This is a genomic window from Shimazuella sp. NTD248 (assembly GCF_059510395.1).
Genome location: NZ_JCAJZT010000004.1, coordinates 287517 through 345187, shown reverse-complemented (window position 1 = coordinate 345187; position 57671 = coordinate 287517). Strand labels below are relative to the sequence as shown.

At 40.0% G+C, this 57671-nt stretch carries 59 protein-coding genes, 1 pseudogene and 1 riboswitch (2 of these 61 cut by a window edge); of the genes and pseudogenes, 11 read left to right on the top strand and 49 right to left on the bottom strand.

Annotated elements, in window-relative coordinates; genetic code table 11:
* Positions 1-1643, top strand: partial view of an MATE family efflux transporter gene (locus AC5WOE_RS11400; RefSeq protein WP_496052626.1) — the 3' portion only. It extends 238 nt beyond the left edge of the window; 1643 of the gene's 1881 nt are visible here — the last part of the coding sequence; its start codon lies beyond the left edge, outside the window; the stop codon is at positions 1641-1643.
* Positions 1644-1889: 246 nt separating this feature from the next.
* Here the strand turns inward: AC5WOE_RS11400 and AC5WOE_RS11395 are convergent, their stop codons facing one another.
* The 9 genes from AC5WOE_RS11395 to AC5WOE_RS11355 all read right to left on the bottom strand — a co-directional run bounded on the left by AC5WOE_RS11395 (position 1890) and on the right by AC5WOE_RS11355 (position 12415).
* Complete coding sequence (locus tag AC5WOE_RS11395; RefSeq protein ID WP_496050312.1) at positions 1890-2993, bottom strand: PDZ domain-containing protein; 1104 nt, start codon at positions 2991-2993, stop codon at positions 1890-1892.
* Between the two features lie 77 nt (positions 2994-3070).
* The gene (locus tag AC5WOE_RS11390; protein ID WP_496052625.1) at positions 3071-4603 is read right to left on the bottom strand and encodes a S41 family peptidase; all 1533 of its coding nucleotides are present in this window, start codon (positions 4601-4603) and stop codon (positions 3071-3073) included.
* A 110-nt stretch (positions 4604-4713) separates the two neighbouring features.
* Positions 4714-5799, bottom strand: a complete 1086-nt coding sequence (locus AC5WOE_RS11385) for a murein hydrolase activator EnvC family protein (RefSeq protein ID WP_496050310.1) — start codon at positions 5797-5799, stop codon at positions 4714-4716.
* Between the two features lie 30 nt (positions 5800-5829).
* Positions 5830-6900: a murein hydrolase activator EnvC family protein gene (locus AC5WOE_RS11380; RefSeq protein ID WP_496050309.1), complete on the bottom strand. Its 1071-nt coding sequence runs from the start codon at positions 6898-6900 to the stop codon at positions 5830-5832.
* Between the two features lie 32 nt (positions 6901-6932).
* Positions 6933-7829, bottom strand: a complete 897-nt coding sequence (ftsX, locus tag AC5WOE_RS11375; protein ID WP_496050308.1) for a permease-like cell division protein FtsX — start codon at positions 7827-7829, stop codon at positions 6933-6935.
* Positions 7819-8505 carry a cell division ATP-binding protein FtsE gene (ftsE, locus tag AC5WOE_RS11370; protein ID WP_240875885.1) on the bottom strand — a complete coding sequence of 229 codons (687 nt, stop codon included), beginning with the start codon at positions 8503-8505 and terminating at the stop codon, positions 7819-7821. Before ftsE ends, ftsX begins: the two co-directional genes overlap by 11 nt.
* 411 nt (positions 8506-8916) lie before the next feature.
* Complete coding sequence (gene argH / locus AC5WOE_RS11365; protein WP_496052624.1) at positions 8917-10341, bottom strand: argininosuccinate lyase; 1425 nt, start codon at positions 10339-10341, stop codon at positions 8917-8919.
* Positions 10289-11548, bottom strand: a complete 1260-nt coding sequence (locus AC5WOE_RS11360; protein WP_496050306.1) for an argininosuccinate synthase — start codon at positions 11546-11548, stop codon at positions 10289-10291. Before AC5WOE_RS11360 ends, argH begins: the two co-directional genes overlap by 53 nt.
* Positions 11549-11755: 207 nt before the next feature.
* Positions 11756-12415, bottom strand: coding sequence for a hypothetical protein (locus AC5WOE_RS11355; protein WP_496052623.1), 660 nt, complete (start codon positions 12413-12415; stop codon positions 11756-11758).
* Positions 12416-12956: 541 nt separating this feature from the next.
* Here AC5WOE_RS11355 and AC5WOE_RS11350 point away from each other — a divergent pair.
* The 3 genes from AC5WOE_RS11350 to AC5WOE_RS11340 all read left to right on the top strand — a co-directional run bounded on the left by AC5WOE_RS11350 (position 12957) and on the right by AC5WOE_RS11340 (position 15033).
* Positions 12957-13082 carry a hypothetical protein gene (locus AC5WOE_RS11350; protein ID WP_496052622.1) on the top strand — a complete coding sequence of 42 codons (126 nt, stop codon included), beginning with the start codon at positions 12957-12959 and terminating at the stop codon, positions 13080-13082.
* Between the two features lie 146 nt (positions 13083-13228).
* The gene (gene corA / locus AC5WOE_RS11345; RefSeq protein ID WP_496050303.1) at positions 13229-14191 is read left to right on the top strand and encodes a magnesium/cobalt transporter CorA; all 963 of its coding nucleotides are present in this window, start codon (positions 13229-13231) and stop codon (positions 14189-14191) included.
* Positions 14188-15033: a polysaccharide deacetylase family protein gene (locus tag AC5WOE_RS11340; RefSeq protein ID WP_496050302.1), complete on the top strand. Its 846-nt coding sequence runs from the start codon at positions 14188-14190 to the stop codon at positions 15031-15033. Before corA ends, AC5WOE_RS11340 begins: the two co-directional genes overlap by 4 nt.
* Before the next feature lie 30 nt (positions 15034-15063).
* Here the strand turns inward: AC5WOE_RS11340 and AC5WOE_RS11335 are convergent, their stop codons facing one another.
* The 16 genes from AC5WOE_RS11335 to metK form a co-directional block, all read right to left on the bottom strand.
* Entirely contained in the window at positions 15064-16329 is a 1266-nt protein-coding gene (locus AC5WOE_RS11335) for a glutathionylspermidine synthase family protein (protein WP_496050301.1), read from the bottom strand.
* Positions 16295-16522, bottom strand: a complete 228-nt coding sequence (locus AC5WOE_RS11330) for a hypothetical protein (protein ID WP_496050300.1) — start codon at positions 16520-16522, stop codon at positions 16295-16297. Before AC5WOE_RS11330 ends, AC5WOE_RS11335 begins: the two co-directional genes overlap by 35 nt.
* Entirely contained in the window at positions 16519-17217 is a 699-nt protein-coding gene (locus AC5WOE_RS11325; protein ID WP_496050299.1) for a TerC family protein, read from the bottom strand. Before AC5WOE_RS11325 ends, AC5WOE_RS11330 begins: the two co-directional genes overlap by 4 nt.
* Before the next feature lie 399 nt (positions 17218-17616).
* Positions 17617-18300 carry a hypothetical protein gene (locus tag AC5WOE_RS11320; RefSeq protein WP_496050298.1) on the bottom strand — a complete coding sequence of 228 codons (684 nt, stop codon included), beginning with the start codon at positions 18298-18300 and terminating at the stop codon, positions 17617-17619.
* A 27-nt stretch (positions 18301-18327) separates the two neighbouring features.
* Complete coding sequence (locus AC5WOE_RS11315; protein ID WP_496050297.1) at positions 18328-19116, bottom strand: enoyl-CoA hydratase/isomerase family protein; 789 nt, start codon at positions 19114-19116, stop codon at positions 18328-18330.
* A gap of 80 nt (positions 19117-19196) precedes the next feature.
* Positions 19197-20307, bottom strand: a protein-coding gene (gene prfB, locus AC5WOE_RS11310; protein WP_496050296.1) for a peptide chain release factor 2 whose coding sequence is annotated in 2 segments (ribosomal slippage) — positions 19197-20234 and positions 20236-20307 — 1110 coding nt in all. Because the reading frame shifts where the segments join, the coding sequence is not laid out codon by codon here.
* Between the two features lie 18 nt (positions 20308-20325).
* Complete coding sequence (secA, locus tag AC5WOE_RS11305; RefSeq protein WP_496052621.1) at positions 20326-22845, bottom strand: preprotein translocase subunit SecA; 2520 nt, start codon at positions 22843-22845, stop codon at positions 20326-20328.
* 239 nt (positions 22846-23084) lie between these two features.
* The gene (locus tag AC5WOE_RS11300; protein ID WP_496052620.1) at positions 23085-24317 is read right to left on the bottom strand and encodes a glycosyltransferase family 4 protein; all 1233 of its coding nucleotides are present in this window, start codon (positions 24315-24317) and stop codon (positions 23085-23087) included.
* 1 nt (position 24318) lies between these two features.
* The gene (gene wecB, locus AC5WOE_RS11295; protein ID WP_496052619.1) at positions 24319-25383 is read right to left on the bottom strand and encodes a non-hydrolyzing UDP-N-acetylglucosamine 2-epimerase; all 1065 of its coding nucleotides are present in this window, start codon (positions 25381-25383) and stop codon (positions 24319-24321) included.
* A gap of 117 nt (positions 25384-25500) precedes the next feature.
* Positions 25501-25698: a cold shock domain-containing protein gene (locus AC5WOE_RS11290; RefSeq protein WP_496050292.1), complete on the bottom strand. Its 198-nt coding sequence runs from the start codon at positions 25696-25698 to the stop codon at positions 25501-25503.
* A 315-nt stretch (positions 25699-26013) separates the two neighbouring features.
* Complete coding sequence (locus AC5WOE_RS11285) at positions 26014-26289, bottom strand: HU family DNA-binding protein (protein WP_496050291.1); 276 nt, start codon at positions 26287-26289, stop codon at positions 26014-26016.
* A gap of 181 nt (positions 26290-26470) precedes the next feature.
* Complete coding sequence (locus AC5WOE_RS11280; RefSeq protein ID WP_496050290.1) at positions 26471-27190, bottom strand: ComFC family protein; 720 nt, start codon at positions 27188-27190, stop codon at positions 26471-26473.
* A gap of 6 nt (positions 27191-27196) precedes the next feature.
* Positions 27197-28555, bottom strand: coding sequence for a hypothetical protein (locus AC5WOE_RS11275; protein WP_496052618.1), 1359 nt, complete (start codon positions 28553-28555; stop codon positions 27197-27199).
* Between the two features lie 65 nt (positions 28556-28620).
* Positions 28621-29037, bottom strand: a complete 417-nt coding sequence (locus tag AC5WOE_RS11270) for a hypothetical protein (protein WP_496050288.1) — start codon at positions 29035-29037, stop codon at positions 28621-28623.
* 200 nt (positions 29038-29237) lie between these two features.
* Complete coding sequence (locus tag AC5WOE_RS11265) at positions 29238-29711, bottom strand: hypothetical protein (protein WP_496050287.1); 474 nt, start codon at positions 29709-29711, stop codon at positions 29238-29240.
* Positions 29712-29818: 107 nt separating this feature from the next.
* On the bottom strand, positions 29819-31003 hold the full coding sequence (metK, locus tag AC5WOE_RS11260; RefSeq protein ID WP_496050286.1) for a methionine adenosyltransferase: 1185 nt from the start codon (positions 31001-31003) through the stop codon (positions 29819-29821).
* Between the two features lie 265 nt (positions 31004-31268).
* Between metK and AC5WOE_RS11255 the strand changes: the two genes are divergently transcribed.
* The gene (locus AC5WOE_RS11255) at positions 31269-32351 is read left to right on the top strand and encodes an LCP family protein (protein ID WP_496050285.1); all 1083 of its coding nucleotides are present in this window, start codon (positions 31269-31271) and stop codon (positions 32349-32351) included.
* Positions 32352-32403: 52 nt separating this feature from the next.
* Positions 32404-33024, top strand: coding sequence for a YigZ family protein (locus tag AC5WOE_RS11250; RefSeq protein ID WP_496050284.1), 621 nt, complete (start codon positions 32404-32406; stop codon positions 33022-33024).
* A 71-nt stretch (positions 33025-33095) separates the two neighbouring features.
* Here AC5WOE_RS11250 and AC5WOE_RS11245 read toward each other — a convergent pair whose 3' ends face one another.
* The 3 genes from AC5WOE_RS11245 to AC5WOE_RS11235 all read right to left on the bottom strand — a co-directional run bounded on the left by AC5WOE_RS11245 (position 33096) and on the right by AC5WOE_RS11235 (position 36257).
* Entirely contained in the window at positions 33096-33293 is a 198-nt protein-coding gene (locus AC5WOE_RS11245; RefSeq protein ID WP_496050283.1) for a DUF397 domain-containing protein, read from the bottom strand.
* Between the two features lie 237 nt (positions 33294-33530).
* Positions 33531-34880, bottom strand: a complete 1350-nt coding sequence (locus AC5WOE_RS11240; RefSeq protein WP_496052617.1) for an alpha/beta hydrolase family protein — start codon at positions 34878-34880, stop codon at positions 33531-33533.
* A gap of 204 nt (positions 34881-35084) precedes the next feature.
* Positions 35085-36257 (bottom strand): cytochrome P450, encoded by a 1173-nt coding sequence (locus tag AC5WOE_RS11235; RefSeq protein WP_496052616.1) that lies wholly within the window; start codon positions 36255-36257, stop codon positions 35085-35087.
* Between the two features lie 321 nt (positions 36258-36578).
* Here AC5WOE_RS11235 and AC5WOE_RS11230 point away from each other — a divergent pair, with 321 nt between their 5' ends.
* On the top strand, positions 36579-36953 hold the full coding sequence (locus AC5WOE_RS11230) for a hypothetical protein (protein WP_496050280.1): 375 nt from the start codon (positions 36579-36581) through the stop codon (positions 36951-36953).
* A 180-nt stretch (positions 36954-37133) separates the two neighbouring features.
* Here AC5WOE_RS11230 and AC5WOE_RS11225 read toward each other — a convergent pair whose 3' ends face one another.
* From AC5WOE_RS11225 to AC5WOE_RS11210, 4 genes and pseudogenes are all read right to left on the bottom strand, one after another.
* A complete protein-coding gene (locus tag AC5WOE_RS11225) occupies positions 37134-38423 on the bottom strand; it encodes a M20 metallopeptidase family protein (RefSeq protein ID WP_496052615.1) in 1290 nt (429 codons plus the stop codon).
* A gap of 116 nt (positions 38424-38539) precedes the next feature.
* Positions 38540-39346 carry a MetQ/NlpA family ABC transporter substrate-binding protein gene (locus AC5WOE_RS11220; protein WP_496050278.1) on the bottom strand — a complete coding sequence of 269 codons (807 nt, stop codon included), beginning with the start codon at positions 39344-39346 and terminating at the stop codon, positions 38540-38542.
* A 12-nt stretch (positions 39347-39358) separates the two neighbouring features.
* The gene (locus AC5WOE_RS11215) at positions 39359-40027 is read right to left on the bottom strand and encodes a methionine ABC transporter permease (RefSeq protein WP_496052614.1); all 669 of its coding nucleotides are present in this window, start codon (positions 40025-40027) and stop codon (positions 39359-39361) included.
* Positions 40028-40058: 31 nt separating this feature from the next.
* Positions 40059-40817, bottom strand: a pseudogene (locus tag AC5WOE_RS11210) (methionine ABC transporter ATP-binding protein); the annotation flags it as partial.
* A 34-nt stretch (positions 40818-40851) separates the two neighbouring features.
* Positions 40852-40955, bottom strand: a riboswitch (SAM riboswitch).
* 662 nt (positions 40956-41617) lie between these two features.
* On the opposite strand from AC5WOE_RS11210, the gene AC5WOE_RS11205 reads away from it, so the two are divergent.
* The gene (locus AC5WOE_RS11205) at positions 41618-41887 is read left to right on the top strand and encodes a hypothetical protein (RefSeq protein ID WP_496050276.1); all 270 of its coding nucleotides are present in this window, start codon (positions 41618-41620) and stop codon (positions 41885-41887) included.
* Positions 41860-42129, top strand: a complete 270-nt coding sequence (locus tag AC5WOE_RS11200) for a type II toxin-antitoxin system RelE family toxin (RefSeq protein WP_496052613.1) — start codon at positions 41860-41862, stop codon at positions 42127-42129. Before AC5WOE_RS11205 ends, AC5WOE_RS11200 begins: the two co-directional genes overlap by 28 nt.
* A gap of 59 nt (positions 42130-42188) precedes the next feature.
* Here the strand turns inward: AC5WOE_RS11200 and AC5WOE_RS11195 are convergent, their stop codons facing one another.
* The 11 genes from AC5WOE_RS11195 to AC5WOE_RS11145 form a co-directional block, all read right to left on the bottom strand.
* Positions 42189-42884, bottom strand: a complete 696-nt coding sequence (locus AC5WOE_RS11195) for an exopolysaccharide biosynthesis polyprenyl glycosylphosphotransferase (RefSeq protein ID WP_496050274.1) — start codon at positions 42882-42884, stop codon at positions 42189-42191.
* An 88-nt stretch (positions 42885-42972) separates the two neighbouring features.
* On the bottom strand, positions 42973-43905 hold the full coding sequence (locus AC5WOE_RS11190; protein WP_496052612.1) for an SDR family oxidoreductase: 933 nt from the start codon (positions 43903-43905) through the stop codon (positions 42973-42975).
* 60 nt (positions 43906-43965) lie between these two features.
* Positions 43966-44712, bottom strand: coding sequence for an acyltransferase (locus AC5WOE_RS11185; RefSeq protein WP_496050272.1), 747 nt, complete (start codon positions 44710-44712; stop codon positions 43966-43968).
* A 12-nt stretch (positions 44713-44724) separates the two neighbouring features.
* Positions 44725-46032, bottom strand: a complete 1308-nt coding sequence (locus AC5WOE_RS11180) for a nucleotide sugar dehydrogenase (protein WP_496050271.1) — start codon at positions 46030-46032, stop codon at positions 44725-44727.
* Between the two features lie 15 nt (positions 46033-46047).
* The gene (locus AC5WOE_RS11175) at positions 46048-47151 is read right to left on the bottom strand and encodes a DegT/DnrJ/EryC1/StrS family aminotransferase (RefSeq protein ID WP_496050270.1); all 1104 of its coding nucleotides are present in this window, start codon (positions 47149-47151) and stop codon (positions 46048-46050) included.
* Positions 47151-48197 carry a Gfo/Idh/MocA family protein gene (locus tag AC5WOE_RS11170; protein ID WP_496052611.1) on the bottom strand — a complete coding sequence of 349 codons (1047 nt, stop codon included), beginning with the start codon at positions 48195-48197 and terminating at the stop codon, positions 47151-47153. Before AC5WOE_RS11170 ends, AC5WOE_RS11175 begins: the two co-directional genes overlap by 1 nt.
* Before the next feature lie 320 nt (positions 48198-48517).
* On the bottom strand, positions 48518-48961 hold the full coding sequence (gene fabZ, locus AC5WOE_RS11165) for a 3-hydroxyacyl-ACP dehydratase FabZ (RefSeq protein ID WP_496050268.1): 444 nt from the start codon (positions 48959-48961) through the stop codon (positions 48518-48520).
* A gap of 71 nt (positions 48962-49032) precedes the next feature.
* Positions 49033-49557 (bottom strand): CDP-diacylglycerol--glycerol-3-phosphate 3-phosphatidyltransferase, encoded by a 525-nt coding sequence (gene pgsA, locus AC5WOE_RS11160; protein WP_496050267.1) that lies wholly within the window; start codon positions 49555-49557, stop codon positions 49033-49035.
* Positions 49558-49620: 63 nt separating this feature from the next.
* Positions 49621-50277 (bottom strand): DNA-directed RNA polymerase subunit beta, encoded by a 657-nt coding sequence (locus AC5WOE_RS11155; RefSeq protein ID WP_496052610.1) that lies wholly within the window; start codon positions 50275-50277, stop codon positions 49621-49623.
* A gap of 194 nt (positions 50278-50471) precedes the next feature.
* Positions 50472-50753: a sporulation transcriptional regulator SpoIIID gene (spoIIID, locus tag AC5WOE_RS11150; RefSeq protein WP_496050265.1), complete on the bottom strand. Its 282-nt coding sequence runs from the start codon at positions 50751-50753 to the stop codon at positions 50472-50474.
* A 141-nt stretch (positions 50754-50894) separates the two neighbouring features.
* Positions 50895-51578: a peptidoglycan DD-metalloendopeptidase family protein gene (locus AC5WOE_RS11145; protein WP_496052609.1), complete on the bottom strand. Its 684-nt coding sequence runs from the start codon at positions 51576-51578 to the stop codon at positions 50895-50897.
* Between the two features lie 236 nt (positions 51579-51814).
* Here AC5WOE_RS11145 and splB point away from each other — a divergent pair, with 236 nt between their 5' ends.
* Positions 51815-52834 carry a spore photoproduct lyase gene (gene splB / locus AC5WOE_RS11140; protein WP_496052608.1) on the top strand — a complete coding sequence of 340 codons (1020 nt, stop codon included), beginning with the start codon at positions 51815-51817 and terminating at the stop codon, positions 52832-52834.
* A gap of 78 nt (positions 52835-52912) precedes the next feature.
* On the opposite strand, the gene AC5WOE_RS11135 is transcribed toward splB, so the two are convergent.
* The 6 genes from AC5WOE_RS11135 to AC5WOE_RS11110 form a co-directional block, all read right to left on the bottom strand.
* Positions 52913-53056 carry a hypothetical protein gene (locus tag AC5WOE_RS11135; protein WP_496052607.1) on the bottom strand — a complete coding sequence of 48 codons (144 nt, stop codon included), beginning with the start codon at positions 53054-53056 and terminating at the stop codon, positions 52913-52915.
* 188 nt (positions 53057-53244) lie between these two features.
* On the bottom strand, positions 53245-53376 hold the full coding sequence (locus AC5WOE_RS11130) for a hypothetical protein (RefSeq protein ID WP_496050261.1): 132 nt from the start codon (positions 53374-53376) through the stop codon (positions 53245-53247).
* Between the two features lie 138 nt (positions 53377-53514).
* Positions 53515-54507, bottom strand: a complete 993-nt coding sequence (spoIID, locus tag AC5WOE_RS11125; protein WP_496052606.1) for a stage II sporulation protein D — start codon at positions 54505-54507, stop codon at positions 53515-53517.
* A gap of 414 nt (positions 54508-54921) precedes the next feature.
* Positions 54922-56217, bottom strand: coding sequence for a UDP-N-acetylglucosamine 1-carboxyvinyltransferase (gene murA / locus AC5WOE_RS11120; RefSeq protein ID WP_496052605.1), 1296 nt, complete (start codon positions 56215-56217; stop codon positions 54922-54924).
* Between the two features lie 21 nt (positions 56218-56238).
* Positions 56239-56952, bottom strand: a complete 714-nt coding sequence (locus AC5WOE_RS11115) for a YwmB family TATA-box binding protein (RefSeq protein ID WP_496050258.1) — start codon at positions 56950-56952, stop codon at positions 56239-56241.
* A 68-nt stretch (positions 56953-57020) separates the two neighbouring features.
* Positions 57021-57263 carry a DUF1146 family protein gene (locus tag AC5WOE_RS11110; RefSeq protein WP_496050257.1) on the bottom strand — a complete coding sequence of 81 codons (243 nt, stop codon included), beginning with the start codon at positions 57261-57263 and terminating at the stop codon, positions 57021-57023.
* 157 nt (positions 57264-57420) lie between these two features.
* On the opposite strand from AC5WOE_RS11110, the gene AC5WOE_RS11105 reads away from it, so the two are divergent.
* Positions 57421-57671, top strand: the 5' portion of a protein-coding gene (locus AC5WOE_RS11105; protein WP_496050256.1) for a Crp/Fnr family transcriptional regulator. The gene runs 415 nt beyond the window's last position; the window shows 251 of its 666 coding nt (coding positions 1-251); the start codon lies at positions 57421-57423; its stop codon lies off the right edge, out of view.

Here is a 57671-nt window from a genome sequence, read left to right as displayed (position 1 = left end):
AGGCATGGAAGTATCTCCTCCAAGCTCTCTATCTGAGCTGCTTTCTTTGCCTAGCATTGGGTGCGGTTGCCGTCGTCTTTGCTAGACAACTGCTTACACTCTATGGTGTAGAAGCAACTGCCAGTGGAGTGATCTACCTGCAAATGGTCGGCGGAACATGTATGTTTCCAGCCCTGTTTGGTGTGGCAAGAGACGGACTACAAGGACTCAAATTGCAAAAGTCTGCTACATACACAGGCTTTGCAATGATCATCCTCCATCTATTGCTGGACTACGTACTCATCTACCCGCTGCATCTCGGGCTGATGGGAGCTGCATGTGCAGGTGTGCTGTCTTCTCTGATCGGAACGGTTTGGATCATTTCGACATTCCTTCGCTATGCAGGCACTTACCTGCAATGGCAAATCGACTGGACGATTCAGAAGAAGATTCTCAGCCAAGCATTCCCCAAGGCTTTGGGAAATGTCTCCAATCAATTGGGGATGATTTATTACTTTGCCATTCTCGCTGGAACTGGAACTGAGGCCCTCGCTGCCAATCGAATCTTTAACGTCGTCCAAGGAGTGTTCTACATCACTTGGATGAGAGGAGTCTTCTCTTCTATTACCCCTGTGGTGGGTCCCATGATCGAGAAAAACAAACAAGTAGCCCATTACATTCGGTGGGCGCTTGGGACCGTACTCGTGGGTAGTATTGTTTCATGGACGATCCAACTTATGTTTGGAAAAGCTGTGGTTGGAATCTTCACAGATGATCCGATCGTCTCGAAGATGGCAGTTTGGCTGCTCCTTCTATACGTATGGGTAAATGGCCTTTGGGCTGTCTACGTATGTGTGGGAGAGGTGTTGGGGGCTCACAAACAAACTCAAATCTCTTCCACCATCATGTTCCTGAGCTCCGTCATTTTGGCGATTGGATGCTGGGTCGCTTCCCCGACTTTGGTAGCAATCTCCTATGCAGAGGCAGTCCAGTACCTGTTCATGGGAACTGTTTCAGTAGCCTATCTCTGTGGATACTTCAATCGTGCAGGGATCACGCTGTTTCCGGTTCGTGCAGCTTTCGAGCGTAGTTTGATGCTTATGAAGGATCACCTAGCACGACTGGCTGGGACACTTATCCAAATCCAACGTGTTCGGGATTATTGGTCTACCTTTAGTGGAGCAGGTCTGGACTTTACAAGGCATCAAGACATGATGCCTGTATTTTACACATTTCAAGCATACCATGCGATCACTAACCTTGAATCTCTCAGGCTGATTAAGGATGATTTGCCGCTTGAGGAAACCATGAGCACTGCCAAGGACTTGCTCCATAATTCCTTGACAACGATCGCAAAAAATAGGGATTTGCAAGAATTCCTTGAACTCGAAACTGGTACAACCTGGCCGCAAAATCGAAACTCCGTTACTGTGGTACAGAAATTTTTGGAAGCCTTCGTCCAACATGCAAAAGAAAAGGCAAAGGCCCCAAAAACAGCGAAAGCTATGTCGGAGCAAGTAAGGCGCATTGAAGCTTGCTTGCCTGACACCAACATCACCAAGTGGCATAGGGCTTTGCCGGAGTTGGAAGACAATACTCCTCCTCTACCACAGTTCCAAGTCTACCCCAGAATCATGGAATCATATGAAACTAGGGCCTTCTGACACCGTTTGAGTACATACAACTGTAGTCTCATGGTAGAAGTTGGTCAATTGCCCAAGGTCGCAGCGTAGGTTTCGTTGTGATCAGCCCCCTTCCGATGTAATTGGGAGGGGGCAGTCATTTATGTCTTCATTCTTACATGAATCCACGATATATTCCAAAATTAAATGTCTACTCAGTTATATAGCATCAAATAAAAAACCTTCCCTGATTATCATGGAAAGGCTTTGATATTTGATCGAATTTTTTCACTCAAATAGCTTCTCTGCTCCTACTATCCCAAGATTCATGGGATCTTTCTCATAAATCGCCCGCTGAAGAAAGTGGCTGTCATATTGTTCATCTAATATTTCTAACTTACAAAATGATGAGAGTGAAACAGCTTGTTCCAAATCGGCTGCTGTCTGAATACGCACTCCATTTAAACGATGGATGATATCTCCAGTCTTGATTCCTAATACAGCAGCAGGAGTTTGTGGAAGAACAGCTAACACTTTTAACCCTTTTTCATCAGAGACAAACAATGGTGCCTTGCGTCTTTCCATAAATCGGCTCCAAAGATACATTACTTCATGACCAAACAATGCAAAAATGGCAGCTATCCATAGCAATTCCTTTTGGAAGGTTGCTAACCATAATATCGTAATCAGTGTACTTGCATATAACAACGTGAGCGTAGAAATAAGCCTCTTTTTTTGTTTGAGTGGTCTTGAGCATGTTTTACTAGCAAATCCCATCATGATAGGTAATGGCAGCCATCCTGCTGGAGTAAAAGCAACAAAGGAAATAGGCCAAGTTTTTGCGAGCAGATAACCTGGTACACTCTTTCCAGATATATGATCAAGTCGGACGGGTGTACTGGAAATAGAACCTTCTGCACGAATTAAAATCCATTCTAAGAAGTGAGCAAAACCAACGATATACAGCCAATTCACCACTGAGAAATGCTCCACTACGTAATACCACTTCACTAGTCCGATCGGTAAAACACTTATGTACATATAAGGCAGGGCTAAATGAAGCAAAGAAATAAACCCCACAGAGTAAGCGATACAGGCAAAACGTCTACGAAAAATAGCAAAAGAAATCGTCATCATCCAAACTAAAAATAATTCGTCTTTATTTATTTCGAACATAAAGGAAGATAATGCCAAAGAAAGTGCAAATCCAGTCAATAATCCATAACAACACGTTCGGAGTATGGCTGGTAGCGGTGCCTCCACAATATGGCCAAAATGCTTTCGCTCTAAGAGGTTTGTATAAATTGTAAACAAGATTGGAAGTAACAATGCAATAACCCATAGTGGCTCTGTCCATAGAAATAGCCAAGTTTTCATAAACTCTAGATGCAAAAGGAACCCCCTCCAGTGCAAACATCTAATAGAGAGGGTTTCGGCATAAGTACCAAATATTCCTTTGAGTTCACTATTTATTCACTAATATGAGCCAGAAATTGGATAGCAGTCTGCAATTGTTTATCGTTCTTTGGATCACGCAATAAACTTTGGTATGCAATTCCCAAATATTTTGCTGTCTGTGTATCTAAATTTCCATTTTCTGAGATTTTATTGGATTTTTGGAAATTTTTCAATGCAGCCTCTGTACGAGTATCAAAATAGCCATCAGTTCTACCAGGTTTAAAACCAAGCGCATCTAAAATTAACTGCATATTTTTCACATCGGTAGAATTGCTATCCGGTTTCCAGGTTTGCTTTCCTGCTGGTAAATTCGCTTGTGTAAAAGCAAATGGAGAAACTTCAATATTTGGTGATAGTCCTTTTGTCCCACCATGTTGATCGATCCATGTACCATTTGGAGTCAACCATTTTGCGATCGTCAGTTTTAAATTACTGCCATCGGAATATTCAATACTGGATTGAACACTTCCTTTTCCATACGTTTTCTGACCGATCACCGTATACCCGCCTGACTGTTGGAAAGCGGCGGCCATGATCTCTGCTGCACTAGCACTGCTTCCATCTACCAATATCGTGATGGGATATGATTTTAACTGAGTTGCTTTTGAACGATATACTTCTTTGTTTCCTGCCTTGTCTTGTGTACTCACAATGATTTTTCCTTCGGGAAGCAACTGTTCACACATTTTCACTACTACAGCTAACAGTCCACCGGGATTACCTCGCAGATCAATAATAAGACCTTTCATTTTTTTCTTTTCTAACTGCGAGATGGAAGTGAAAAATTCTTTATCGGTTGACTGTGAAAATTGAGAAATACCAATGTATCCAATCCGATTATCCAACATTTTATTACTAACCGTTTGTTGTGGAATATCTTTTCTGACCGCAGTAACCGTAAAAGGCACCCCTCCTCCTCGCACGACTTCCAATGTAACTTTGGTTCCTTTTGGACCCCTGATCTTGGCTACTGCTTCGTTTAATTTAAGACCAATGATACTCTTTCCATCCACTTTGCGAATTTGATCATTTACTTGCAACCCTGCGTGTTCCGCTGGTGAGTCCTTAACAATTGATTCGATCGTCACTTGACCATCCTTCATCATAACGCCAGCACCTATCCCGGAAAAAGAAGAATTCATAATGGACGAAAGAAATTGTTTTGCTTCTTGAGGATTCATATACTCAGAATGCGGATCACCTAGAGCTGCGATCATGCCGCGCAAAGCACCATCCATTAGAGCTTGATCCGAAATATTTCTCACATAGCTGCTGCGGATAGTATCATAGGTCTTTTTCAGTTTTTCTTCATATGCTTTATATTCTTTTGACTCACTTGAAACTTGATTAGGTGAGCTGCTTGATTCCTGTCCCATAAAAAACAAGGAAGTCAGCAAACTACCTAGAGCCATAGCTGCTATCACCATAAGCGCAACTGTTCTACTACGAAAAGTCATTTCTCCAGCCCTTTCTTCATCAACAACGTGATCCAGTCTCTTTATGATGTAACACGAAAAACGGAACTCTCCATTATGCCCGTCCATTTTGGTTCTACTCTAACATATTCCTATCATTTGAGAAATAGAAGGAGGACATCTTTCACGCTTCAAAAGCGTTACCGGATGTCCTTCTTTTATGCTATATACCAAATGGATTAACCACCAAAATAGTTCATTGGGTCTTTCGCAGGCGGTTTGGCACCATAACCAATTCGCACTTCAAAGTGGAGGTGAGGACCTGTAGAGTGCCCATTATTCCCAACCGCAGAAATAATTTCTCCTTTGGATACTTCTTGTCCTACTTTTACTTTTACTTCATAGGGATAACTATGTGCATATCGAGTATAGAAAGGTTGCCCATTATATTCTCCATGATAGATGGTGATAAGCCATCCATATCCAGAAGATACACGACTTTCTACTACAACACCGTCAGCTGCTGCTCTATATGGAATTCCTATTTTTCCTTGAGTCCCAAAGTCAATCCCTTCATGCATCCTGCCCCAACGGAATTTAAATCCAGATGTAATGGGATAGCTCATTGGTTTTTGCAATGGTCCTGTATAAGCAAATTTTAATTTTCCGCTGCTTATCAGATCTTTATTGATATCGATCAATTCAGACTCGTTGGCATCTTCCATGCCTTGGAGTTCCTTTAATTTCCCTTTACTCTTGTTTAGTTCTGCCATCATTTTATTAAAAGCAACTTTTGATTTATCTACTTCTTTTTGCTGTTTTGCGATTAATTCGTTCAACTTATCGATCTGTGCTTGTACTGCTGCTGTTGCTTTTTTACGGTCTTCTAACAAAGCATAGTCTTGTTGTGCAAGTAACCGAACATACTCAAACCGTGCCAAAAACTCATTAAAGTTATTGGATTGAAGCAGAACAGACATATAACCTGTTTCACCTTTTTCATACAATTCGCGGAGTCGCTTATTAAATTGTTTCTGGAAGTATACTTCTTTTTGTTCTGCTTCTTTTTTTTGAACGGACACTTTGTCTACTTGAACTTGCACATCATCAATCGCTTTTTGACTTGCTGCCATCTGTGCATTATATTTTTCTAATGTCTTATTTCCGCTTGCAATGGAATCCATCACTTTCAACTTATCTTTGCGGATTTGCAATATTTCTTCACGTGTTGTTTTGGCATCCACTTCGGTGCTGCTGCCTACAATTATACTGGCACAAACCAAAACAGCTATCGTAGCGGTGAGTATTCGCTTTGTCTTATGCAACTCAACGTCCTCCCAGAAAGAATGTAGCTATTAAGATATGTATGGCATCGGATCAACTGCATCTCCATTTTTATGTACTTCAAAATGAAGATGTGATCCAGTAGAGCGTCCGTTGTTGCCGATATCTGCAATCCATTGTCCTTTTTTGACTCGATCTCCGACTGACACACGCACAGTGCTTCGATACATATGACCATATAAGGTGGATAACTCATCTGAATGTTTGATGACAATGTAATACCCAAAACCATCAGGATCAGACTTAGTCAAAATAACTACTCCGTCATCCGCTGCAAAAATTTTCTTTCCATTAGAACCAGACTTGTTATCATCTATGTCTATACCTTTGTGTTTCCTGCCCCAACGAGAACCATAGTAAGACGTGATGGACCCGATACCAGGTTTCATCAATTCTCCTGTACCAAAATTCCCACTATATTGCTGAGACGCTAATTTTTCCAATCGCTCTTGCTCTTTAATAGCTGCTTCCGTCGCTTCTTCATCATGTTGAATATTAGCAAGTTCCTTGCTGATCCCTTGTGTTTTCTTTTCGATTTCTGCGATTTTTGCTTTTTCTTTTGCAAAAAGCGGTTGAATCTTTGCTCGTAAAACCTCAATGGATTTCTTTTTATCCGCAATAGACTTTGCTGTTTGCTTGTATTCTTTCAACAAGTTACTATCATTCTTCACAATGAGACGAATACCTTCTACACGAGCAAAAAACTCACTAAAAGATTTGGCCGAAATCAATTGTCCCATATAGCCCATTTCGCCACTTTGATAAAGATGAATCACTCTTGTATTTAACTGTTTTTGCTGTTGCTTTAACAATATTTCGTTTGCTGCGATGTCTTTATTCAGTTGTTGAAGCTGAGTATCATATTGATCCATTTGTTTTTCAATCGGTGCGATTTCCTTCTTCAACTTGTTCAATTCAGTCTGAACTTGTCCGAGCTGTTGATTTTTCGATTTTTTATTCTCTTGTATTTGCTTAAGCTTTTCTTGTTGTTCCGATTTCTTTGAAGGTGCAGCATAAGCATCTGCACCCCATATACTTAATGCCAAGCAAATAGACAGGCTAGCAATAAATAGGCGTCTCATATAACCCCCCCAAGTTCTATGATGTCAAAATCCTATATTTTGAGGAACTTACGAATAGAGAGTAAACTACCCGAGATACCAATTAATGCACCTAAAATAAATGTACTGACAGATAAATATGTCCCAAGGGAAGTTACTGGCATCATCTGAATAACGGTATATGCAGCACCTGAATTTACTGTATTGAAAAATGCTTGGTACAAAATCAGCAAAATTCCTATCGGTAATATAGCACCTACTACTCCGATAAAAGCACCCTCGATGAAAAATGGCCAGCGAATAAACCAGTTACTCGCACCTACAAGTCTCATAACTTCTATTTCTTTCCGTCTTGCAAAAATGGTCAGTTTAATGGTGTTGGAGATGAGAAATGCAGCTAACACGGACAATGCGATACCGAAAATAAGAATGACATTTCGAACCACACCAGAGAATCCAAGTAAGGTTTGAGTCACTCCACCACCAGAGTCTGCTGCTACAATACCATCGATGCTTTTAACTTGTGATTCTAGTTGATTTACTTTTTTAGGGTCGCTTGGCTCGATTCGAATAATATCTGGTAATGGGTTTTGGTCCCCAGACTTCAAACCTTCGATAAAGTTTGCATCTCCCCAGCTTTTCTTCATCTCTTCTAAACCTTGATCTTTAGGGACAAGATCAGCTTTTTTCACGAGCGGATTTTGTTTCACTTTATTGAGAATCTCTACTTGTTTGGTTTTAGGCATGCCATCTTGAAGAGATGCTCGAACAGCTAATTGCTTGTCCAATTCTTTGGTCAAGTAATTGATGTTAAACGCAAATATAAGGAACACCCCAAAAATCAAAAGTGTTACAGCTACAGTCCCCATTGCCGCAAAACTCATCCATGAGTTTTTCATGATTCCGCGATACGCTTCGCGAAAATGGCGACTTAAGGTTTCAATCTTCATAACCGTATTCGCCTCCCAATTCGTCTCGCACAATCACGCCTTGTTCAATCGCAATAACTCGTTGGCGCATCGTATTTACGATTTCTTTATTGTGTGTTGCCATAACGACTGTTGTGCCACGTGCGTTAATCTCTTCTAATAGGTACATGATATCCCAGGAGTTTTCTGGGTCTAAGTTACCAGTAGGCTCGTCTGCGATGATAAATGTCGGGTTATTGACAATCGCCCGAGCAATGGATACCCGCTGCTGCTCTCCACCAGATAACTGAGATGGCAAGGCCTTCATTCTATCTCCCAATCCGACTAACTCTAACACTTCTTGAACGCGAGGCTTCATTTCTCGTTTTGGTGTTTCAACTGCCTCCATTGCAAATGCAACATTCTCATATGCAGATAAGTGCGGCAATAATTTATAGTCTTGGAACACGACACCAATCCGACGTCTCACATAAGGAATTTTCCAGTCACGCACACGTTTTACATTCACACCATTAATCAAAACAACACCATGAGTTGGTTTTTCTTCCCGGTACATGAGTTTGATAAAAGAACTTTTCCCTGCACCACTTGGTCCTACTATATAGACAAATTCACCTTGGTCTACCTTTACATCGATCCCGCGCAGTGCTTCAATTCCATTGGGATAGACTTTCCATACATCGTGCATTTCTATCATAAAATCACCTTCCGTTTTAGCACAGCATTTGTCGTTAGCGATTTTGCCTACCACTTAGGATAGGTAGTTCAGGTATTTCTCGAAACTTCTCTCAGTTTCCTCTTTTAATAGGAATTATAGTCGATAAATAAAGAATAACATTCCAAGTCAACAGTATTTGGTAATCAAAAGAAAAGAAGCTCTCTTCCAATATGCTATCAACACTTGTTTTTTTAGAGTAAAAGAATCCCCTGTCCAAAAAACCTGTTTCCTATTATAGCATCATTCTTAACGTTTCCTAGACTAATATTTTTCTAAATGATGATATATTCAAATTTGACAGCAAAAATCTCCAGTATAAGCAATAATACTTACTGGAGACTTATTATAACAGATCTTGTCTTTTTCATCGTTGGCAAGAAAAACCAAATATTAGACTTGAATAAGTTGCTGAGCAGTTTCCACTGTTTTCAACCATTGCTTTGTCTCATTGAGAGAACGACGTCTTAATATTAATTGATTCTCGACTTGTGCTCTAGCTGTGCCACCTTCACTCTTTCTAGCTTCTACTACATTTTCTTCTGCTAAAAAAGTATAGATATCTTCTTCTATGATGGGAGAGAATTGTTGGTATTCATCTAACGACAATGCCAGTAAATATTTTTGTTTTGAAATAGCATAAAGTACCGTCTTTCCGGTAATTTCATGCGCTTGTCGAAATGGTACTCCTTTTGAAGCCAAATAGTCTGCTAAATCTGTTGCGTTGGAATAACTCTGTTGTATATTTTGTAACATTTTTTCCTTTTTGACAACCATCGTTTCGATAACAGCACTCATCAAGGTTAGACAATTTTCCGTTGTTTCTACTGCATCAAACAAAGCTTCTTTGTCCTCTTGCATATCTTTGTTAAAGCTGAGCGGCAGAGCTTTTAGCATGGTCAAAAGACCCATCATACCCCCAAAAACTCTCCCTGTTTTCCCTCTGACCAGTTCAGGAATATCTGGATTTTTTTTCTGCGGCATCATACTGCTGCCTGTACAGTAAGCATCGTCAAGTTCAACATATTGAAATTCTTCACTCGTCCATAGAATAAGTTCTTCGGCCAACCGTGACAAATGCACCATGATCAAGGAACATGCTGAAGTTAACTCTACAATATAATCGCGATCGCTCACCGCGTCCATGCTATTTTCATAGAGGTTTGCAAAATGGAGACGATTTTTGACATATTGTCGATCGATAGGGAAAGTAGTACCTGCAATCGCCCCTGCTCCAAGCGGACACATATCTGTCCGCTTATAACTATCGATTAATCTACCCATATCTCGCTCCAGCATACTCGCATAAGCGAGCAAGTGGTGGGCAAATCTCACTGGTTGTGCACGTTGCAAATGCGTATACCCGGGTAACAGAGTATCTACATTTTTCTCTGCCTGTGTGAGTAGTGCTTCAGAAAAAACAACTGCTTGTTCCACCAGTTCCACTGTTTTTCTTCTCGCATACAGATGCACATCCAATGCACTTTGATCATTTCTGCTCCGACCTGTATGTAACTTACCCCCAACTGGTCCGATGAGATCAATCAGCATTTTTTCAATATTCATATGAATATCTTCATGTTCTACTGTATATTGCAATTCTCCAGCTTTTGCTTTTTCCAATAACGTTTTCAGACCAGCTTTGATCGTTTCGGTCTCTTCGATGGTCAAAATTTCATTGGCACCAAGCATCTCTACATGCACGATACTTCCAATGATATCTTCCATCACTAACTTTTGATCAAAAGATATCGATGCTTGGAATTCAAGCGCCAGTTGATCCGTCGACTTGGTAAAGCGACCGCCCCAAAGTTTCATCTGCTTTCACCTCATCTTCATGTATCGTTGCATAAATATGCGTTGGTAATCCCCATAATTTAATAAAGCCGACAGCTGCTTGATGATCAAACGTATCATCTGTGGAATAAGTAGCCAACTGTTCGTTATACAAAGAGTACTCTGATTCCCGTCCTGTAACTACTGCGGTTCCTTTGTACAATCTCACACGCACATCACCTGTTACAAATTTTTGCGTTTCATCAACAAAGGCATCCAATGCCAATTTCAAAGGAGAGAACCATAGACCATCGTAAGCGAGCTCTGCCCATTTTTGTTCGATAGATGGTTTAAATCTCGCTACATCGCGAGTCAAAGTCAAATATTCTAACTCTCTATGTGCAGTAATCAATGTGATCGCTGCTGGGCACTCATATACTTCCCGTGACTTGATTCCCACTAATCGGTTTTCTACATGATCAATTCGACCGACACCATGTTCGCCTGCAATTTTGTTTAATGTGGTGATCAATTGATGAAAAGGCAGGTTTACACCGTCTAATGCCGTTGGAATCCCTTTTTCAAAAGTAATTACTACTTCTACTGCTTCATCTGGAGTATCATCGATAGATTTCGTCAACTCATAAGCACCTTCTGGCGGAGCAGTCCAAGGGTTTTCCAATACCCCGCATTCACAGCTTCGTCCCCAAAGGTTTTGGTCCACACTGTAAGGATTATCTAAATCAATCGGGATTGGAATATTGTGCTCTTGAGCATATTTGATCTCTTCATCGCGAGACATCGCCCATTCCCGAACGGGAGCAATTACTTTGAGATTTGGATTCAAAGCTTGAACGGAAAGATCAAATCTCACTTGGTCGTTTCCTTTTCCGGTACATCCATGTGCAACAGCAACTGCTCCTTCTTCCTCTGCTACTTGCACCAAAATCTGTGAGATCAAAGGACGAGACAACGCAGAAACGAGAGGATATTTCCCTTCATACATCGCATTGGCTTTTAAGGCAGACTCGAGAAAGTGTTTTGCGAAATGTTCTTTTGCGTCGACAACAATTGACTTTATTGCTCCTACTTTCAGCGCTTTTTCTTTGACAAAATCCAAATCTTTTCCTTCACCTACATCAAGCGCAACAGCAATCACATCATATCCATAGTTTTCCGTCAACCAGCGAATTGCTACAGAAGTATCTAAACCGCCAGAATAGGCAAGTACAATTTTCTCTTTACTCATCATTCATCCGCTCCTGATTAATAAAAATTCATCTCAATGAGTTATTATACATTATTGTGCAGAAAAATGTATCAAAAAGTTATTTTTTTTGTAACTTCTTCTTTTTAACAAAATAAGATACTTATATTTTCCCATAAAATCACGCGGCGGACACCGCTCTCCTTGACGTTTGTCATAGAGAGACGAGTGTCCGCCACATTTGACTGGTTACCTGCCGCGCTTGCCGCCACCCGAGGTCTTGCCGCTCGAAGACGAGCTACCCGAGCTGCCGCCCGAAGACGAACCACCCGAGCTGCCGCCCGAAGACGTGCCGCCGGAGGTCAGGCTCTTCGGCGGGGTCAGCGTCTTCGCCTTGGACGGCGTCCCCGACGGGTTGAGCGTCTTCGACGTTCCCGGCGTGGACGGCTTCCACGTCGGCGTCGTCTTGGACGTGCTCACCGGCGTGGCCGTGGCCTTGCGCTTCTTGCCCTTGTCGGAGCCCGCCACATAGTCGAAGCAGAAGTACTGCGGCTTCTTCCACTCTCGCAGATTGGCCTGCTTCTTGAGCATCGGGACCTTCGCGATGTACTCGTCGCGGTCACACGCCGGCTTCGAGCTGACGACCTTCCAGTCGTACACCCGAGGCAGCCTGGGCGCGTACGGCGGCTGGTAGCACCGCTTGACCCGCTTGCCGTTGTCCTTGTAGGTCACCACGTAGTTGTCGTGGTCGGCGCACTTCTTGAACGGGTCCTCCGGCACCGACAGACCAGCCGTCCCCGTTTCGGGGTAGTACGGCGATGACGCCGAACCACCCTTGAAGGAACAGCCGGTCAGAGCGAGCGCCACAGTGCCCAGCACAATCAGACTCGAAGCCATGGGCTTCTTCATGGGTCCTCCCCAGTCAAAGTATCTCCCGAATGGAGATTCATACCTTTATCGTAATCAAAAATAAACAAAAGGTAAAGAAAAATAAGTATAAAGATCAATTATAACGGCGCGGCGGGCAGCTGCTCCTCTCTAACCGAAGTCAAAGAAGTGCTGCTGCCCGCCTTGATCAGTCTCAGCGTATGCCGCTGGCAACAGAGGCTGTTGTCTTCACGTTCTTCTCCTGTCTGCATCCCGTGGCCGTAAGGGCCAGACCGGTGAGGAGGTCTGCCGCGACAACTCGCTTGAAGTTGGTACCCGTGTGTTTCCTTTCCACAAAGGGCCGACTGATGTTTCTTTCGTTTATATTATGTTTTCTGTCCTTTCAAGTTCGAGGAGGGGGAAATTTAAGCGAGACTCACTTTCCATTTCCTCCGGCTCCGACGCTCCTCCATCGTATGGGGATCATGCTGCTCGTTCTGCTCGTGTTTGGAATGTTCCATGATGTGATGGGACATGTTCTTCCAGACTTGCTCGACTCCGATCTGTTGGAGCCCGAGCACACATGCCACAAGCAGGGAGAGCACGAAGTCGAGGAGTACACCTTGTTGGCGAAGAAGCATATCTGTCTCTTTCTCTGTGTTTTGCTTCTTGTCTCCCTCATCTTACGGATACTGCGACACGTGTATAAGTCTTGCTAGCATTTCTTATCCTACTGTTAAACAGATATTTAAGTACTTTTAATAGAAACCGCTTACTATTAATTTTTCGTATAGTTGTCCTGTGATTTTTTTCAGTCTAAAATGGAAGGTATGCTATGAAAAGGAGTATGGAAAGATGATTCGTATACTGGCCTATAGCAAATCAGGGGAAGTTTTAGAAGATTTAAAGCTTGAAGATATTGAACAAAAGCGTAATGAGTTAGCATGGTATTGGATCGATTTCAATGAACCGACACCAGAAGAAGCCAATGAACTGTACAAGCTCGGATTTCATGAATTAGCAATACTCGATTGTCTCCATCTGCAACAACGTACGAAGCTCGATGATTATGATGATTATCATTTTTTCGTGATCAATGCGATTGATAAAGATAACATAAGGCCAAAAGAAATTGATATCTTCCAGCATCGTCAATATGTCGTCACTTTTCACTATAATCCCCAGCCTGAAATTGACGTCGTATGGAAACGAATGCTGGGCGACTCCAATGCCCAATCGCTTGGCAGCCGATATATCTGTTATAAAATCATCGACAAAATAACAGATTCTTTCTTTCCTGTGTCGGAAAAATTGGAAGATCGATTGACACAGATTGGGATGCGCCGGGAAAGAGCAGGGAGAATGCAGAAGCAGATGGATGAAGTATTTCACATCCGTCGAAAATTATTGCGCTTGCGCCATGCTGTCCACCCGCTGCGTGATCTCATCTTTCGAATCACGCAATCGGATCACCTCTCTGGCAGTGAGGAAGAAAGACGTTACTATATGGATGTCTATGACTATCTGAGCAAATTGAGCGCGATGATTGATTCAAGCAGAGAAATGGCATCCGATATTCGCGATAATCATATCTCCATCAACTCCAATCGAATGAACATCATCATGATGACATTGACTTTGTTCACGACCATCTTTATGCCGCTCACATTCATCGTTGGTGTATATGGCATGAATTTTGAATACATGCCAGAGTTAAAATGGCATTATGGCTACTTTATGATACTCGGTATTATGCTTATTATTACTCTAGTTATGTACACATGGTTCAAACGAAAAGGATGGTTTTTTAAAGAATGAAAAACTATATCATTGTCTTTTCTACCTTATGTCTATTGACAGCTTGTTCGATCGTCTCCAAATCAGAGCTGCAAGCCGTCCAACAGACGCCAGTTAAACAGCACACTACTGTGAAAAAAGAAACAACGATTCCTTCCAAAACACAAGAATTAAAACTGTATCAAAATCGAAAACCAAAGAAGTGGGGAGAAGATATTCCAGGAGTGGTACGAAAACTGCCGACGAAGGATAAAGTAATCGCGCTCACTTTTGACGCTTGTGGAGGAAAACATGGAAGTGGTTATGATAAAGCAATTATTCAATATTTAAACAAACACCAAATTCCCGCAACTTTGTTTATCAATTCCAGATGGATTGATGCCAATCCTGATACGTTTATGGAGCTTGCTCATAACCCCTTATTTGAAATCGAAAACCATGGAACCGAACATCGTCCATTATCCGTTACAGGACGGAGCGTCTATGGGATACAGGGAACCAAAAGTGTTGCAAATGTTTACGATGAAATTACCAGCAATGCACAAAAAATAAAAAAACTAACTGGAAAATCTCCAAAATTTTTTCGTTCTGGAACCGCCTTTTATGATGATATCGCTGTCCATATTGTGAAAGACTTAAATGAAACCCCAGTAAATTTTGATATTATCGGAGACGCAGGGGCAACATTTACTACCAAACAAGTAGAACATTCGATGCTTCGAGCAAAAGCTGGTTCGATTATTATTTTGCATATGAATCAACCGGAAGGAGATACCGCAGAAGGAATCCAAAAAGCGATACCGCGTTTGCTGCAGAAAGGTTATCACTTTGTAAAATTAGAAAACTACTTAAAATCCAAATAAAAACGTGACCTCACGAAGAAGTCGCGTTTTTCATTTTAAAGCCAAAGGTAAAAAATAAGACATATCATGCGTGATCCCTTTATCTACACGGCCAATTACCGCTGAAGGTTTACCCCCCACTAAAAATGAACCTAACAATAAGTTACCTGTATATAAACCATTGGACGTTGCCACCGTTATGGTCGGCAATTCCACTTTTGCTTGGTAGACCATAGGTTGATCCCAGTAATATTTTTCTATATCTGCTGTCTCTAATGTTCCATCTGCATCAAAGAGAGAAACTGCACCGCCTTCTCGACCAAAGAAAGGCTTTTTCACATATGGGACTTTCCCATGAAACTGATTTTCCAAGTAAGTAGGAAGGCAGTACGTGGATATTACTTCCCTCTCTTCGGCTGAGAAAAAAATATTTGATTCATATAAATTCCAGATAAGTGCTTGCATCGCTTTTGTCTGTGCGATAAATCCTGATGGAGGATTGATCATGGTCAACCTCTTTTTAGCCACCAATTCTAAAAGCTTTGATCCGATTGGAAAGCCTTTGGTAGTGCGGTCTTTCGCCATCATTTCCAATGCATGCAATCGGTAGAGGACGTCTACTTGTCGATATTCCCCGTTTTCCAATTTTGTTACGAGACGTTCCGTATTCGGGTCATATGCTAAATGTAAAATCGGGGAGTAAATACCAGATAGCCCAGACTGCTCTAATAAATACTTGGTGGTTCCTTGATCCTCACCATCGGCCGAATCACAGCAAAAAACAATATTTTTTGTGGCATGACCTTTTTGTCGATAGTAATCAACTATGTCCGTAAACGCCTTTTTAATATCATCTGCTGCACCATTATTTATATTTTCTACTTGATAATAACGACAAACTTCTTCATTGGCATAAAACGCCTCAACGATACTCGTGGGTGTATCGCTATTAAACTCCAACATCTTTAAACCCTCTGGTGTGTAAGCGAAATCAAATCTTCCAATCGTAGTAATCGCCTTATAATCAGTAGACAGTGAGATTGCTCTCCACGTTTCTGGAGGATAACCGAGTTCTCTCCATAATTCTTCTGATCCAAATCTTACTACTTCCGCAACTCGAACAAAAATATTTCCTAATAACTCCGTAGCGAGCTCTATATTTTTTTTCCAAGTTTGATCAATTGCAGCAAATGACGCTAAGGCATATTCTTGACCGTTCCAAATATCCCACGAAAAAGTATCTCTTATCGGTCCATAGATTCGCTCTCGATGATGATGATAATCACCCACCGCTGCTGGATGAGTCGTAACTATCATAAACGACATATGCCTCCCGCTTACCATTTATCACTACATAGGAACTTGAGTCTACTCGATCATAGGAATCATCGCAATATTGATCATTATCGTTATCATAACAGAGGGTATAATTATCCAGATCATTATCATCACACCCAGTCATCAAAAGCATGCTAGATGCAAATAAAGAAACAACTAATTTACTCTTCATCCATTTCCTCCCATTGTATGAGTTATATTATTCTCTTTCTTCTGCTTACGGATATATCCAGCAAGCAGCACTAATACTATTAATACTATATTTACTGCGTACTCAATCCAAGGAAAATCTTTTATAAAATCATGAATGATAGGCTCTTCGGCAATCATTCCTCCAGCCGTCCAAGCTAACACTCCTGAACCAATATATAAAATGATCGGAAATCGATCTACTAATTTTATAAATAGGGTACTTCCCCAAACTACTAATGGAACACTTATCACTAACCCAATTACCACTAATAAGACACTTCCATGCGCGGCCCCGCCTACTGCTAACACATTATCTAAGCTCATAATCGTATCTGCTAATATAATAGTCCGAAGTGCGGACCAAAAACTTGTTCCAGCTTTTACATCCTCATGATTATCGTTATCCACTAATAGATTATAGGAAATCCATACTAAAATGAGCCCTCCAACGAGTAACAGCCCAGGTATTTTAAGCAGCCAAACTATCGATACGGTTGCTATTATTCGCAGCGTGACAGCTCCAGCTGTCCCCCAAAAAATTGCTTTTTTCCGTTGCTCGTGTGGCAACTTTCGGGAAGCCAAACCAATTACAATCGCGTTATCCCCAGCTAATACTAAATCAATAACAACAATAGTGAGTAACTTAGATAGAAACTCGAGTGATAATATTTCCATTTTTCCCCTTCCTTTCCAAGGCATAATAAAAACCCTTACTTGCTAGCATTTAAGAAGCTAGAAGTAAAGGTCTCGCAAACAACGTCCTAGTTGCCAACAAAGCCGGAGATCGCTCTCGTAATGACGACTTTGTTGTAGTAGCTACTCCCCTTTATCTAAAAAGGTGCACGTACTATTCTATTCATCCTCATCATACTGGACAATTATGCGCTCTGTCAAGGATGTTCAAAATTTTACCATTCTAATGATATTTTATCCCTTATTTGAATTTTGAATTAAATTGATTAATCCTTCCTTTGCTAGTTGTAATGCTGTTTTACCTTCTTGATTTTTCTTTTCTAGTGCACCTTCATTATCGCTATTTTAGACTCAAAAAAAACCACCTTTTGAAAAGGCGGCTTAAAACATCCTCTTGGAACGTCGATTAGGAAAACGAGGGGATGGATCTTCTTCTTTATTGGTAGTACTGTTTGAATCCTTGCGCAAAGAAGGATAGGCAGTTTTGTTCGTCAAAGGCCTGCGTAAGGGAGAACGAGAATTATTTGTCGTCGTGTTTGTAGTGTTAGTATTATTGTTTGAATTTAATGGTGTTCTTTTCGCAAATGATGGGCGTTTGTTAGTGAGATTTTCATCAGTTGTAAGTGCTGTGTTTCGAGATTGTAAGATATTTGATTTATATTGTTTCCGATTGAATTTGCGTTCTGAGGTAGATGAATCTTGTACCGCTGGCAGGTTTAGATTCTCTTCTTCCTCATAAACACCTAACTCTAAGTCAAAGTCATCCTGTTCTTCCTGTTTATCCACATATTCCTGCTTATCTAACTCTAGTACATCTTCACGTGGTTGACGACGCGGTAAATGTTGAGATGCTTGTTTACGCTGTTGACGTGCTAACGTAGACCGCCTTACTTTTTCTATCGGAATACGAGTAGTATTATCCATTTCACCATCTGGAAAATATGTACCCAATTCATCTACTTCTCGACTACGCTTACTACTTATTAAGGCAGATAATACAATAATAGCAACAATCACAAGGGCAACACCAATCCAAAAAATTGGGCTCATTACTAAATTCAACATGTTGTATCCTCCATTCCCCGGGAAATATTATTCTCCCCGAAAAGTTGGTTTGCGCTTCTCGAGAAAGGCATCCATGCCTTCTGATCGATCCGCAGTTTGAAAGGTAAGCCCAAAATAAGAAGCTTCCAGTTGTAGTCCTTTTTCCAAGGGCATCTCTAGACCATTATGAATGGATTTTTTCATATAATGAAGGGCAATTGGTGCCAGTTTTGCTAATTTTTTTGCAAGTGTTTTTGCTTCTGGTAATAATTGATCGAAAGGAAATATCTTTTGAACAAGGCCAAGTCGAAATGCTTCTCTGCTATCAAAGATTTCACCGGAAAAAGTATAGTACTTAGCGTTTTTCTCTCCGATTGCTCGTGCTAAACGCTGGGTACCTCCATATCCTGGAAGAATACCAAGATTAATCTCTGGTTGTCCAAATTTAGCATGTTCAGCGGCTAGTATGATATCACCAGCAAGCGCCAATTCACAACCACCACCAAGTGCAAATCCATTGACTGCCATAATAACAGGGATCGGCATATTCTCCACCATATCAAAGATACTCTGCCCAAGTAAAGCCTGTTTTTCAGCTTCAGGGCCATTTTTGATCCTTCTTAACTCTGTTATATCCGCACCAGCTGCAAAAGCTTTTTCACCAGTACCTGTGATAACAAGAGCTTTGATTTCACTTCGGGTCATGACATGATGCAGAGCGTCCCTAATCTCTGTTAGCATTTGCACATTCAGTGCATTTAACACTTTCGGACGTGATAATCGCAATATTCCAATTGACTGTTCGATCTCGAGGGTAATACAGCTCCAATCTGTCATTTGCATCGCCCCTTTAAGAATCGTACCTATTTTATCACAGAAAAGCGAACCCTCCAACCTTATAGAGAGCCCGCTTTACATTATTGCTTTGTTTCAACTTGTTTTTTAAGAAATGCTTCCATAAATCCATGAATAGCACCGTCCATAACAGCTTGGACATTTCCATTTTCTACCGTCGTACGATGATCTTTTACTAAACTGTAAGGATGGAATACATAGGATCGAATTTGGTTACCCCAACCGATTTCCGTCTGTTCCCCTTTTATCTCGTTTAGTTTTTGTTCCTGTTCTTCCACTTTTTTCTCATACAACCGTGCTTTTAATACTTTCATTGCTCTGTCACGATTTTTGATCTGAGATCGTTCGGATTGACAGGTAACCACTACTCCTGTTGGAATATGTGTGATCCGTACTGCTGAATCCGTTGTATTAATATGCTGTCCACCTGCACCACTAGCGCGGTAAGTGTCTACCTTTATATCTTCTGTGCGGATTTCAATTTCCACATCATCATCTAATTCAGGAACCACGTTTACCGAAGCAAAGGAAGTATGTCTTCGTCCAGATGCATCAAAGGGAGAGATTCGAACCAAACGGTGAATCCCTTTTTCGGTCCTCAAATACCCATAGGCATTTATTCCTTTGACCAACAGAGTAACACTCTTCAAACCGGCTTCATCACCTGGTAAATAGTCAATCATTTCAATCTTATAACCACTTTTCTCCGCCCAGCGTGTGTACATTCTCAGGAGCATTTCTGCCCAATCCTGAGATTCTGTACCCCCAGCTCCAGGATGCAGCTCCAAGATCGCCGAATTGCGGTCATATGGACCACTTAATAACTGCTGTAATTCAAATTCATTTACTTGCCCTTGGAAAGTTTTTAAACTCACTTCGCATTCACTTAAGAGAGATGGATCTTCTTCCTCTTGTAACAATTCCATCATCACTTGTATTTCATCGTTTTGGGAAGTCAATTGCTGCACTTGATCTACAATCTCTTTTACTTCTCGCAATTCGGCAATCTTTTGTTGTGCTTTCTGTTGATCATCCCAAAATGTCTCTGCTGCCATCTCAGCCTCAAGAGACACCAGCTTGGACTGCTGTTCTTCTAAGTCAAAGAGACCCCCTAAGGTCAGCTAAACGTTTCGCTGTAGTATGAAACTCTTGTTTTAATGCTTGTAAATCCAACTCAGTCAGCCCCTTGTTTTATTTCTTGTAATGACAGTTTTTATATTTTTTGCCGCTTCCGCATGGACAAGGGTCATTTCTGCCAACTTTATCTGCACGACGGAGAGGTACTACTTTTGGTTTTTCTTCTTCTGTATCCCCGCCTGAAATAGGGGTGACATTCATAGTAACCTCTTCTCTTGTCAGTGTTTCTTCCTCTTGCACAACAGCTTTCATGACATATTTGACTACTTCTTCTTGAATTTCTTGAACCATCGCTTCAAACATCGCAAATCCTTCAAATTGATAAGAACGAAGCGGGTTGTCCTGTCCATATGCACGCAGATGGATACCTTGTCGAAGCTGGTCCATTGCATCAATATGATCCATCCATTTGCGGTCAACAGTACGCAGAACTACAACTTTGGAGAACTCATTCATCCTCTCGTCCCCAAGCTCTTGTCTACGCTCGCCATAATACTTATTTGCTTCTTCATAAAGAAAAGCAACTAGCTCTTCAGGATTTTTATCTTCTACATCTTCTTCTGCGATCCGGTCTTCCGGCAATATATTCCCATGAATGTATTCCAAAATATCGTCTAGTTCCCATTCTTCCTCATCGCTGCCAGTTGTGTGAACTTCGACAATCCGCTCGATCGAGGATTTCACCATCGGCAAGACAACATCATCGAGATTTTCACTTGTAAGTACTTGACGACGCTGTTTGTAAATAATTTCACGCTGTTGGTTGAGAACATCATCGTACTGCAAGACCCAACGTCTAGCATCAAAGTTATTGTTTTCTACTTGTTTTTGCGCATTTGCTATTGATCTTGTAAATATATTACCCTCTAGCGGCTCACCATCATTCATTACACGACTGATCATGCCTTTAACCCGATCAGGGATGAATCGCTTCATCAAGTCATCCTCAAAAGACAGATAAAACTGTGTAGAACCTGGATCACCTTGACGACCTGCACGACCTCGAAGCTGATTGTCTATCCTGCGGCTTTCATGTCGCTCTGTACCAATTACATGAAGTCCACCTAATTCAGCTACATTTTCTCCAAGCATAATGTCAGTACCACGGCCGGCCATGTTGGTAGCGATGGTAACAGCACTGTATTGCCCTGCTTCGGCAATAATTTCTGCTTCTTTGGCATGGTTTTTCGCGTTGAGCACTTGATGCTTGATCCCTTTGCGTTTTAACAGCAAAGCTAATTTCTCTGAGTTTTCAATGGAAACAGTCCCCACAAGAACAGGTCGCCCAATTGAATACATTTGCTCTATTTGCTCGATAACAGCTGAAAACTTTTCTTGTTCTGTTTTATAAAGGACATCAGACTGATCTTGACGAACCGTCGGCTTGTTAGTCGGTACGATGACTACATCCATGTTGTAAATACGACGGAACTCTTCTTCCTCTGTCTTAGCTGTACCAGTCATTCCAGCCAACTTATCATAGAGACGGAAGTAGTTTTGTAGTGTTACGGTTGCAAGTGTCATACTTTCATGTTGTACTTCGATATTTTCTTTTGCTTCAATTGCTTGGTGCAGTCCATCACTATAACGACGCCCATGCATCAAACGACCAGTAAACTCATCGACTATCACTACACCATGTTCGGCATCAACTACATAATCCTGGTCACGATGCATCGTTACATGTGCTTTTAATGCTTGTTGAATGTGATGGTTCAGGGTGATATTTTTCATATCATAGAGATTGTCTACTTTTAGAGCATTCTCTACTTTTTTGACCCCTTCATCTGTCAAAGAGATCTGCTTGGTTTTGATATCAAGTGTGAAATCATCTTCTGCTTTCAAACGACTCACGACTCGATCGGCAGTGTAATAAAGATCTGTCGCTTTATTTGCTTGTCCACTGATAATAAGTGGTGTTCTAGCTTCGTCGATTAAAATACTATCTACTTCATCGACTATCGCAAAGTTTAATTCACGCTGAGTTAATTGTTCTTGGTACGCAACCATGTTGTCTCTTAAATAATCAAATCCAAACTCATTGTTAGTGCCATACGTGATATCGGCTTGATATGCTTCGCGTTTTTCATCAGGTGAAAGAAAAGGTACATTTAACCCTACTGTCAGCCCAAGAAACTCAAATATTTGCCCCATCCACTCTTTATCTCGTCGAGCGAGATAGTCGTTGACAGTAACAACATGTACCCCCTTACCTGTCAGAGCATTGAGATATGCAGGTAAAGTTGATACTAAAGTTTTCCCTTCCCCTGTTCGCATTTCAGAAATATCACCATTGTGCAGAACCATTCCCCCGACTAATTGCACACGGAAATGACGCATTCCAAGCACTCGTTTAGAAGCTTCACGAGTTACTGCGAATGCTTCAGGCAGAATGTCGTCCAAAGTTTCCCCTTTGGATAATCGGTCTTTAAATTCTCCCGTCTTTGCTTTTAGTTCTTCATCTGACAAACTAGAAAGGGACTCTTCTAGCGCATCAATTTGTTCTGCAATCTGAAAATATTTTTTCACTTGACGCTCATTTGGATCAAGCAATCGTTTTATCGTTTTTAACATCACGCTTCCTCCTGCAATCTATCTATCATTTCCTACTTCCCGTAATAGTAAACATACTATCTATCAGTGTAACAAAAAATAGGATTTTTTTCACTTCCTGACTGGTGACATTTGGGCAAACTCAAAAACCTAGTCACCATTTGGACTAGGTTTTGAGTCTATCACAGCATCCATCTACAAGCTGAAGAAAACTATTTCGATAAAAAAGGCTCGTAACGGCGCCCTTCTATTTTTCCAAGTTATTTAACTACCAAATTTTTCAAAATGCCATAAAACTTTTTGGCTAATTTTTGACGATCCCCTTCTCGATCAATAAAGACACGACCATTCTCTTTGATTTCCGTCAATTGCTCATCCGAATAACTACTCAATTTTACGATTGCTTCTGCTAAGCCTTTTGGGTTTTCTGCTCCACTAAAAACACCAACTCTGTTTTCTTCTACAATCTGTCGGACTTCACCGTCCACAGTAGTAATAATAGGCTTACCTAAGAAAGTATAATCAAATAATTTATTAGGCCGTGCTCCACGAAATACTTCATTATCTGCAAGTGAGATAATTCCAAAGTCAGCCGCATTTGTATAATCAAAAATCTCTGCCTTTGGTACAGGGTCCTTCAAGTGAACATTTTTCAAACCTAATTCTGCAACTCTTTTTTGTAAACGTTCTTTATCTGGACCATCTCCAATGAGAACAATCGAGTATCCTTCTTGCGGTAAATACTGCCCTGCTTGTACGACATACTCCAGCGCATTTGCTGGTCCGTGAGCTCCTGTATAGACTGCTACATAGTCTGATTCTGGAACTCCAAGTTTGGCGCGGTATTCTTTTCGCTTTGTTTCATCAGGATACCAAGATCCAACCACTACACCATTGGGAATCAGGTCAATCTTATCAATCGGAATTCCACGATTGGCGATATATTGGCGTTGATGTTCCGCTAAAACAATTATTTTATCGGACTTCTTATAAAGTTGATTTTCCATCCAGGTCAACGCTTTAAGTACTGTTCCTTCTCGAACTCCACCCATCTTCACAAGGGAATCCGGCCATAAGTCGCGCACTTCAAATACAAATGGAATCCGCTTGATTTTAGCTACCAGTAACCCTGCATATGCAAGGAAGAGGTGTGGCGAAGAAGCAATGAATACATCTGGTTTACGACGGAATAGAGTAGCAAAAAAGAAAACAAAGGCAAAACTGATCATGTTGATGATTCGGCGAAAATCATTTACCTTATGAGGGAAAGACCAGAGCCATGCTAATTTTAGTCCATCCACTTGCTCGATTTGCGCCTTTTCTTCTGGTGTGATAAAGGTTCTGCGGGGGTGAACAAACTTAGATAAAAATAATGTTACTTCTGCATCTTCTTCCCTTGCCCATTCTCTTGCTAACTCAAAATGACGAGTAATACCGGCGATATTTGGCGGTACAGCATAGTGATTGGCCAACCAAATTTTAAACCGTTTCATGTTATAAACCCCGTTTGATGATATCAACCAATTTTTCTGCTGTTTTTCCATCACCAAATACTCTTGGAATATGGGAGAAATCTACGGAAAACTCAGAAACAGCTTGTAAAATAAGTTCTGTATTTGCACCAACTAATTTATTTGCTCCATAAGAGACAGTTTCAACCCATTCTGTTTCATCTCTCATCGTGATACATGGTACTTGTGCAAAAAATGCTTCTTTTTGTACACCGCCAGAATCGGTCAAGATCAATTTCGCTTGGAATTCAAGTTGGATCATATCCAAATACCCAACCGGTTCAATCACATGAACATTATCATTGGAAATGCTAAGTCCACTCTCTTTCAGCTTTCCAACCGTACGAGGGTGAAGTGGTAATATTGCTGGGATCGGCAACTGATTGATAGCGTCTACAATTGCTTTTAATCTCACAGGATCATCCGTGTTCTCTGCACGATGGAGCGTAATCAATGCATATGATTTGGGTTGTACAGGTAAACTGCTTAAAATTTTTGCTTTTCCTTCTGCTAACTGGGTGTTGTAGTTAAATGCATCTAACATCACATCACCCACAATATGTACACCTTCTGTGATCCCTTCTTTTGCTAAATGCTTCACAGCAGTATCCGTCGGGCAGAAAAGCCATTTGGAAATGTGGTCAGTCAGTACGCGATTCACTTCTTCTGGCATTCTACGGTTGAAACTTCTTAGTCCTGCCTCTACATGTGCAACAGGAATATGTAATTTTGCTGCAGCCAGAGCACCTGCGATAGTAGAGTTCGTATCTCCATAAACCAGTAATGCGTCAGGTTTCTCTGCAAGTAAGACTTCTTCTACTTTTTTTAGCATTTCTCCAGTTTGTGCACCATGAGATAAAGAACCTACATGTAAATGATATTCTGGAACTGGTATCTCCAATTCTTCAAAAAATACATCAGACATTGATTTATCATAATGTTGACCAGTATGTACTAAAATTTCTTCTCCTTCAGCACGTAGTGCTCGTGATACAGGAGCAGCTTTGATAAATTGCGGGCGTGCACCAACAACTGTTACTACTTTCATAAACTAGAAACCTCCCTTATTTCAAAAACGACTGCCACTATAATAACACATGAGAATGCTTGAAAAATTGTATAAATCAAAAACTCCCCACGTTAACGTGGGGAGCTTGTTAAACTCTTATTTTTTTTCAATGTTGGCTGCTTGTGGCCCACGGGAACCTTCAACAATATCAAATTCTACCGTTTGACCTTCTTCAAGGGTTTTAAAACCATCAGTTTGAATAGCAGAATAGTGTACGAATACATCGTCACCATCTTCACGTTCGATGAAACCGTAGCCTTTTTCAGCGTTAAACCATTTTACTTTGCCTTGCATGGAAAAACATCCCTTCTTCTAAAAACTGAAATCTTAGCACAAGAACTATTCTTATGTAATTTCAATATAACATTTGGAAAAAATCAATGTCAAGCAACCAACTTTTCCCTATATTATGAATAGCTATATACAACATTTAAACACAATATTATCCACAATATCCACAAAAATAAGTAAAATAGGGGTTTTTCTATTCTTATTTTTCCCATAACTCAACTTATAAAATACTGATTCTTTTGCAAAGGATTGTGTAATTTTAAAAAAATGGATGGTTTCTATTCTGTAAATAACAAAATAGATACCATCCATTTTCCTCTATGAATTAACCGATTCTTTCAATTGTTTTCCTGGTTTGAAAGAAGGAACTCGGCTAGCTTCGATTTGAATTTCTTCACCTGTTTGTGGGTTACGTCCAGTTCTAGCAGCACGCTCACGAACTTCAAAGTTTCCAAAACCAATCAAAGTAACTTTATCTCCATCTTGAAGAGCGGAAGAAATAGAACTCAAAACTGCATCAACTACTTGCCCCGCTTCTTTTTTGGTTTTTCCTGTAGACTCTGCTACTTTTTCAACTAGCTCTGTTTTATTCATGCTTTATTTCCCCCTAGAGTAGGTAATTTCAGACAGTCTCCCATATATTAGGAAATTCTTGGAGAATAGCTTAACGCTATTTTAAACCCAAGCTAACCCCGCCTGTCAAACGGTTGAAAGTAAAACCGCTATCACTGGTTTTGCCCAGTAATAACAATTCCATACCTGTTCCTTCTACAAATTATCTCGCAAAGGTAACAGAATAGACAGTTTGAGCACCTGCATGGCGGAGAATTTTAGCACACTCTCGTAGCGTAGTACCAGTTGTGTACACATCATCCACCAACAAAATCGTATGGGATGTAAAATCTAGTTGCATCTTATCAGATGGTATCCCAAAGCAATCGCGTAATGACTGAATCCTAGCATTTCTGCCGAGATTAGCCTGAGGTGGCGAGGCTTTTATTCTTTCCAATAGGCTTGGAGTGGGCAAGCCTAAACTTTTTCCGATCTGTTCTGCAAGAAGCTGGGATTGATTAAAACCACGTTCTTTTATTCGATTTTGGTGAAGAGGTACACTGGTTATCAGGGTGAATGGAATAGGAGAGTAATGTTTCTCCACTGTATCACACATGATAGTACCAATATATTTGGCATAGCCTTCATCACCTAAGTACTTAAAGCGAGCTAACACTTTCTTTGTCTTACTCGTATAAGATACAGCACTCACATTCTGAACCCTATCTCGATGTGCTATTTGAAGACAATCACCACACGCATTCCTATCATCATCTAGCGGTCGAAAACAAATCTCACATATAGGTGGACATATAGGAGATAACTTTACTGTACACTCCTTACAAACTTTAGACCACGCACTAGCAAAAAATAACTGCTCTATGGATTGATCACAAAACCAGCAACTAGGACGAATCGGAAATAAGGAAGACCACCACCTCATACGGTATTACGCCTCCTTTTGTAAATATCCTTCTTTTTTAGCCAACTCATTTAAATAAATGTGTTCTTTTTTTGTCTGGACGATCATTTCCGTATTCATTTCTCCGATAAACAATACTTCACATTCGGGGAAATAAGCATTTAATCCAATAAAATGAACCAATTCTACTAATCGTTTACGATCAAATGCTGGATGGTCAGCATGCAGTAAACAAAGATGTAAATTTGCAATTTGCATGCTCTCCATTAATTGCTGTGGCAAAAGCAGATTCATAAATTTTTGCTCTGAAAATAAAATTCTTAATTCTTCGGCATCTTCATCCCACTCCGAAATACTGCAAGTTTTATTTGCAACTTCAGGCATTACTGCTTGCATCCACTTTAAAGTCACTTCTATTTCTTCTTTTGTCGGGACAAGAATCAGTGCTTGTCCATTTAGCTCTTGTACTTCTTCCACAAATGAGCGAAAGGGAGGAATAGGCTTATTTCTCTTGATGTGTTTCCGGAGATTTCGATACTGGACAAATTTTGGAACTGGTATAGGGTATCGATGCAAGCGAACAGGATGAACAATATCAGGATAACGATTCCACTTAGGAAGAGTGGAACGAATCACTAACTGTTGACCTTCTTTTGCCATCGATCTTTCCCATGCATGAAATGCCTCTGGTACTTGACCATCCCAAATAATCAGATCAAACTGCTGATAGTAAGTCAGCAAATCCCATTTCGTCCCTAGAACCAATGTTGTATCTTTACTTTCTATGTACTTAGCCAACTTCGGCATTAACAAAGTCAATTGATTCATCGTTTTTGTTATTTTCTTTTTCTCTTGACACCAAAAAATTCGTTTCTTCTTATCGAGAAGATAGTTTAAAAAATCCAATAAGATGAGTAGTTCACCGCTTCCTGGAATAAGGACCGCATGAATTTGTTTGGCAGCTTTTTCATATAATGATTTTAGGTTACCACTGGTATGTTGCAGTACTTCTGTAAGTGGCAATGTAGCACTGTTCAAAAAATCTTTTTTTCCCTTAGTGGTTGGAAAAAAAGAAAATAAAGGAGTACAGCTTTTGACTCTGCCGTAAAACAAGCATCTCTTGCAATAAAAACATGTTTTGTTACCGCAATTCATACAGTCACTCACTTCTATGTCAGACGCTCCAGCACCACACCGGTTGCATTTTCGGAAAATAGACCAATTGGAAGGCTTGATCGCAAATTCTTTTTTCAACGTGCCTATTTCTTCCCAAACTTGAAGTAGATGCTGCAAATCGCTTATCTCATTATCATCCAAAATTTGTCTCATGTCCCTCCATGTCAAACATCTTCCCGCAAGGTTGTTATAAACAGATATAGATTCCACTAAAGCACCTCCCACAAAAAAAATCAGCCACCTGCGGTGACTGATTTTTTTCGCTTTTGCTCGTGTTATGCAGTTTCTTTGTCTTCATCAATATCACGCAAATCAAGTACAACCACTTTCTCTTTTTGTTGCTCCTCTTTCAGCCACTGTGTCAGTTCTTCTTCAGTAGAGAGTTTATGTGAAAATACATCTAGATGGTCATACTTCTGTTTCAGCCGTTCGATAATGGAAATAGTGTCATCTGATGATCCCATATCCAAACAGGTAATTCGCCCTTTTTTCAAGCCATCAGCTCTAAGATGATTTGCTATGTGATAAGAACGAATTAGCCATTCAATAGACTGTTGACTATTGTTCGTAATAATCACAAGATGAGATGCTCTATGGTGATATAACCCCTTGCCAAATGTGAGCAACCTTTTGTACAGGAACACGAAAGCGACGACGAGAACTGCCCCAATCAGCAGGTACCAGTAACCCATACGCCCATCCTCCTTAATTTCAGTATGTTATCCGGTTACTTTTAGGTAAGAGTTTACTCGCAGTATATGCTGTCTTTTAACAAATCGTTTAATGGTTCTTTCGAAAATGTAATACTATTTTCATTTTACCACTTTCCTGCGGTAAATAAAACGTCTGAATGTAGCAGGCAGCGATGACCCCGTCATCACTGCCTTTGCCGCTACAGCTGGAACATTTCGGAAAATGAACAGCTGTAGTGTTTCTCCCCCATTTCGCAGAGCTTGAGCGTATCACCATGCTCCGTTCGAATTAGTCTCTTGAGTTCCCAGTCTCCCTCGATTAGGAGGTCTGATGCCTCATCTTTCTCAATTACCAACTTGAGAGCAAAGAGGAACAGGTCACCACAACGAATAAAAGCAAGGTTCTTTTCTAGAACCTTATCCTGCCCCACCTCATTATCTTGATTACTTTTCACCGCATCTCCCAGCAACTCCCTCATTGTACGAAGGGGCTTGTACTCCAATCGAAATCCATGGAGTTCAATGCGGTTTTCGTCTCTCTCTACTTGGTAATAACCAACCCTGCATGGATATTCTCGACCGTCCGAATTACGGTAAACAGCAGATTGATAAACAAACCCAGGCGAAATAGGATCAGAAAGCAGGGTAAGCATTCTTTTTCCTTTCTCTTGCATAGCCCACTTGCCAATTATTTTATCAAAAAATCACATACAGAACATGAAAAGATGGGCTTAAAAAAACATCTTCCTTTTATTAGAAAGATGTTTTTCTCATTCTCTACTTACGCTTCTGCGCGAAGAATATCTGCTTTATCTGTTTTCTCCCACGGGAGCTCGATGTCAGTACGGCCAAAATGCCCATATGCAGCTGTTTGTCTGTAGATAGGGCGACGCAAGTCCAAAGAACGGATAATTCCAGCTGGACGAAGATCGAAATGTTTTTCTACTAATTCGACAAGACGATCTTCCGAAATAGTCCCTGTTCCAAATGTATCCACTCGGACAGATACAGGTCGCGCAACACCAATCGCATAAGCGAGCTGGACTTCACACTTTTCAGCGAGACCGGCGGCGACGATATTTTTAGCAACATATCGAGCAGCATATGCAGCAGAACGATCAACTTTTGTTGGGTCTTTTCCAGAGAATGCTCCTCCACCATGGCGAGCATATCCACCATACGTATCGACAATAATTTTACGTCCAGTTAGACCAGCATCTCCAAGTGGGCCTCCGATTACAAAGCGGCCAGTTGGGTTGATAAAATACTTGGTTTGATCATCCAGCATATCTTTTGGTACGATAGGAGTTATAACATGACGATGGATATCTTCTTTAATCTGCCCAATGGTGATGTTTTCAGCATGTTGGGTAGAGCAGACAATCGTTTCGATTCGTACAGGCTTGTTGCCATCGTATTCGACAGTTACTTGGATTTTACCATCCGGGCGAAGATAGCTTAGCGTTCCATCTACACGAACTTCATGCAGCCGGCGCGCAAGTTGGTGAGCCAATGAAATAGGTAATGGCATAAGTTCAGGTGTTTCGTTCACCGCAAAACCGAACATGAGACCTTGGTCACCAGCACCAATTGCTTCGATTTGTTCTTCACTCATGGTACCTTCTTTTTTCTCATATGCCTCGTCAACACCTTGAGCAATGTCGGCAGACTGTTCATCGATGGAAGTCAATACAGCACATGTTTCTGCATCAAAACCATACTTTGCTCGATCGTACCCTATTTCCTTGATAGTAGAACGAACTAATTTTGGAATATCAACATAACAATTGGTACTAATTTCTCCTGCGACTAGAACCAAACCAGTGGTAACAGATGTTTCACAAGCTACACGGGCATTTGGATCTTTTGATAGAATAGCATCTAAAATGGCATCTGAAATTTGGTCACAGATTTTATCTGGGTGTCCAGCTGTAACAGATTCAGATGTAAATAGAGTACGACTCATTTGATTGGTATCCCCCTTCACTTATCCAGAAAAGTTATTTTCCGTCCTTTTCGGCACAATAACCATAGATTAACGTATCAGATACAGAAAAACAATAACGAATAAAAAAGATATTTATATCAAAACAAACAAAACGAATGGGAAAATAAAAAAAAGTAGTCAACATTGTGTTTTTTTCCCTATATCCTTGAAATAAACTATCATTACATTGTAGTATGTTTTATAGTGTGAAATTATTATTTTTTATTAGGAAGGAAATGGACCGATGATGGAACGCGTGGACCAAAGCCGTAAAAAACGGGTTAATCATAAAAAACGAAAAAAATGGGTTCTACGGATTTCTCTGTTCTCTTTAGTGGCCATTTTAATCGTAGGAATTTACTTTGTCGGCACCATCTGGGGCGCTCTGACTAAGGGACATGATACCGACCAACAAAAATCTAAATTCCGAACACAAGAAGTTGATATAAATAAAGACCCCTTTACTGTATTGTTTATCGGAACGGACCAATATGATACAAAAGCGGAAGAAGAATCTTTTCGCACAGATGTACTGATGGTTGCAGCAATAAATCCTCAGAAGAAAACGATTAAATTGGTAAGTATACCAAGAGATACCTATGCGACTATAGCCCATACAGATGGCTTTAAAACAAAAATAAACGCTGCTGCCTTTTGGGGTAAACAAAAAGGCGTTAACCCAATCCAAAATACTCGTGAAACGGTAGAAACTTTATTGTATGGTGTGCCAATCGATTACTACGTGAAAATTAACTTTAAAGGATTCATAGATATCGTCAATGCAGTTGGCGGTGTTGACGTAAACGTCCCAATGACCTTTAGAATAAGTACATTTGACCGTGTCGTTCAATTTAACAAAGGACCTATGCATCTAAGCGGAGAAGAAGCTCTGCCTTATGTGCGAATGAGAAAGAAAGATCCACTGGGCGATCATGGCCGAAACAAACGCCAACAAGAAGTAATCAATAAAATTTTGGATAAAATAGTGAGTTTTAACTCTCTCTCCAATTTTACCAAGATAACGGATGCAGTTGGGAATAACTTAACTTATAGTATTAATCCAGATGAATTTTTAAGTCTAGCTACCATTTACAAAAACACTCCAAAATCTGGCATTCAAACTTCGACAGCACAAGTAGAAGATAAAAAAGTAGATGGTGTATGGTATAGCTTCATGAAAGAAGACGAACGCAAACGACTTAGTAAAATATTGAAAGAGGAACTAGGTCTGCCCACAACAGACAACGGGGAAGTTGATTCCAGCACAGATAGTAACGATGGTGGAGACAGTAGCGGAAGTAATAGCTCAGACAGTACCAATAACTAACAACTACAGATAGAGCGGCCTTGTGCCGTTCTATTTTTTTGGGGGTCAAGCTATGGGCAAGACGATAGGTGAATTTGGAAAAACGGAAATAACCATTCAAAAATCCCGATTTATTTGTCAGGCACTAAGGGTAGAGACAGAAGAGGAAGCGAATCAATTTTTAACCACAATACGCAAAAAATATTGGGATGCTACTCACAATTGTTTTGCCTATATCATCACAGATCAAACGCAAAAATCTTCCGACGATGGCGAACCAGCAGGAACGGCCGGCCGGCCAATTCTAGAAGTTATTCATAACAAGGGATTGACACATACTGCAATTGTAGTAACTCGTTACTATGGCGGGATAAAATTAGGTACAGGCGGTCTAGTTCGTGCCTATAGCCAAGGTGCTACTGCTGCTATTGAAGCCGCAGGCACCGCCCTTAGATCATGGTATCAACAACTCATCCTCAACTTTGACTATTCTTTCTTAGGAAAAATAGAACACGAACTTCATCAAGCTGCTCTTATTTTAGATACTCCAGCTTACAGCGATAAAATAACATGGTCGATCTGGGCTCCTGTCGATAAAACAGATAACTATAAACAAGCCTTTATCAATTGGACATCTGGACAAGGTAAAGTCATGGAGGGAATACGAGAAGAAAAAATAATAGCGGAAACATAACTGTGCCCCTAGACGATGATCATTCACCATCTAGGGGCTTTTCCTTTACCTGCTCGCTAGATCAAGCAGGATCAGGGCTTGAAGGTCTGGATGAATGCACTCCAAACTTCGGGAGAAGCTGCCACAGTCGGTCCCTTGGGACGCTTACTGTCACGGATTTCGAAACGAGAAGCGCCTTGGTCAGAGTCTGCCACCTTGACCTCTACGCAGTTTCCTCCGTTCCCTCCGGACTCACTGGACTTGGTCCAGACACCTCGTTTGAGTGCCATGAATTTCTCCAACCGCTCTCTCTTCACACCATCAGATGAATGGTGTTTCTTTACGGTATATCTATTGTAAAACACTACAAATTTAACTTCAATTATTTTAAGATGATCAGAATAATATGCTTGAATATTTGGAGCCGGCCGCCTCCCGTTTTTGATGTCACTCCATATTAGAAAGGTAGAAATAATCCCCAGTAGTAAGCCCAAATGCTAAAGAGTAAACCTAAACCAACTAATAAACTATAGCGAAATATCAGGTCTCAGGGCTTTTTTACTAAATCCGCGGAGAGCCAAGATGATGGAAAGCAAGGTTGTAAGACATGCAAACACTTGGATAATCATCCAGATGAGCGGGCGGTCCCACATGATTGGGCCTAAAATTTTAGCCCCTTTGGACCAAATCATAATAAAGTAAGTTGCAAAACTAAGAGTTGCGAGAATACCTGAGGTGATGATCCAACCTGCATATCCTTTAATCGGGGATGCTTTCTTTTCTCTTCGATTAAACATAGAGTTTACGATGGCAACAAGGTACCCGAGCAACAAGATACTAAGTATTGCAATCTCCACACCTAGTGAATCATACCCCTTCACGTCTTGAATGAGATTGTGATACACCTCTACATCTTGTGTAGGAGTTTGTCCCATTACTTTAGATACTGGGGGTTTTCCTTTTACTACTTGATCCAGCCAACTTGTTACACCCTCGTCATAACCTGCTGCAAAAGCAGCATACCTTTCAAATCCCGTTTTATCTGTTTGATGAGCAGCATGGTCTGCATTTGCAATATATAGAATTGAACCATACTTATTGCCATTTTGATCCCAGATTTTTTTCAGCTTTTCTGATCCTTCTACAGCTGGTGTAAGACGGTCTTTACTTCCCCAGACTGCAAGAATTGGCTGCTTCACTTGTTTTAAATAATACTCTGCATTATGATCTGCTTCTGGAAACATACCAGAAGTGAATACAAATCTCGATCCTTTTATTACTAATGAATCAATAATATTTTGCGATGTAACCCCATTTTGCACAAAGCGATTTTGGATATTGTACGTTTGTTGTTGAATTGGAGTAACCACTGGTGTTCCTAACAAAACTACGAACGAAATATCTTTTGATTTAGCAGCAGCCATCGGGGCAACCCATGCACCTTCGCTAAATCCCCAAATACCAACTTTTTGTTTATCCACACCTGATTGAGATTGAAGCGTATGCACTGCTGCTAAAGCATCTTCTGATAATATTTCTAATGTACGGTTTTTATATTTGTCTCGTTTATCATAGACCAAAGTTGCAAAGCCTGCTTTCACAAATACTTCTGCATCCTGTCTTAACTTCTCTCTTTCTTTTTGGCCTGAACCATGAACCAGTACAATGCCCGGATGTTCTCCTTTTCCGTTCGGCATCAAAATGGTACCGTGCATGGTAGTATTTTGGCTTTGAAACGTTATCTCTTTTTCTGCATAATCTTTGATCGGTGCTGCATGAACATATAAAACATTTGTCAACATAGACAAACATATCAGAGTTAATGTTATGGCCATAAGACGGAGCATCGATTTAGCGGAAGTTATTTTTGATTTCATTTTTTATTTCCTCTCTTTTGCTTATTTGATATTTCGATTATAGGAGGAAATAAATATAAAAAAATCAAGCATAGGATGGGAATTCCACTAAGACCCGAGTCCCAAAATGTTTAGGGCTACAGATAGTAGATCAATAAAAGCAAAAAGACTTGAGTTTCAAAATAAACCCAAGTCTTTTAATATACAAGCTAACTGCATGAAAAATTAAGATTCACGCTTTTTGAATACAATTGGTAGTGATTTGATGGAAAACATAAGATTTATTTCATTCATCTCTGGTTCCTTGCCAGCATCCTTCAATTCCAATTGTTTAAACTGGGCAAATAGTAATTCCAAAACAATTTTCGCTTCTAATCTTGCTAATGGTGCACCTAAACAAAAATGAATACCGTGACCAAAGCTTGTATGCTTTAAATTCGTTCTGTTTAAATCAAAAGTATCTGGATTTTTAAATACAGATGCATCTCTATTTGCTGATCCCATCCAAGCATTGATGAGGTCACCTTTTTTTATGGTTTGACCACCTAATTCAATATCCTTTGTAGCAATTCGATTGATGTATTGTACAGGAGCTCGATATCGTAATAATTCCTCAATTGCTGTTGGGATATCTTCAGGATATTGGTAAAGATACTCTTGAAATTCTGGATTCTCGATAAAAGTATATAGAGCAGCACTGATTAAATTAGTTGTTGTTTCATTCCCAGCTACTAATAGGGTAATACAAAATGCAAGAAGGTCTTGTTCAGATAGTTTTTCTCCTTCTAAATCAACTCGTTGTAAATGAGAAATTAGATCGTCTTTTGGTTCTTTTAATCTCTCTCCAAATAAATTCATAAAATATTGAGCCATTTCTTGCTGAGCTTGGAAGTAACCAGTGACTCCACCTTCTACTTCTGTAGGGTTTTTCACGATGATAGTGGACCAAAATTTGAATTTGTCTTGATCCTCATACGGAACACCAAGCATTTTAGCAATTACTTTTATAGGTACTGGAATAGCTAGATCAGCTGTAACATCCATTTCTCCTTTATCTGCTACTTTATCCAATAATTCCTGCGTTATTTCTCGGATCCAAGGTTTCATATCCTCAATTACTTTAGGTGTAAATGCTTTAGATACGAGTAACCGAAGTTGTTTATGACGTGGCGGGTCCGACACTTGAATGGCAGCTGATAAAGTATTGTCCACTTTTGGAACATATTCTGATGAAAAGTTTTCCCAATCATAAAGTACTGTCTGCACATCATTATAGCGAAATACATGCCAAGTTCCTTTTGAGCCGAAATAGTGCATATAATCCTTGTCATAAAAGACTGGATTTTCCGCAGACATTTTTTTATACCAAGGGAAAGGATTAGAAACAGAATGGTTCAATTGATCTCCTCCAGAAGTAAAATTCAATCTATCTAATATTCTATTCTATTACAGAAAGAAAATAAATGAAAATTACCACTATTACTATTATTATGCTTATGTAGTGGGAAAATAATGTACAATAAATATTATATGGATGCAATATTGATTATTTCATATTATAATAATTAAATCTATTCTAAATAAGTAGAATTAAAAATTAACATGTTATCCATTTCACCCACATTCCACCAAACTTAACATAATGAGCTTTCTAAATATTATTCAAATCTAAAAAAGGACACTAACCACAGTGAACAATTTGAGAAAGGATAAAAAATTATGATCAAAACGATTACGATGTTTAAAAAAATAGAAAATGTGGATGCTCTTCTCAAATTTTATATCGAGACCATCTTTCCAACTATTCACCAAATCCCTGGAGTTCTATGTACGGATATTACAAGAGTATTTGATGTGAGCCCCGATATTGACCAAGACGTCAAAGGACTTGATATCATTATGGAAACTCACTTCGAATCAGAAGAAATAATGAACGGACTTGTTTTTTCGAAGGAAGGATATGAATTGATGTCCAAAGCAAGTGAAGTATCTGGTTGTGAAATCTCTTTTTTTGTTGGTAAAGAAAAAAGATTTTCCGCTGAACACACAGATGATCTACGAAAAACAATCGCTGAGATTGGGTATGAAGAATAAATAAAAGCAAAAATATTTTGGTTACATATAATAGTAAAAGGAAAAAATAACTGACCTCAAAACTGAATTCTAACTATCTTCTTTTGAATTTTATCAGAAAATTGCTGCGTCCCCAAAACAAGGAGTCTTAGGGACGCTTTCATTTTTATATTCTATTATCTATTTTATTTTCGTACAGGTTTACTTGTTCAGCTTGTAGAGCAAGAAGAGAACCATTGCTTTAATTGCTCCCTGGATTGCTTCTTCGTTTACCCGGAAATCTCGACTGTGAAGGCTGCTGTTTTCCCGATCCGGGAATGCAACGCCTTCCCTAACGATCAGCGTAGGGCAATATAGTGTCGCATATCCAAAATCTTCTCCCCCATTTGACCTTGGAGCTTCATTCAGGACATGCTCGCCGAAGTGACTTGCCACGATTGCGGAAAACTCATCCACGAGCGTGGCATCACAGATGACAGCAGGGTAGCCATCTACTATGTTTACCTCCACCTGATAATCAGGATAGCAGGAGATAAACTTCTCAGAAAATTCCCTGAGCATCTGCTTGATGAGCTGACGAATCGCTGGATTATGACAGCGAATGCTTCCATTGAGGATTGCTTCGCCAGAGATCACATTGACAGCACTATCGTTATTCGGATTCAGCGGATCTACTTCCCCACACAGAACCTTGGTGAGCTCCGAGCAAGAAGAAGAGGCCGTCAGTCCAAGTGAATGTGCCCAGTCATAAAGCTCTGGGTGTTTAAGAGACCAATGCTCCTCAAGCCCATCATGCAAAACTTCGTCCAAAAGGACAAGCAACCTTGCCGCAATCGGAAGTGGATTTTTTGCCTTATCCGGATGACCAGAGTGCCCGCCCTTTCCAATGACACGAATAGAGAATGTGTCATAACTGGCGGTTATGGCACCCTTGCGCAAGCCAAACTGACCGGCGAGGAAATCTGGTGTGACGTGATACATCACTGCTGCATCATAGACATCACCAAGTTGTTCGGTCATGAATTTCAGCATGTCCTTACAACCACCTGGTGGTGTTTCTTCTGCAGGCTGGAACATCACGATGAGGGTTCCATTGAATTTATCTTTGTTTTCATGAAACCAGAGCATGATGGCAAATACTTGAGCAGTATGGACATGATGCCCACAACCATGGAATGAGTCGTTGAACTGTTCGTGTACCCCTGCATCCGGATGCGGTTGGCCCGATAGAGCATCCATGTCTCCCCGAAGCAAGATAACCGGTCCGTTACCACCATTTTTCTGTCCGACAATCTTTACGCGCAGGCCGTACGTCCTGTCCTGCTCCACAGGGATTTGCTCGTAATCCACACCATGCTCTCGAAGCTTGTCTTCCAAGTAAGGAAGCGTCCACCTTGCCTCTTGAAAAGAAGGGCATGGATGAGCGTACATCTGACGGCTGATTTCAACAGCCAGGTCAACTAGTCTTTTTGAGATTTTGGGTTGAGTCACAATAACTCCTAAGTGAGTTTTGTACAGGACGTTTTCATTATAATATAAATATTTATATTTTTCTTTACTAAAAAAGAGTAAATTCCGTAGAATTTACTCCAATGGGAAATATAGTTTTAAAATGCAGGTACTACTGCACCTTTATATTTATCTTCTATAAACTTTTTCACTTCAGGAGAGTTCAACACTTTCGCTAGCTTTTGAATACGAGGGTCATTCTCTTTCCCTTTCTTGGTTGCAAGCACATTCACATATGGCGACTTAGAATCCTCAATAAAAATTGCATCTTTTGTAGGATTTAGTTTTGCTTGAAGTGCATAGTTGGTGTTGATGATCGCAAGGTCAACTTGATCTAAAACCCTTGGTAACATAGCTGCTTCAAGAGGCTTGATTTGAACATTTTTTGGATTAGCAACAATATTTTTAACCGTTTTTTCACCATTTCGATTGTCCAGCTTGATCACACCATTTGCATCGAGTAATAGCAAAGAACGGGTGATTTCTGATGTAGCATTAGGAACAGCGATAGTAGCTCCATTTTTTATTTCAGATTTATTTTTGATCTTTTGAGAGTAAGCACCCATTGGTTCAATGTGAACACCAACTACTTTTACCAAATGAAATCCGTTTTCTTTATTTGTTGTTTCCATCCAAGGAATGTGTTGAAAATAGTTAGCATCAATTTGGCCTTCTTCTACAGCACGGTTTGGTAATACATAATCTTGAAAGACCTTTACTTGAAGATCAACACCTTGTTTTTTCAAAATTGGTTTTACATAATTTAAAATTTCCGCATGAGGAACCTGTGTTGCTCCTACTGTCAATGTTTGTAATCCAGTACTTTTACTAGTATCTGTGTTTCCACAAGCAGACACGATTACTGCAAGAATAAGAGAAAAACTCAATAATAGCCACTTTTTCATTCCTATACACCTCTATGATTGTAAGTTTCGTTTATCTAATCGACGGGAAATAAAATCTCCAATCCATTGAACCAATTGCACCATTACAACAAGTAGTATTCCACAAGCAAACATCATTTTTTCATCAAACATCTGAAATCCGTAGCGAAGTGCAAGGTCACCGAGACCTCCTCCTCCAACCATCCCAGCCATTGCAGAATAACTGATTAAACTAACACATGAAACGGTCAAACCCGAGATGATCGCCGGCATTGCTTCTGGCAGGAACACACGCAATATAATCGTGAAAGGACCTGCACCCATTGCTTCTGCTGCTTCTACTACCCCACGATCAATTTCCCGGATAGCAGTCTCCACCATTCGAGCAAAAAATGGTGCCGCACCAGCAATCAACGGAATGGTCGCTGCCGTTGTTCCAAGTGATGTACCTAAAATCCATTTCGTAACTGGAAATAAAAATAAGATCAAGACGATAAAGGGTACAGCACGAAAAATATTTACAATAAAGCCTAAAACCTTTTGTAACCATGTTTGTTCCCAAAACTGACCTCGATCTGTAACTACTAATAAAACACCCAAAGGTACACCGATCAATGCTGCAAAAAAAGTAGAAATCGCAACCATCCACAATGTTTCCTGTGCTCCTTGAATAATGAGGTTCCAATCCAGACTAGGAGACATTTCGATTCCCCCCTTTCTTAGGTGTTAGACCCAAAAAAGATTTAGTTACCGTGTGCTCAGGGTTGGAGAAGACATCCGCTACTTTTCCTGTTTCCACAATGCGGCCAGCCTCAAGGACTGCAACTTGACTGCAAACTTTTTCAACAACAGACATTTCGTGTGTAATAAATACAAACGTAATACCTGTCTCCTGATTAATTTCTTGAATTAATTGTAAGATGGAGTCTGTTGTCGCAGGATCGAGTGCAGAGGTGGCCTCATCACAAAGTACGATCTCTGGATGATTTGCGAGTGCTCTAGCAATTCCCACACGTTGCTTCTGCCCACCACTTAATTGTGAGGGATAAGCATTTTTCTTGTCTGTAAGTCCGACACGTTCTAACAATTCTTCTACACGAACCTTGATTTCAGACTTCTTCTTGCCCACAATTTGCATTGGGAACGCGACATTTTGAAATACTGTTCGAGATGATAACAAATTAAAATGCTGGAAAATCATTCCGATCTTACTGCGAAGCTGACGTAATTCCAACTTGTTCAGATCCGCGATATTTTTCCCCTTTATCAAAACATCGCCTTCAGTTGGTTGTTCTAATCCATTTATCATTCGCAGCAAAGTACTTTTACCTGCTCCGCTATGACCAATAATCCCAAGCATTTCTCCTGTCTGTACTTCTACAGACACACGATCAAGTGCTGTTACTTCAGCATATCGTTTGGAGACGTTTTGCAACTGGATGAAACTCAATTTCAAAGCACCTCCTAAAATAATAAAAATCCCTTTCCGCATAGATGCAAAAAGGGATATATTATCATATCGCCTTCTCTCATCTGCCAGAACTAAAATTCTGTAGGAATTGGCACCTTTCCTTAACGGATGGTTGCCGAGGTATCATAGGGCCTGTCCCTCCACCTCTCTGGATAAGAGAACTACATATCAAGTTAACTTTATTATAATGGATAAAAATATAAAAATCAACATGGAAATATAAAGAATAAGCATAGAAACCTATTCCGATTTCAAGTGATCAACCAAAATGTTTGTAAATGCTAAATCATTTTTAACTACATAAAAATAGAACAACAGATTACTCGGATTACCAATACTAGAAAATATCTGTCCCCTGCGCTATGGTAACCACGGGGAACATTTTTATTTCAAATCAAACATTATTCTGAAATAATATAAGCCAAATTGTAATAATGACATCTGATATTACCCCAACATTACAGTTCATTTACATTTCCCCCCAAATCCTTTAAACCTCACACATTTTGAATATAATAAAGACATCAGATCAAAACGGAGGTGTCTTTGATGCAATACACAGTGGTAGGTAAGTTTTTCTGGTTGGGAGTTATGAATGCAGTGTTACTCAGTATTCCGATGTGGGGTCTTATCTACTTGGCGCTAAAAAGCATTTTTTAGACCCTGTGTAAAAAAATCAGGACACTTATATAGAATGAATCAAAAACCGGGAATCCTTTAAAGATACTCGGTTTTTGTATTCTGTTGAAATAACAGGCCTATTGCAACAAGAAAAAAAGGGAATACAATGTAGGTACAATTTAGATACAGGAGGGATGAGAATGGGCGTTACAAACGAAGAACTATATGAGCTAATTGACAAATTGGATGAGAAAGAAAAAGAAAGTTTATATAAATTCCTTCGCCCTTGGTCTAAACGCAAACAACCAACAATAAATGAAGTAAAAGCTTATTGGAACATGATCGATCAATTAGAACCGGAAGATATTCCCTTATCAGATGAAGAAACTCGTCAAATGAACAGTCCAGAAGAGTATGTGGCATGGGAGGAGCTTATGAAAGAATGCAAGAAGGACGAAACGAAAGATTAGTGTATGAATTAATTATCAAAAAAGAAGCAAAGAAATTCATCCTAAAACAAAATGAACAAATGAGACAAAGAATACTTCAAGAGCTTGATAAATTACGAAATTTCCCTTCTGTGGATTGTGATATTAAGCCCTTGAAAGGTTACAAAAAAACATATCGACTCCGAATCGGTACTTTCCGAGCTTTGTTTGAAGTGAATGCAGAATTTGCAGTAAACAATCGGGTGATATTTATAAGTGAATAATTCATAATATTATGTATATATAACATTTTAAAAAAATGGAGCATCTGCTCCATCTTTTTTTATCTTGCTCCATCTCCAGTAAATACAACTTTAATGGTACGGAAGAAGATTTTTGTATCTAATTTAAAAGATTGTTTTTGGATGTAGTACATATCCAAGTCCAATTTCTCCGCTGGGGTCATTTCATAACCACCATTGACTTGAGCCCAACCAGTAAGACCTGGTTTAACCAACAAACGATTTTTAAATCCAGGAATTTCTTTGTCAAATTGCTCGGTAAACATTGGACGTTCGGGACGTGGACCAATTAAACTCATTTCACCATTTAAAACATTGAATATTTGTGGCAACTCGTCAATCCGCGTTTTACGAATAAAATTTCCTACTTGAGTAACACGTGCATCATTTTTTGAAGCCCATTGTGGTCCATTTTTCTCAGCGTCACTGCGCATCGATCTTAATTTCCATACATTAAATAGTTTTCCGTTTTTGCCAACTCGTTCTTGTTTATAAAAGATAGAACCAGGTGACTCCAGTTTAATCGCAACCGCAGTGACGAGAAGCACCGGCAATGTGACAACCAGTAATAAAAGGGAGAATAATATTTCAAAAGTACGTTTTATCGCAGGATACATAACCCCACTCATACCTGTATCCCCAAAATACAATTGTGTCTGGTTTTCTGCCATTACTTTGGAACGCATCTCTTCACCACTCCTACTTATATATCTATATCCAAATTTGTTTGGTTTCATTACGAAAGTAACATTTATGTTACAGGAATATTTCATGACCTGTAACTTAGTATAAAGTAGTTGTAATGAAAGTACAAGAGGTTAAATGTTACAATATTTTAGTAGAATTTTGAAGTGAATAATATTGGTAAGTCTTACGCAATCCCTCATCCAATGATACTTTTGGAGTCCAATGCAAACTGTTTTTTGCCTTATTTACAGTGAAATAACTATGCTTAATATCTCCAAGTCGCTCTTTTTCATAATTGGTTTCTTGGGACTTCCCACTGACTTCCTGTAGTTTTTCCGCCAATTGATTCAAAGTAGTATGTACACCTGTCCCAATATTAAACACTTCGTTATTACCAGCTATCAGCGCTGCCAGATTGGCTCTGGCGACATCTTCTACATAAATATAGTCTCTCGTTTGCTCTCCATCTCCAAAGATCGTAAAAGGGCTTTCCGCCAGCACTTTATCGATAAAAATAGAAATGACTCCGCCTTCACCTTGAGGATCTTGACGAATACCATACACATTTGCATAACGTAAGATGGTAAATTCCATCTCATACATTTGCTGATACACCCGTAAATACTGTTCCGGTGTGTATTTGGATATCCCATATCCAGAAAGCGGGCCTACAGGATGTCTTTCATCAATAGGGACATACTGTGGATCTCCGTAGACTGCTGCCGAAGATGCATAAACAAACTTTTTGGTACCATGCAAACGTGCAGCCTCAAGAAGATTAATCGTACCGAGAATATTCATATGCGCATCATAGACTGGCTGACGGACTGATGTCTGCACAACAGTTTGTGCTGCCTGATGAATAACTACTTCCGGTTTTTCACGTTGAAAAACTTCTTGAATCTTAGCATCTTCCATATCGATACGGTAAAATGCTGCTTTTTGATTTAGGTTTGTCTCTTTACCGGAAGACATGTTATCAATGATGACCACTTTATGACCTGTTTCCAGCAATTGATCCACAATATGTGAACCGATAAAACCAGCTCCACCAGTTACAAGAACCTTCATCTCCCTAACTCCTCTCCTATAAAAATGGGAACAAGTTTTTTGCCTTGTTCCCCATTGAGATTACTCTTGGTTTTCCAGTTTTTCTTTGGCTGGCACATCACGCAAGGTACGAGCAGGAACACCCACATATACTTTTGCTACTTCAGTATCTTTGTTAACCAACGCACCTGCTGCAATAAAACTCTCTTCTGCAACAGTAACACCAGGCAATAAAATAGAAGCTCCTCCGACTCGGGCACCTTTCTTGATATGTGGCCCACTAACCAATTTAAATCGCTCCTTTGTACGACCCATAAAGTTATCGTTGGTTGTCGTAACAGTTGGAGCAATAAATACTCGTTCTTCGATGGTAGTATAAGCGGTAATATAGGCATTGGTTTGGATTTTGGTATAGGACCCAATTTCTACTTGGTTTTCTACTGCTACTCCTCGTCCAACCACAACTGAATCACCAATGGAAACTTTCTCTCGAATGGATGCTTGGTCTCCCACCATCACTTCGCGACCGAGTTTACTGCCTCGATAAAGCACTGTATTTGCCCCTAATGTGGTTCCTTCACCAATTTCAAGCGCAGGCAGGCTTGTATCAACTTTTACGGTAGAAGCTTTAGCTGGTCTTGGCCAACGACCTACTACACAATTATCAGAAATAAACACATGATCCTTGACAACCGTATCAGCATGAATGGTGACATTGTTTCCAATGGTAACATTATCCCCAATCACTGCTCCTTCTTCGATCACAGAAAAGTAGCCGATTGTTACGTTTTGTCCCAATTTTGCTGTGTCATGAATATAATGTTTCATGCGACACCTACTTTATAATTTTTCGTAGTACGCGTTGATGTTTTTGATATCTTTTAGTGCATTTCGTGTATCAAAAATAGCAGTAGAAGCATCAGCAATTTGTTGATAATCAAACGCAGTATGATCTGTCGTGATCAATACCAAATCTGCTTCTTTTAGTTTCTCCTCAGTCAGTTCGACTGTCTCATAAACCTTTCCATCTAGTCGGAATGAAGGAATATGCGGGTCCACTAAATCAAAATCAGATTGGTAATTCTCAAGCAGCTTGATGATTTCCATTACAGGTGATTCGCGATAGTCATCGATATCTTTCTTGTAAGCAACACCGAGTACTAACACTTTTGCTCCTGAGAGTGACTTTTGATAGCGGTTCAAGATTTTCATCGTACGATCCACTACGAAATTCGGCATTTCATTATTGATCTCACCAGCCACTTCGATCAAACGAGTGTGGTAATTGTATTCCCGTGCTTTCCAAGTAAGGTAGAAGGGATCAATGGGAATACAGTGCCCACCTAGCCCTGGACCTGGATAAAAGGCCATAAATCCATAAGGTTTTGTTTTTGCAGCCTCGATAACTTCCCATAAATCAATGCCCATTTTATTACAAAGAATAGCCATTTCGTTTGCAAGACCAATGTTGATGTTACGAAATGTATTTTCCAAAATCTTTTCCATTTCCGCTACTTTTGGGCTAGAGACTTCATGCACATCGCCTTCTAAAACGCCGCGATACATAGCAGCAGCGATTTTGGTACAAGTAGGGGAAACACCACCTACTACTTTTGGGGTGTTTTTTGTATTAAAGGTTTTATTTCCTGGGTCTACACGCTCTGGAGAGTAGGCAAGATAAAAGTCTTTTCCAACTTTTAAACCTGTTTCTTCCAAGATCGGTTGTAACACTTCTTCTGTCGTACCAGGATAAGTAGTACTTTCCAATACAACCAACATGTTTGGATGAAGATATTTTGCAATCTCTTTACCAGATGCCTCCACATAGGTAGTATCTGGTTGCTGGTACTTATCCAAAGGAGTAGGTACACAGATCGCAACGGCGTCTACCTCTTGGATTCTAGAATAATCAACGGTAGCCGTTAATTGACTGGAACGAATAATTTGCTTCAGTTCATCATCTACGACATCACCGATATAGTTTACACCATTGTTCACCATATCAACGCGCTTTTGTTGCACGTCAAAACCGATTACTTTATAACCAGCTTTTGCTTTTTCTACTGCAAGAGGCAAGCCTACATAACCTAATCCTACTACCCCGATTACTGCTTGTTTCGATTCAATTTTTTCGAGCAAACTGTTCACGAGCGTTCATCCCCTTTACTCAAAGTAGTTTCTCACAACCTGAACAATATGATCAATCGTCTCTCTACTTAGCTCTGGATAGAGTGGCAGAGCAAATATTTTTTTGGAAATGGTCTCTGCGTTTGGTAAATCCCCCTCTTTGTAGCCAAGCCCTTTATAGACTTCTTGTAGATGTAGTGGCAGAGGATAATAAATACCGGAAGCGATACCATTTTCCTTCAGATGAGCCATTAATCCTTCACGGTCTTCTGTCTGTACATTATACAAATGGTAAATATGTTTACGATCTTCAGCATGATATGGGGTTACCACTGGTAGTTCCGCTAATTTTTTATTGTAGTACGCAGCATTTTCAGCACGCGCATTGTTCCATTCATCTAAGCGACGTAATTTGATCCGTAATGCAGCAGCTTGAATTTCATCCAAACGACTGTTGTAACCAATCATGCTGTGGTAATATTTTGGACTGCTTCCATGCACACGCAAAATACGAAGTTTTGCAGCCAATTCATCATCGTTGGTAACGATCATTCCACCATCACCATAACCACCGAGGTTTTTTGTTGGGAAAAAGGAAAATGTAGCAGCATGTCCCCATGATCCAATTCTTTTCCCTTTATACTCTGAACCAATTGCTTGTGCTGCATCTTCTAAAACAAAAATGTTGTGTTGTTCAGCGAGTTCCATAATAGCATCCATATCAGCTGGTTGGCCAAAAATATGCACAGGAATGATCGCTTTTGTTTTTGGAGTAATGGCTTTTTTCAATTGCTCCACATCAAGATTGTACGTTTTGGGATCAATATCTACGAATACAGGAGTAGCTTTCAATTGGGAAACTACTTCAGCAGATGCAAAGAAAGTAAAAGGAGTGGTGATCACTTCGTCTCCTTCTTTAACCCCGGCAGCATCTAAAACAAGTTGCAGAGCATCTGTACCGTTTCCTACACCAATAGCATGTTTTACGCCGCAATATTCAGCTACTTCTGCTTCGAATGCTTTTGTTTCTGGACCTAAAATATAATGTCCGCTTTCCAAGACACGATCAATTGCATCACGAACTTCCTCACGAATACCTTCATATTGTTTGGTGAGATCTAACAAAGGAATTTTATTCATTATTTGATAGCTCCTTCTCGAGATTTTAACAACTGATCCATGCGTACAGGTTGACCTGTTTCAGCAGCTTGTTGGCATGCAATTACAAACGCCAAAGCTTCTCTTCCTTCTTTACCGGAAACAACTGGAATATAATCTTGAGCGATTGCATTGGTCATATCTTGGATAATACATTCATGTCCAGGAATACCAAATGGATCTTGATCTATTTTTTCAATCGTGTTCTGTTTTTCTTCTTCACTTAAGCCTTCAAAATTCCAAGTCTTTATCCAGTTTGCATTCGGTCCGCCAATTATTGCAGTACCCGTTTCTCCAAAAATAGATAGAGATTCTTCTAGGTTTTTTGGATAGATGGTAACTGCTGCTTCTAAAACTCCCAATGCCCCGTTTTTAAAACGAATCACAGATAAAGAAGTATCTTCTGCTTCGATATCGCGTAAACGCGTAGCATTGTAGGAACTAACTTCTTCGATTTCTCCCATCATCCATAGCATCAGATCCATGTTATGGATCGCTTGGTTCATCAAGACTCCACCATCCATCGCTTTGGTTCCTCGCCATGGTGCCTGATCGTAATATGCTTGGTTGCGATTCCAACGCACTGTCGCATTTGCATGACCAACTTTACCAAATGAACCCTTGTCCAACTGTTTCCTTAACTCAATAATAGCCGGGCGGAAACGATTTGGATGGACAACTGCCATTTTCACCTTGTTTCTTTCACAAGCTTCCATCATCGCATCTGCATCTTCTAAGGTAAGTGCCATTGGCTTTTCCACTACAACATGCTTTTTAGCTTCTGCAACTTGGATAGTTAGTGCTTTATGTAGCCCACTTGGAGTACAAATGGAAACAACATCTACTAGATTGCTGGAGAGCATGTCTTTTAAATCCAAAAAACCTTGGACATTATCTGTGACAAATTCCTGTAATCTTTCCTCATTGGTATCACATACAGCAGTCAAAACCGCGCCTTCCACATTTGCAATAGCCGCAACATGTTTTTTGGCGATATGACCGCAACCTACTATTCCATAGCGGATCATGGTATGTTACTCCCTCTCTTTAAGCAACATTTAATATTACAGTAACATTACGATCACTGTAACACAAATGAAATGTTTTTGATATAGTCAACCCTAAATAGACACACTTTATTGTTAATCTTCGTATGTACTGCAAGGCTCTTGCCAACTAAAATCCCACGTAATACGTGGGAAATAAGAGTCTGTTTCAATTGTCACAAGAGCCATAATTATAATTATGCACAATACCAAATGTCTCAACATAGCTAGTCACATTCGTTTTCCTGCTTACAAGAATTACTCAGAAATCGGTGCCTCACGAAATACATTCAAGTGAAGTATTATTTATCATTATCTCCATCCATGATAGCAAACATGATTTCTCCGTCAGCGACTATTTTGTCACCAACACGGGCTACAGCATTCCCTTTCCCCATTTTCCCACGTAAACGTGTCATCTCAACCTCAAGTTGGAGCGTATCTCCTGGCTTTACTTGTCCACGAAAACGGACACGATCAATACCAGCAAAGAACGCAATTTTCCCTTTGTACTCATCTAATATAAGTATCGAACAAGCTCCTACTTGTGCCAAAGCTTCTACAATTAACACACCAGGCATCACTGGGTAATCTGGAAAATGTCCTTGAAAAAAAGATTCATTCATCGTTACGTTTTTGATTCCAACTGCTTTTTGGCCTGGAACTACTTCTATAATCCTGTCAATCAACAGAAATGGATAACGATGAGGGATAACTTCTTGAATCTTATTAATATCCCATTCCATGTTTCTTCAACTCCTTTTCGCTAGCCAACTATACTCGATACAGTTTAGCATACGAATGAGGCGATGACGAGCTAGGTTACTCTTTTATTAGCAGAACGAATGAGAACGAAATAAATAAGAGTGGTTAAATAAGATAATCCAATGACATACCAAAGAAATGTTTGTGCACCATTTATGGAGAAGAGTAGGGTGAACAAAGCAATATAGAAGAGTACTGTTGTGAGTTTCCCCATAATATTTGCTGGGATTGTTTTCTTACCTTTTAAGTGAAACAGGGTGGAGTAGATAATCATGGAAATATCACGCAAAAAGACAGCAAATGCTGCCCATAAAGTAATTTTATGTGTAATGAGAAGCGATAAAAATACCGCAATGATCATTAACTTGTCTGCTAAAGGATCGAGAAGACTGCCTATTTCGGTTACAAGATTATAACGCCTCGCTATATATCCATCCACCACATCTGTAATTCCTGCTAGCAAAATAATCGCAACAGACCAATATAATTTACTAGGTATATCAGAAAAATATATAAATAGATAGGCAGGGACCAAGAAAAAGCGGAATATAGTAAGGATATTTGGTATGTTTATCATCTAAGACCCTCCAGCTACCACAAAGAATCCCGTCTTTGTGGTAATTCACACAGACGGGGTTGTTTATCCATAAATTAAATTGTATACATGTATCCACATATTCATATCAAATATATCACTAACCGGCTGACCGCCTACAACCGTGTGACCAATAATTAAGCTGACAAATAAGACAATAACTAAAAGTGCAGGGACTCCTAAAATCCATATACTACGTTTTACCCATCTGGAATCTGTTGTATACTCTTCTTCGTCTTCCTCGTACTCAACATAATCTTTTGCAGGGGGCTGATGGTGAATGGTGTTTAATTCTTCTTCTAATTTTTGCGGATTTAACGAATTTAATTCCTGTTCAATTGCTTTTAATTGTTCTGCATCGAATTCATAAGTTTTAAAATCAATCGGAGTAAGGGTATCTTCAATTCCAGCGAGTGGATCTTGTTTTTTCTTCTCCTTCCCCTCTTGTGAAGAAATGTTTGTTTCTTGTTCTTTCTCTACTTCCAATAAGGTTGCTGAAACTTCAGACTGAACACTATCTTTCTGGGTAGATTCTTCTTCTTTTACTTCCATTGCTTTTTCTTTACTTTCTTTTTGCTCTTCTTTTTCCTGATCCTCTTGTTCCTTGCTCCACTTTAATTCCCCAACTGGCAAACGATTGTCATCTTGTTCTACATTGACTTTGTCGTTTTTTGTATCTTTTTTATCTTCTAATTGACTCATGTGTCATACCTCTCCAATTACGATAAGCTTGTCCATCGAAATCACCTAACAAAAATATAACAAAGCATACCTCGATTCGTCTACTAACACCAGTGAATATTGTATTATATATTTTACCATATAATCAGAAGGTCGGAGATGGGACGATTATGTAAATTTTGAATACATCCGACCTTCCGAAATGTGAAAATTATTTATATAGGAATCCGCGCTACATCTTTGCTGCCTGCTTTGCGCTTATATTTTATTTTGGTAGCTTCTCCACCACGTAGATGTCTTATGGATTTATGATATTCTAAAATTTCTTTTACTTCATTAGCCAGATCCGCATTTATTTCTGGAAGTCTTTCTGTTAAATCTTTATGCACTGTACTTTTTGAAACCCCAAATTCTTTTGCTATTACTCGTACAGTACTTTTGGTCTCTACAAAATATTGACCAATTTTTATGGTTCTCTCTTTTATATAATCATGCAACTCCCCTCTCCTCCTTTCTGCTTGTTTGATACATTATATGAAGCGTACAACCGGTTATGCTGGTACAAGCTAGAAAGGATAGTTAATGAAAAGATGAATGAAGAAGCCACAAAAAAACGCCCTAATCATAAGGGCGTTTTTTTATTTTACATATTCATTTGGATTTAAAGCTTGGTTATTCTTCCGAACTTCGAAATGAAGATGTACACCTTCGTTTTTCTCAAATTGGTTTTGTCCTGCTTCCGCAATGACATCCCCTTTCACCACTGATTGGTTTAGCGTAACCTTTACATTGGACAAACTTTGGTAGATAGTGGTTAAACCATTTTCATGTTTGATCTCTACTAATTGACCAAGAACAGGATTTTTTTCTACTCTAACCACTTTTCCTGATGCGCTGGCAACAACATCAAATGATTTTCCATTTTTTCTAGCAAAATCAATTCCTGTATGAGGCCAATAAGTATCCGCATATTTGACCAATGCGCTTTCTTTCGCTTTATCACTAGCATTTGCATCGTAAAAATCCATCGTTTTGGTAACTGTTGGGTCACTGGCCACTGGTAAGGAAATCTGTTTTAGATTCTCAGATGGAACTTCTTCTACTGGCAAAACAGTATCAACATCAGGACTATTTGTCCGAGTTACATCCTGTTGTTTTGTAGACTGATACCACCATGCCATACCGAGTACACATACTGCAACAGTCATATAGAGCGCTGGAAAAAACCATTTTTTGTCTAAAAGTTGAGTAGTTTTCTTTGTTTTTTGGTTTTTGTTTTCATCCAGAAAAGAAACTTTGTTTTTTGGTTCTTCTGGTTTCATAAGCCTGATCACCTCTAGTGACCAGTCTCGACGCATATACACCTGTTTATACCTTAATTGGTAAATTTTGTTTCATCTTTAAGAAAAAATGAAACACTTGGTTAATATTTAGTGGGGGACAAATGCAAAAGCAAGAAAAGCTAAAAGAAACAACCATTTCATTGGTAATTATTGTACCTATTTTTCCTAACTTCTTATGGAAAAAGTATAAGTAAATGTGCAACAGGAGTTAACCCATGAAACTATTTCAACCTGAACTAGTTTACTTTGAACCGGCAGTTTTGGATTATCCACTTGGAAAAGAACTATATAAAAAATATAAACAAACCGATATCCCTGTAGAAATGACCACTTCCCACAATCGCATTACGAGTCTTCCAGGAGAAACGGAATTGGAAAAGTACCGGATTGCAAAGCGAACATTAGTGGTAGGTATTCGAAAAACACTTAAATTTGACACCTCAAAGCCATCCGCAGAATACGCCATTCCACTTGCTACTGGATGTATGGGGCATTGTCATTACTGTTATCTCCAAACAACGATGGGAGCACGTCCTTACGTTCGTATCTATGTAAACTTAGATGATATTTTCCAAGCAGCTGATCATTACATTGCCGAAAGGGCACCTGAGATCACTCGGTTTGAAGCTGCTTGTACCTCAGATCCAGTTGGCATTGAACACATTTCTGGCTCACTAAAAAAAGCGATTGAATATATGGGAGAAAAAGAATTAGGCAGGCTTCGTTTTGTTACCAAATACGCCAATGTCGACAGCTTACTCGATGCGAAACATAATGGCCATACTCGCTTTCGCTTTAGTGTTAATGCGGACTATGTCGTAAAAAACTTCGAACCCTCAACTTCTCCTTTAGCTGACCGCATTGAAGCCGCTGGAAAAGTAGCCAGAGCAGGATATCCACTCGGATTTATCATCGCACCGATCATGATATTTGATGGATGGGAAGATGGCTACTCGGATTTAATCCAAAAATTACATGATACCTTGCCGGATATAGATGACCTCACCTTTGAACTGATTACCCATCGATTTACAAAAACAGCAAAAAACATCATTGAAAAGCGTTATCCTAAAACAAAATTGGAGATGAACGAAGAAGAGCGGAAAAAGAAATGGGGACGTTATGGTCGAACGAAGTATGTATACCAAGATGTACATATGGAGGCAATACGTGTGCATATGAAGAAGTTGGTGCAGCAGTATTTTCCTCAAGCAGAGATTAGTTATTTGACTTAGTTCTTGCTTGAAATGGGCTCAGGGTGAGTCTAGATCACTCGTGTGATCCAGTCTCACCCTGAGAGGGGTTCAGGAGGACTACTTGCGGATCCCCTTACGCCCCTGACGCTTCTTACGGCCACCCGCACCGTAGGTACCGGCGACGGACGTGCCTCGCGACGGCTTGTTGCGGTCGGTGGCGAACATCTGCGCGATCTGGTGGGAGCTCAGCTTCTCGAGCATGGTAGTTCCTCCTGAACTGTATTCGGTTAACTTCATTATATTCAAAAGAAAATTGCAAATCAAGAAAAAAGAAAGGAAAACACCAGCAAACTATTTCGAATGCTGGTGTTTCTATTTATATATAGAATTTTATTTTTAGCATCAGACTGCCATGCATCACACATGGCAGTCCTTATGAATGACCAGAGTTACTTTACTAGCCGGAGATCGGATCGTCCCTTAGAAGCAATGTCGTAGACATTCACTTCCACGTAGATCTCTACACCATCTTCCGGATCAGGGAGACGATAGACCTTCCCATCACGTACATACGCGGGCATGAGCTGCGGGACTTCCTTTCCGTCCTCCATGATGTTTCTCTCGGTTGCATTCAAAGAACGGATCGCCACGATGCCTCTTCTCGTCTTTTCATGGTCGAATTTCTTTTTGATTATAGAAAAAATTATAATTGATATCAACTAATATTTTATATTTTCAATTTCCGTACCCCGATAATAATAGGTGATAATCGCTTCGGCTGACCTTCCTTGTTTTGCCATCAAATTCGCCCCCCATTGACTCATGCCAACACCATGCCCAAATCCATGGGTAATAAAAGTGATGTGATCCCCCGCTTGCTTCCACGAAAAATCAGAGGATGCCAATCCCAATGCCTCTCTGACTTCTCTCCCTGTAAAAATGTGATCTCCAATTTTGATTTTGGCAACTCGTTTTCCAGAAGTTCTTTTTAAAATTATAGGGTGTCTTTGTGAAAAGGCTGTGATGGAAACTTTTTTCCCAGTATGTTGTTCCAATGATTGGACGACAGAAGATACCGTGAATGTTTTACTGCGCATAAACTTTGGAGATAGTTTATCCCAAATTGATGGAACACTTCGCAAATATGGGTAGGCTTCTGTAAAATATTCCTCTGAGTTTTCTGTGTATCCATTACTAGTTGAAAAAAAAGCTGCATAGATTGGTTTATCTTGATAGGTAATAATTTTCCCTTTTGTTGAGTTTACTGCATCACGAACTTTTGTCATATTTTGTTGATAGTGAATTCCCCACTTTTTCTTTAGTTTTTCATCTGTAGCATATACTTGATCTTTAACCGTATCTGTAACGGTTGCTTCTTTATTTTTCACACGACTATAAATATAAGTACGGGCCGCCATCGCCTGTGCTCGTAGAGATTCGGGTTCAAATTCTGCTGGCATCTCAGAAGCTACCACCCCGCGAATATAATCTTCTAGTGGAAGCTGAACGATCTTTTTTTCAGCGGATAACTTAACATTTATATAAATTTTAGAGTCATCAGCTAGGTCATTGTTACGCTCAGGAGCGAGAGCATCTACTTTTATACCATCTTGCTGAAAGTCTACTAAAACCATTGGAATCAACACGATAGCTAGTGGTAAAAGGACAAAAAGGGAACACATCAATCCAACAAATTTGTAGTTATGGGACAAAAAAAAACCTCCTAACAGGAATCTTTCTCTTAGCCTATTAGCAGAAATAGTAGATTAGAACTCTTCTATCAAAGTAATATGTATCAGTCTTGCTCGTGCGAACCCATATGGCCGCACGAGCAAGCAGCATTCCTCACGACAAGAGGGTCACTCCTATGTTTGCGATGAGACAGAGAATCACTATGCCAGCGAGGACGTAAAAGAACATCCTCGTTTCTGAACATACAAATTCATCCACTCTCTCTGCCCTCTTTTTCAAGTTCTTTTGAGCTCGATTTTGCGAAGATAGAGTGATGAATTGACAGAATAGTTCCATCCCGAAAAACATCTTTTTCCCTTCTGTGCTGGAATACCTATGATTCATTATAAAGAAAAAAATCGCTCTAACATAGAGCGATTTCCACATTGGCAACTTTATGCATAGGAATGACTAGTTGCGGAAATTTCCTCTTCCACAGTTACACGCTTGATCTTTGCACCTAATGACTGTAGCTTCCCGACAATATCCACATAGCCACGATCCACATGATGTAAACCGTACACTTCTGTTTCTCCATCTGCTACGAGCCCAGCTAAGATCAAAGCTGCTCCTGCACGCAAATCTGTAGATGTCACTTGTGCACCGGAGAGCGGATGGCCTCCTTCGATCACAGCGGTTCTACCATCAATTTTAATATGAGCACTCATCCGTTTCAGCTCTTCCACATGCATAAAACGATTTTCAAATACGGTCTCTGACATGAGACTAGTACCTTTAGCAGTTAATTGAAGTGCCATCACCTGTGATTGAAGATCAGTAGGGAATCCTGGGTAAGGTAAGGTTTTGACATCAATTGGTTTTAATTCCCCTTCTGCCCGAACCAAAATACCATCTTCGCTCACCATCACTTGTACACCCATCTCGCGTAATTTCGCAATAAGAGGGATGAGATGTTCAGCAATCGCCCCTTCTACAAATACTTCCCCACGAGAGATAGCAGCAGCAACCATATAAGTTCCCGCTTCAATCCGATCGGTAATCACGGTATATTCGGTTCCATGTAAAAAGTCAACTCCATCAATGCGAATCTCATCGGTTCCAGCTCCCCGAACCTTTGCCCCCATTGCATTGAGGAAATTTGCTAGATCGACAATTTCTGGTTCACATGCTGCATTCTCAATCACCGTACGACCATTTGCAAGACTAGCTGCCATCATAATATTTTGAGTAGCACCTACACTTGGGAAATCCAAATAAATACTCGCTCCTTGCAGTCGATCTGCAACTCGGCCTTCAATATGTCCAGCTTCAATTTCAAATTGAACTCCCATTGCTTCTAAGCCTTTTAAGTGCTGATCAATCGGACGGCTGCCAATTGCACATCCTCCAGGTAACGGAATTCGCGCATGTTTTTTTCTCGCCAGAAGTGGACCCATAATGAGAAACGAAGCTCGCATTTTCCGAACCAAATCATACGGAGCTTGTGTGGTCTCAAATGTTTGAGCATCTATGTGTACGCTATCTTCTCCGAGTTCTGCTTTTATTCCTAAACTAGACAACATTTTGGTAATCGTTTTTACGTCGTCTAACATAGGCACATCCAAAATGGTAATACTCCCTCTTGCTGGCAAAATAGATGCCGCTATCAACGGTAGAACCGCATTTTTAGCACCATGTACTTTCACTTTGCCTTGCAAACGGTTTCCACCTTGAACGATAATTTTTTCCACATGTCTTCCCCCCAGATGATCTTAATATTCCACTGTAATAATTGGCGAACCAATTGTCACGATTAGCTTGCCATCTTTTGCATCACGATGGGTTGCTACTTGGAGATTCATTTTTCCTCCCCCGGTTTGGATACTCTCCGGAAACAAAGATGAGTATGCGGAAATACTCACAGTCTGATCGGTTTCCATTCCTTCTATCTCTTTTGCATCTAATAGTTTCACAATGTTATGTGCAGTCTTTATTGTATCTGTGGAATGATCTAAATTTCCTTGTATCGAGTAATGCAGATGTGTAGGAATCTCTTGTTCGAAAAGGAATTTTTGGATTCGATCCGCCGCCTTAGGCCAATCATCTTTTGGCTTTCCATGGCCTGTCACTTGTATCGCTATGTATGGCTCTGATACTTTTGCCTCAGGTTGGTCGATGATCATATAAAATGAGACCTCTAAATTTCCCCACTTTCCAGAAGCATCATAGCGAATACCATCTTGATCCGTACGTTTTTCTAACTTGCCTAGAGAAAGCTCATTCACCCATTGTCGCATGTTTTGTTCTGCTTGTGAAGAAGATAACAGGTGACCCATACGACCACTGTGATGAACAACATAAGATGTCGGCTCGATCTCCATTTGGTAGGCTACTCCAAGTAACTTTTGAGGTACTACTGAACCTGCTTGGCTACTTCCCATCAAAATAATACTACTAATAAGCAAGATACCGATCCATCGCAACATCATAAACTCTCCCTACAGCCATTTGATATCCATTGTGTACGTGCGGATGAGAGTTTATACAAATGATGCTAGAAAAGATACTGCCCGATAATCCTAGACCAATCTAAATAATTGATAAAGAAAAGGGCTAGTTGATGGCCGATGATGATCGATAACATCATCATGACAATAAAAGCAAACCAAGGCTCTTTTATCTTCAATATCGCTTCGATCCGAACACGGAGTAACACCCACCATGTAAAGGCAATCAAGGTTAAAGAGAAGATGATGTTTGTTAGGGCGGAAACACCAAGTTCTGTTGCTTGCTCCATGATAGCACCTCCATTGTTCACGGTTCACACAACAAGTCTATCGTACACGAAAAAACAGTTCCATCGCAAAACATTTTTTGAGATTATTCTTGAAAGAGATTCAATTTACAAATTAGAACAACATCTACAATTCTAGCAAAAAGAAAGGATACATACCATGTTAACTGATGCCACCCGCACTAGTATATTCCATATTTTTCCAAGCTTAAAAATACTTGCTTTACAAGAATGGAAGGAGGCTCAAGCATCGATACACGTATTCCCTGCTAAAACAAATTTTTTTGACTCTCAAGTCTCTGAAAAAAATAGTATGTTTTTACTACGCGGAACAGCCAATATCACCGCAATTGATGAAAATGGAAGAGAAAGTATCTCCAATACACTCTCAGCAGGTGAAGTTTGCGGGCT

Coding starts and splice junctions, on each gene's coding strand:
- AC5WOE_RS11390 (WP_496052625.1), bottom strand. CDS start 4,603: ATGGACGGGCATAATGGAGAGTTCCGTTTTTCGTGTTACATCATAAAG.
- AC5WOE_RS11380 (WP_496050309.1), bottom strand. CDS start 6,900: ATGAGACGCCTATTTATTGCTAGCCTGTCTATTTGCTTGGCATTAAGT.
- ftsX (WP_496050308.1), bottom strand. CDS start 7,829: ATGAAGATTGAAACCTTAAGTCGCCATTTTCGCGAAGCGTATCGCGGA.
- ftsE (WP_240875885.1), bottom strand. CDS start 8,505: ATGATAGAAATGCACGATGTATGGAAAGTCTATCCCAATGGAATTGAA.
- argH (WP_496052624.1), bottom strand. CDS start 10,341: ATGAAACTTTGGGGCGGTCGCTTTACCAAGTCGACGGATCAACTGGCG.
- AC5WOE_RS11360 (WP_496050306.1), bottom strand. CDS start 11,548: ATGAGTAAAGAGAAAATTGTACTTGCCTATTCTGGCGGTTTAGATACT.
- AC5WOE_RS11355 (WP_496052623.1), bottom strand. CDS start 12,415: ATGAAGAAGCCCATGGCTTCGAGTCTGATTGTGCTGGGCACTGTGGCG.
- AC5WOE_RS11350 (WP_496052622.1), top strand. CDS start 12,957: ATGCCACAAGCAGGGAGAGCACGAAGTCGAGGAGTACACCTTGTTGGC.
- corA (WP_496050303.1), top strand. CDS start 13,229: ATGATTCGTATACTGGCCTATAGCAAATCAGGGGAAGTTTTAGAAGAT.
- AC5WOE_RS11340 (WP_496050302.1), top strand. CDS start 14,188: ATGAAAAACTATATCATTGTCTTTTCTACCTTATGTCTATTGACAGCT.
- AC5WOE_RS11335 (WP_496050301.1), bottom strand. CDS start 16,329: ATGATAGTTACGACTCATCCAGCAGCGGTGGGTGATTATCATCATCAT.
- AC5WOE_RS11330 (WP_496050300.1), bottom strand. CDS start 16,522: ATGAAGAGTAAATTAGTTGTTTCTTTATTTGCATCTAGCATGCTTTTG.
- AC5WOE_RS11325 (WP_496050299.1), bottom strand. CDS start 17,217: ATGGAAATATTATCACTCGAGTTTCTATCTAAGTTACTCACTATTGTT.
- AC5WOE_RS11320 (WP_496050298.1), bottom strand. CDS start 18,300: ATGTTGAATTTAGTAATGAGCCCAATTTTTTGGATTGGTGTTGCCCTT.
- AC5WOE_RS11315 (WP_496050297.1), bottom strand. CDS start 19,116: ATGACAGATTGGAGCTGTATTACCCTCGAGATCGAACAGTCAATTGGA.
- secA (WP_496052621.1), bottom strand. CDS start 22,845: ATGTTAAAAACGATAAAACGATTGCTTGATCCAAATGAGCGTCAAGTG.
- AC5WOE_RS11300 (WP_496052620.1), bottom strand. CDS start 24,317: ATGAAACGGTTTAAAATTTGGTTGGCCAATCACTATGCTGTACCGCCA.
- wecB (WP_496052619.1), bottom strand. CDS start 25,383: ATGAAAGTAGTAACAGTTGTTGGTGCACGCCCGCAATTTATCAAAGCT.
- AC5WOE_RS11290 (WP_496050292.1), bottom strand. CDS start 25,698: ATGCAAGGCAAAGTAAAATGGTTTAACGCTGAAAAAGGCTACGGTTTC.
- AC5WOE_RS11285 (WP_496050291.1), bottom strand. CDS start 26,289: ATGAATAAAACAGAGCTAGTTGAAAAAGTAGCAGAGTCTACAGGAAAA.
- AC5WOE_RS11280 (WP_496050290.1), bottom strand. CDS start 27,190: ATGAGGTGGTGGTCTTCCTTATTTCCGATTCGTCCTAGTTGCTGGTTT.
- AC5WOE_RS11270 (WP_496050288.1), bottom strand. CDS start 29,037: ATGGGTTACTGGTACCTGCTGATTGGGGCAGTTCTCGTCGTCGCTTTC.
- AC5WOE_RS11265 (WP_496050287.1), bottom strand. CDS start 29,711: ATGCAAGAGAAAGGAAAAAGAATGCTTACCCTGCTTTCTGATCCTATT.
- metK (WP_496050286.1), bottom strand. CDS start 31,003: ATGAGTCGTACTCTATTTACATCTGAATCTGTTACAGCTGGACACCCA.
- AC5WOE_RS11255 (WP_496050285.1), top strand. CDS start 31,269: ATGATGGAACGCGTGGACCAAAGCCGTAAAAAACGGGTTAATCATAAA.
- AC5WOE_RS11250 (WP_496050284.1), top strand. CDS start 32,404: ATGGGCAAGACGATAGGTGAATTTGGAAAAACGGAAATAACCATTCAA.
- AC5WOE_RS11245 (WP_496050283.1), bottom strand. CDS start 33,293: ATGGCACTCAAACGAGGTGTCTGGACCAAGTCCAGTGAGTCCGGAGGG.
- AC5WOE_RS11240 (WP_496052617.1), bottom strand. CDS start 34,880: ATGAAATCAAAAATAACTTCCGCTAAATCGATGCTCCGTCTTATGGCC.
- AC5WOE_RS11230 (WP_496050280.1), top strand. CDS start 36,579: ATGATCAAAACGATTACGATGTTTAAAAAAATAGAAAATGTGGATGCT.
- AC5WOE_RS11220 (WP_496050278.1), bottom strand. CDS start 39,346: ATGAAAAAGTGGCTATTATTGAGTTTTTCTCTTATTCTTGCAGTAATC.
- AC5WOE_RS11215 (WP_496052614.1), bottom strand. CDS start 40,027: ATGTCTCCTAGTCTGGATTGGAACCTCATTATTCAAGGAGCACAGGAA.
- AC5WOE_RS11205 (WP_496050276.1), top strand. CDS start 41,618: ATGGGCGTTACAAACGAAGAACTATATGAGCTAATTGACAAATTGGAT.
- AC5WOE_RS11200 (WP_496052613.1), top strand. CDS start 41,860: ATGCAAGAAGGACGAAACGAAAGATTAGTGTATGAATTAATTATCAAA.
- AC5WOE_RS11195 (WP_496050274.1), bottom strand. CDS start 42,884: ATGAAACCAAACAAATTTGGATATAGATATATAAGTAGGAGTGGTGAA.
- AC5WOE_RS11190 (WP_496052612.1), bottom strand. CDS start 43,905: ATGAAGGTTCTTGTAACTGGTGGAGCTGGTTTTATCGGTTCACATATT.
- AC5WOE_RS11185 (WP_496050272.1), bottom strand. CDS start 44,712: ATGAAACATTATATTCATGACACAGCAAAATTGGGACAAAACGTAACA.
- AC5WOE_RS11175 (WP_496050270.1), bottom strand. CDS start 47,151: ATGAATAAAATTCCTTTGTTAGATCTCACCAAACAATATGAAGGTATT.
- AC5WOE_RS11170 (WP_496052611.1), bottom strand. CDS start 48,197: ATGATCCGCTATGGAATAGTAGGTTGCGGTCATATCGCCAAAAAACAT.
- fabZ (WP_496050268.1), bottom strand. CDS start 48,961: ATGGAATGGGATATTAATAAGATTCAAGAAGTTATCCCTCATCGTTAT.
- pgsA (WP_496050267.1), bottom strand. CDS start 49,557: ATGATAAACATACCAAATATCCTTACTATATTCCGCTTTTTCTTGGTC.
- AC5WOE_RS11155 (WP_496052610.1), bottom strand. CDS start 50,277: ATGAGTCAATTAGAAGATAAAAAAGATACAAAAAACGACAAAGTCAAT.
- AC5WOE_RS11145 (WP_496052609.1), bottom strand. CDS start 51,578: ATGAAACCAGAAGAACCAAAAAACAAAGTTTCTTTTCTGGATGAAAAC.
- splB (WP_496052608.1), top strand. CDS start 51,815: ATGAAACTATTTCAACCTGAACTAGTTTACTTTGAACCGGCAGTTTTG.
- AC5WOE_RS11135 (WP_496052607.1), bottom strand. CDS start 53,056: ATGCTCGAGAAGCTGAGCTCCCACCAGATCGCGCAGATGTTCGCCACC.
- AC5WOE_RS11130 (WP_496050261.1), bottom strand. CDS start 53,376: ATGCCCGCGTATGTACGTGATGGGAAGGTCTATCGTCTCCCTGATCCG.
- AC5WOE_RS11115 (WP_496050258.1), bottom strand. CDS start 56,952: ATGTTGCGATGGATCGGTATCTTGCTTATTAGTAGTATTATTTTGATG.
- AC5WOE_RS11110 (WP_496050257.1), bottom strand. CDS start 57,263: ATGGAGCAAGCAACAGAACTTGGTGTTTCCGCCCTAACAAACATCATC.